This is a genomic window from Salinibacterium sp. CAN_S4 (assembly GCF_015752305.1).
In the GTDB taxonomy this organism is placed as follows: Bacteria; Actinomycetota; Actinomycetes; order Actinomycetales; family Microbacteriaceae; genus Rhodoglobus.
In genome coordinates this window covers 454695-511031 of the sequence record NZ_JADOVB010000002.1, presented here as the reverse complement: position 1 = coordinate 511031, position 56337 = coordinate 454695, and the positions used below count along the sequence as shown (strand labels likewise).

Here is a 56337-nt window from a genome sequence, read left to right as displayed (position 1 = left end):
CGCCACAGCGCCCGCCGTGGCGAACGCGAGTTGCACGGAGTTGGTTTTCGCATCGAAGATCGACGGGTATTCGACACCGTATTTCGACTCGAATACCTGCGCCGTTTCTACATTGTCGAATATGTTGATCCCCAGGAACGGTACTTCGGAATACTCGGCACTGAGAGCGGCGATGTCGGGCGCCTCGGCCCGGCACGGCGGGCACGAGGCGTACCAGAAGTTCACGACGTGCACCTGGCCGTCGAAGTCGCTGCTCGAGATCGTGCTCTCGTCTGCCGACGGGCCGCTGAACTCGATGGGTTCTCCGCGATCAGCCGGAGCGATCTCGGTGAACGCACCGTCACCGGAAATGTAGCCCTGGCCCGAACCGTTCTCGTACTGGCTGGCGAGGGAATCGTCGGCCTGCGTGCAACCGGTCAGCGCGAAGACGGCGACGATGGCGACGGCGATGGCGCGCTTCACTGTGGCCTTCACAACACTGCCCCTCACACCACTGCCTTTCACACCGCTCCCAGGTCGATCGACCTGGCGAGCAGATCGCCGGCGGGCTCCTGGTAGTCCACCTCGACGAACCTGTCACCCTCGCGCGCGAGAGTGGTGATGCTCGAGAGCGTGCAGCGCCGGTTGCGGGGGTCGTGGAAGAGCCGCATTCCCTTGACCGAGCGCGCGACCATGACGATCGGCATCTGGTGGCTGACCATGACGACCTCGCCCCCCTCGGGCTTGGCCCACGCCGCGGCGATGGCGGCGAGCATCCGGGATTCGACGTCTCTATAGGGCTCGCCCCAGCTCGGCCTCAGCGGATTGACGAGCTTCGGCCAGGCGCTCGGGTGCTTGAGCGCACCGGGGAACTCGAACTTGCGGCCCTCGAACCAGTTGTGCGGTTCGATGATGCGTTCTTCGGTGTTGATCTGCAGGCCGAATCGTTCGGCCCACGGCGCCGCTGACTCCTGGGCGCGCTGAAGTGGACTCGCATACAGCGCCGCTATCGGATGACCAGCGAGGCTTGCCGCTGCAACGGCGGCCATCGCGTGCCCCAGTTCGCTCAGGTGGTACCCCGGGATGCGCCCATAGAGGATGCCGTCAGGATTGTGCACTTCGCCATGGCGGACGAGGTGGATGAGGTCGGCTGGCACCCCCTAATTCTACGCCGTGTAGATATGGGCAGAAGCTGGGTGTGGCGCCGCCGGGTAAACTCGGTCTTCGTGACCCAACGCACCCTGATCAAGAACCTGCCAGCCGCGACAGACGGGCCCGCGTCCGTGTCGGGCTGGGTCGAAACCGTCCGCGACCAGAAGAAGGTTCAGTTCGTCGTTCTGCGCGATGAATCCGGCGCTGTACAGCTCGTGCATCCGCGACTATTTGCTGAGGATGGCACGCCGGAAGCCGATCCGCTGGCCGACGCCATCTCGGCTCTCGCCCAGGGCACATTCCTCACCGCCGCGGGAGAGCTGAAACACGACGAGCGCGTCAAGCTCGGCGGCGTCGAGATCAAGCTGGAGTCGCTCGACGTGGCGGCAGCCGCCATTCCCGAGACTCCGATCGCCGACGACAGCGCCGGGGACAAGCGCATGGACTGGCGCTTCCTCGACCTGCGCCAGCCGAAGAACAACCTCATCTTCCGCATCCAGACCACGCTGGAGCACGCGTGGCGCACCTACTGGGTCGAGAACGACTTCATCGAGCTGCACACCCCGAAGCTCATGGCCAGCGCGAGCGAGTCGAAAGCCGAACTGTTCGAGGTCGGATACTTCGACACCAAGGCCTACCTCGCCCAGAGCCCCCAGTTCTTCAAGCAGATGGCGCAGCCCGCTGGCTTCGGCAAGATCTTCGAGGTCGGGCCGGCGTTCCGGGCAGACCCCAGCTTCACCAGCCGCCACGCGACCGAATTCACCAGCGTCGACAGCGAGATCAGCTGGATCGACAGTCACGAAGACGTGATGAAGCTGCACGAAGACCTGCTCGTGGCGGGGTTCGCGGCCGTCAAGGCGAAGCACGGCGCCGAGATCGAGGCGCTGTGGGGCGTCGAGGTGACAGTTCCCACCACGCCGTTCCCGCGCATCCCTCTGGCAGAGGCCAAGCGCATCGTCGCCGAGCGTGGCTACGAGGTTCCGCGCCAGGACGATGACATGGATCCGGAGGGCGAGCGCCAGATCGCGGCCTATGTGAAGGAGGAGTTCGGGCACGAGTTCGTGTTCCTCACGGACTATGCATCGAGCATCCGGCCGTTTTATCACATGCGTCATGCCGACGATGATTCACTCACCAACAGCTACGACCTCATCTTCAACGGTGTCGAGATCTCGACGGGAGCCCAGCGCGAACACCGCGTCGAGGTGCTCATCGAGCAGGCGAAGTCGAAGGGCCTCGAGCCCGAAGAGCTCGACTTCTACCTCGATTTCTTCCGCTATGGCGTGCCCCCGCACGGCGGATTCGGCATGGGCCTCAGTCGCGTGCTCATGCTGATGCTGAACCTGTCGAACATTCGCGAGGCCACGTACCTGTTCCGTGGGCCGACCAGACTGCTGCCTTAGGTTTATTAGCCGCGTCTGCGGTCGGTAGTCGGCCGCAGACGTCTCGCAATCCTCCGTTGGATCGGGAGATTCAGCTCCTCAGTCAACTCGACCGCTCGCGCCCTCAAGCGATCTCGGTCGGCCGTCAACTCCGCGTGTTGTTCGAGCAGCCCATCGTGGTACTGGCGGAGCGTGCTGAGCTGGTCGTCGGACCTGCGCAGCGCCTCCCGAGTGTGTGTCGCCCAGCGAAGCAGGTCAGGGCTCGGTGCCTTGCGCGACTGCCGCGACAGACCGGCGACCAGTGTCGCCGACACGACCCCGGCCCGCACTTCCCACGAGTGTCGGGAGCGGACGATTGCCGACAGTCGTTCTGCTGTCGTTCTGGCAGAAGCGGCGTCCGCTTTCAGATCTCCGATGATGCCGGGCAGGGGCGCTTCCGAGCTGTAAACCGGCACCTCGCCGAGACCGAGTTCGGCCAGCCCGACCGCAGTATTGGTAATGACCAACGCTTCACAGGCAAGCGCATCGAAGAGCCGGCTGTTGTGATTTCCGTAGATCGCCGCAGCTTCGATGACATCGTCGACAACGAACTGCCAGTGCGAATAGACCCCGGGTAGCGAAAAGTAGTCGATGGTGTGGCGATGATCGATGGTGCTGGGAATCTGAAGGTGCCTGGCATTTTTCCCGAACCAGGTCACTGATTCAGTGGTCGAGTGATCGGACAGCACCGACACGAGGTCGCGGCCGACTCCCCAGAAGTTGGTCGTCGTGACGACGTCTGAGACCCGTTCACCGACGACCGGTGAGAAGATCTCGGTGTCCGTCGCTAAGGGCACCACTTCGACCGGCCCGTCGTAGCAGTCCCTCAGCTTCGCCGCAGACAATTCCGAACTGCACCACACCTCGGAGAATACGTCGAGGTAAGGGAGCTCGCACCACTTGTCGACCCAATTGCGCACCCAGGCGATCACTCGAGTATCCGGATCGACCAGCCCAGGAACGAACGACTCGATCATGACTATGGCGTAGTCGATGCCCGCGGGAGTCTCTTCGTCCCAACGGGACGCTGGCCACAGCATGATGCCCCAGCCCAGCCTCCTGAGGTACTTCGCCAGCCCAAGAGCAACGTAAAGATCCCCCTTGGACTCATCCAATCGGTCAGTAGAGACGACAAGAAGAATCGTCCCCAGGCTCCCCGATGCATACACGTTGTCAGCGAGTTGCGTGTACTCCAACGTGGTGTCGGGATTGGGGGCGAAGAACGTCATTGTTGCGGCCTTATCCACAATCGATCAGCTTATCCGCTGACGTTGAAGACACTCCATTCCACCCCGGCGGTGCGGTTGCCGGTTCTGCTGAATAAGTCAGCGAACCAGCGACATTCCGTCCGCCATCACGCGCTATGAGGCCGGCGGGAAGTTCAAATGCCTCTGCGCGATCTGAAGGATGACCAGGTCGGGCCTATACGCATTCGCCAGGGTCATAACGTCGGGCTGCTGGCTCGGGTCACCGTCGAAGTTATGCCGGACTTGATTCGTCTCCTGGAAAGCCTGCTGGACGTAGACAGAGAGGCTGGAGCCGAAAGAGTCCCGGATCATCAACACCGACTGGTCAGACTGAGCACCCTCTGTTGTCGTTCGCGCCGGCAGGCTTTCGAGGCCGGTGCGAGTTGATCCGTCCTCCAGCACCGAAGGTTCACCAGCCTTGGTGAGCGTCACTGGGCGGAGCAAACCGGAAAAATCGGGGACCGTCCAGTCCGGAACGGGATTGACCACCCCGTAGTTCGCGAATTCGTTCTGGTCGCTCGCGAGCAAGACTCCTGTGGAGGGGATCGGTTGAAGAGCGGCCATCTCGGGTTGGTTTGCAACTATGCAGTCGGTGATCGCATTCCATCCGACATAGGCCCCGTAGTCGGTCCAGTGGCTGTTGACTCTGCTGTACACGGCGTTCTCGGTGGCCTCCTCACGCAGAGGTTGCCGCAGATCGATCAGGGGCAGATCAGAACCGGCAGCCATGAGCTGATCCAGGGGACCGCTCCCCGTGATGTCGTCAGCCCACGCAGGAAGCTCTTCGGGGTACACGCCCCACTTGGCGGGAGTCACCGCAACGTAGAGCTCGATGCCTTCAGCGGCAAGGCTTACGTCGAGCTCCTGGATGTACGATCGCCACCGTTCGAGCTCCTCAGGGGAGAGGAATCGACGACCGACAGACTGAGAGAAATTCGCCGCCTGGATGTCGCCCCAGAAGACGTACCCATTCTGACCCGTGATGTAAGCCTCAGTCATGTCAGCGGCATGGCTCTGCCACGCTCGCTCTGCCGCCGTGGCAGCCTCACCCTGCCAGGGTTCAGTTGGGGGCGACGATACGGGTGGATGACAGATCTCCGGGAGGCGCTCCTCTTCGGATGCAGTGGTGGGCTCCGCTACCGCAACAGGCGCTGGGGCCGGAGTGCGCGAGACGACAAAGCCGACTCCTGCAGCAATAATGGCGAAAATGACCAGCAACACCAGTGGCACATAACGAGCGTGTCGCCATCGTGAGGCGTTGATCTTCTGTTCTGGGGGAAGTTCTCGAAGACTCACTTCACGCCCGTCAATCGCGGAGAGACAGGATCAGCCTGCTCTGCGCCGTGAAAACCCACCGAGTGCAGAAGCCTCCGGAATCTGGATGCCCCTGGTTCGAGCTTGCGGTAGAGCCAGGCCAGCCATCGTGGTGTCCAGTTCTTCAGGCTCATCGCCGGCTTCTCGATGAGGTGCCAGCTCAGATACGCGTAGACGTGGCACCCGACGACGATCACCAGGTGGTACACGACCCAGCCATATTCCTGAAGCCCGAAATAAGCGCCGAATTGCATCAACGGCCACGCGATGATGTAGATCCCATAGGAGAAATCACCAAACCGCTCCCACCGCTGGAGTTTGGTCGCGCGCACGGAGAACCACAGCAGGAAGTAGCAGAACGCGTACTGCCCGAAGACGAGCCATCCCCCGAATCCGTAGGTTGCCACGGCGACAACGATGGCGGCCACGGCAAGGCGGTCGTCGAAGGGTATGCGGTCTCCCCACAACGCGAACAGCATGCCGAAGGCGAATGGAGCCATCAGGAGCAACACACGGTAGTCCGAGAATGCGGTGGTGGCCCTGGTCAGTTCGCCGACATTGAGCCATTGCAGGGTAGCCAGCCCGATGATTCCGACGGCTACGATCGAAGCAACGAGACGGTGGGCCAGCGCGCCGACCATGCCGAGGATCCCGACAAGGATGTATGCACGGAACTCCGAGGCAAGGGTCCAGGCAGACCCGTTCCAGTCGAGACCTCCGTGGTCTGTCCAATATGGAGTCGTCGTACCCATCCCGGCAATGTTGAACTGTCCGAGGATCAGGGTCATGTTGTTGAAGAAGTAGGTCAGCGGCGAATCGACCTGAGCGTCGAAATAGCCGGCCAGCGTGCCACGTTCCCGCAACCAGGCGATGGGCCCGAGGACGAACGCGATGACCAGCAGGGTGACCCACCACGCCGGAAAAATCCGCAGTACGCGGCGCCAGAAGAATCGCAGAGTCGAACTTGGTCCCATGCGGCTCTTGGTGATCAGGAACCCGGAGAGGAAGAAGAATCCGCAGACGGCGATTCCACCGAATGACTGCTCATCACTCCATTGGGTGCCCAGGTCCTTTCCGCCGTAGAAGCCGCCGAGGGGGCCAGCATGGGAGAAGATGACCATGAACGCCATCAGCCATCGGACGAAGCCGATGCTGTTCGCGCGCGGGTTGAATGCCGATGCCACCGTGGTCATGATTCCCCGGATTTCGCTTTCACGCTTGTGGTTGCCATTCTCTTGAGACGCCCCAGCGCGCGATACGGCAGCAGGAGTCGCTGTTTTAGTCGTGGATGGAATCGCGCGAGGTAGTACCGCGCGAATGTCACCTTCCGGCCGTCCTTCAGCACCTGCACGAGGCCATTTCGGTCGTGGAGCTCGCGGATCTCGTCGATCGCGTACCCCTGGACCGTCTCACTCATCCGGTCGAGCTTGTATTCGAGGAAGGTGTGGCTGATCCCCGCGTACTCGGCGTTTGCAACAGTGCGGCAATAGTATCCGAGCTCACCGGCCGCGAGGGGGACGATGCGCTCCTGCACGTGGGCGAGACTACCGTCACCGTGGTGGGTCTCCGGAGCGTAGTCGGAGTACTCGATATCTTCAGCGAACATGAGCTTCAGCGCCTGCGGCCGAGCTATGAACATCGCGCCGAGCGGCGCCAATGGGGAGACGTCGTCGATGGGGACGCGGATCCCGAGTCTCTTGGCCAACTCCTGGGTCGGACCGCGGTTCGTGAACCAGGCTCCCCCGAGAGTGGGGAATCCGATGTGGACCGTGGGCGGGAACACAACTCCCAGTCCGGGCTGCTTCTGGAACAGCCCGATGATGTTGGATGTGTAGCCGGGCGAGCCCAGAAGATTGTCGATCTGCTGATGCTTGAACAGCGTGCCGACGGCAGCGCCCTGTTGCACAGTCTTCTTGGAATGGACTTTCACGATCAGGTCGTAATCGTCACTGGTCGCCACGTCGCGACATCCGATGAAGAATGCTGAAAGATCTCGCCCACGGTTCGAGGGCAGCACCCTGACCTCGGAGTGTCCGATCGAGGCATCCGCCCGTTCACTGATGCGTGTGCGGATGAACTCGGCTTTCACGTCGTCTGTCGTCGTGACGTAAAGGTCGTAGCTGCCGGGAAGCGTGCTCAGGTTGTCGAGCAGCTCATCTGTCATGTCTTCATAAAAGATGTGCACCGTCGCCGCGAGCCGCAACGGACGTTCCTCGTCGTAGTTGATCGACTGCTCCGGCAGGATCTCGAGCAGAGATGCATTGGTATTGAGGATCTTGGGCTGCGTGTTCTTCGCCATGTTCTGCAGGATCATGGTCGGCGAGTAGCCCTTGCTCTCGGCGATCGCGATCAACCGTCGGCCGATCACGCCTTCTCGATCGAGATAAAGCGGATCGTGGAAGAACGGCCGACGCTTGAGCACGGGGCAACCGTCTTCGAGAAGCTGTTGTGCGCGCTCGAACGCTGCATGCAGGGTTCCTGGATAGTTCTCGAGCGGATAGGCAACGGAGTACGTGTATCCCTTTTCGAGGAAGTAGGACGTGAAGCGGGATTCATGGTTCAGGATCGACTGGGAGTAAGAGGTGATGACTGGCATCCCTGCCCAATAATCGCGCCACGCGCTTGAGGTGAACATCTGCTTGCGCACTGCTATCCAGTGAGACTGGATATGCCGCGGCATCGTGCCCTCGAGGGTGATCGGGTTGGGCGTCGTCTCTCCGTGTTCGGTGATTCCCCAGAAATCGAGATCGCGGTGAGCCATGTCGTTGAAGAGCGGCTCGAAGGAACCCACCGGGCCGTACCAGGTGTAATTCATCAGGATCAGCTCATCGAATGCAGCCAGTCGCTCAGCTCCGAACCGCTCCAGTGCCCACTTATATGCACCTACATCGAGGCCGACATTGTCGCGCTCCCACACCTCGTCTACCACGTCAGCGAGCGCTTCCCTGCCCTCAGGGGTGAGTGCTCCATTCGCGATGACGACGATTTCTTCAGCGAAAGGGCGGAGCCGCTCAAGCTTGTAAGGAACGTAGCTGTCGACGTCGCCTCTGGGGTCGAAAAGTAGATAGAAGATCACTCGCCGTGTCTTCGCTGCGGTGTCCTTCGTGGATGTCATATGGCTCATAGGCTATGTGTGTCGAATGTCTCTCGCGAGGCGTCAGGCCGATTCTGGGCGAAGGTAAAGCTTTAGTCGAGTGTAATTGCTTCCCCTGCGAGCCAGCACCGTGACGGCCTGCCCGTAGAATCAATGATGAGTATGGAGGAGGGGAAAATGCAGGATCGCGTCCTTGTGACCGGCGGTGGCGGATACATCGGGCGGCACGTCGTCCGATCACTTCTCGATCTCGGACACGACGTCACGGCCACGGTCCGTCCAGGTTCGACGTCCGAAATCGACTCCCGCGCAACGGTGGTGAGTGCCGACGTCCTCGACCCGGGATTCGATGTCGCAGTGCTTGCGAAGACCCCGTTCGACAGCGTCGTCCACCTGGCTTGGCAGGACGGCTTCTCACATAATGCCTCGTCACACATGGCCCAGTTGTCGAACCACTTCACTTTCCTCGACCGACTCGTGACCTGGGGTGTGGCCCGCGTATCAGTTCTCGGCACCATGCACGAGGTTGGCTACTGGGAGGGCGCAATTGATGCTGACACCCCCACCAACCCGACCACGCTTTACGGCATCGCAAAGGACGCCCTCAGACGTGCAGTGTTCGTGCACCTCGGCGACCGCGCCCAGGTGCAGTGGCTTCGCTGCTACTACATCTACGGGGATGACCGCAATAACAACTCCATCTTCACTCGCATTCTGAACCTCGTCGATGAGGGGAAGGCGAGTCTGCCCTTCACAAGCGGGACCAACCAGTACGACTTCATCGAAGTCAGCGAGTTGGCCAGACAGATCGCAAGCGTCTCCGCGCTCGACGGAGTGTCCGGCGTCATCAATTGCTCCAGCGGAGTTCCCACCAGCCTGCGTGATCAGGTCGAGTCGTTCATAGCCGAGCATGAACTCCCCATCTCGCTCGAATACGGAGCATTCCCCGACAGGCCGTACGATTCACCGATCGTCTGGGGACGCCCCACCATCACGCTCCCGTAGGGTCGCGAGCTCGCTGCTCGGGGAGTACCGAACCTCGCACTGGCAGCCGTTCATCTTCATGAGGCAAGATGATTCCCATGTCCAAGAAAATCGATGCCGCGCTCAAAGACCTGAAGAGGGCACTGAAAGCTCACGCTGAGGTGGTCGGCGGCAGCGCTGTCTCCCTCAAGAAGGCCCAGCGAGCGAGTTCGAGGGTCACAGCGGCTGCCACGGCGTACGCCGAAGCCGTTCACGCCAAGAGTGGAATGGGAAACCCGTTCGATGACATGGCACCCCTGGGTCTGGAGCGCGTCACGCTCGACTCACTCTCGGCCGAGCGGGATTCGCTGCACAAGCGACTGACCGGCCCGATCGCCGTCCAGAAGGAGTAGCCGGTCAGACCTCGAAGTCGATGGATGACCGCTCGGTGACGTGCTCGCGCACCACCGCGGCAGCGGCCTCGTGGTCAGGATGCACCTGGTACGCCTCCAGCGACGCCAGCGACTCGTAGTCACCGATGACCAGCACGTCCCAGTTCTTGTCGAAGTACGCCACATTCGGGCGGACGTCGAGGGAGTGGATGCCCGGCACGACGTTCACGAGCGGCTCGAGCACCTCGGCGATAGCCGCGACCGCGGCGGCTCTGGCCGCGTCATCCTGAGCCTTCAATTTCCACGTGACGATGTGACGGATCATGCTGTTGCCTCCTGGAGTGCCGCTCGCAGTCGCACCGGATCGATGCGCCAGATGTTGTGGACGACCCCGTTGAGCATGAGAACCGGGATCTCGTCCCAGTACTTCTCAGCCAGGGCCGCATCCTCGAGAATCGACAGCTCTTCGAGGGTGACGGATGCCGGATCGTCCAGCTCGCCGATCACCGAAGCCACGGTGGCCCTGGCATCGTCACACAGGTGGCACTCCGGTTTGCCGATGAGTGTCAGCCGCGCGATCGTCACGCAACCAGACTAGATGACGCGACCGTAGACTGGTCGGCGATGTCAGACGCCTCGCCTCTACCGCCCAGTGATCGCCCGATCGTGGCGTTCTTCGACGTCGACAACACGCTGATGCGGGGCGCGAGCGTCTACTACGTGGGCCGGGAGGCGTTCCGCCGCGGGATCATCTCGTGGCGCGACATCGCCCTTTTCGGCTGGCACCAGTTCCGGTTCCTCGCGGTGGGCGAGAACCGCAACCACCTCGCCACGGCGAAGGACCGCGCGCTCGGGCTGGTCAGCGGCTACACCGAAGCGGCGCTGATCGCCCTCGCCGAGGAGATCTACGAGCGGGATTTTGCGCCGAAACTGTGGCCGGAAACCGTCGAACTGACCCGCGAGCACCTCGCGAAGGGCCACGAGGTGTGGCTCGTCACAGCAACGCCCCAGCTCGTCGCCCAGGTCATTGCCGACCGGCTCGGGCTGACCGGCGCGTTGGGCACGAAGGTGCAGGCGCTGGACGGAGTCTTCACCGGGGCCCTGGACGGGCACGTAATCCACGGAGACGAGAAAGCCGCAGCCGCCCGCGATGTTGCCGCGAGCGTGGACGCAGACCTCGCGGACTGCTGGGCCTATTCAGACTCCAGTAACGACATCCCGCTGCTCAGCATGGTCGGGAATCGGGTCGTCGTGAATCCTGACGCGAAGCTGCTGGCCCACGCCCGCGAGAAGTCGTGGACCGTGCTCCCGCTGAAGCGGTCGAGCATCCGCGAAGCCAGAAAACTCGTCAAAAAGCAGGCGCGCTCCGTGAAGAAGCGCGCCCGCTGATCGCCTGGTGCCGCTGACGCGGCCGCGATCTACTTCTTGTTGCGGCGCTGGTGGCGCGTCTTGCGAAGCAGCTTGCGGTGCTTCTTCTTGGCCATACGCTTGCGACGCTTCTTGATGACTGAACCCATAGGGACCTCACTGATTTCTTCAACGAACCGCTCGGTCCGAATCAGAACCGCGGAAAAATGTACTACGTGAGTCTACCGCAGCAGGATATGCGCGCTAACCGACGTCCGAGATCGGTGTCTGAATAGCTGCAGCCACCGCAGACTCGGGAATCCGGAACGAGCGGCCGAAGCGCACCGCGGGCAGATCTCCGGAGTGCACCATCCTGTAGACCGTCATGTTCGAGACGCGCATCATCTCGGCAACCTCAGCGACCGTGAGGAAGCGCACATCAGACAGATCCCGCGTCATATTGGCTGTGCCCCTCGAACCGTAGGCACACCGGGATGTTACTGGTGTGCTATTCGGTAACAATAGGGGCTGGTGTGACTCAGTGTCCACCCCCGAATCCGGGCATGGATGGCGCCCTAACGGTCGCGGAACAACCGTCGTCGCACGCCATCCGGCAACTTCTCGGCGACGGCCTCCGTCGCGTCGTGCAGTTTGTCTGTTGCGTCGTGGATGACCGTGCGGGCCTGGTGCGAACCCTCAGCGATCCGGCGGCCGAGGGTGTCGCCCACGTCGGCTCCTGACCACGCCGCAAATGCAGCTGAGCCGCCATCGTTAGCGGAGTCGTCGAAGTCGGCGCTGAGGAAGGGGATGAGCCAGTCTTCGACTGTCTCGAGGGGGTCGGCATCCATGCTGTAGTAGCGATGCTGGCCGTCTTCACGAACAGAGACGAGACCGTGGTCGCGCAGCACCTTGAGGTGCTTCGACACCGTGGGCTGGCTCAGGCCCAGCTTCTCGACAAGTTCGCTGACACTGATGTCACCTGTGCCGCTCGTGGCCGACAGGTGCTGGTCGAGCAGCGCCTGCATGAGATCGCGCCTCGTGGCGTCTGCAATCACGTCGAAGATGTCAGCCATCCGAACAGGGTAGCGCGGTGAAGCTAAGCTTTCGACGCAGAGCCGCAAGTCGCACGTATTGCTTGGCGGCACGTTCCCGACCGGAAATGGGGCCCCATCGTGGTTGACAGGATTGCACACAACGCGCCGGTGCTCGTGATCGGGCTCGGTCGGTTCGGGGCTGCCACGGCCGGCCAGCTCCAGCGGCTCGACCGCGAAGTTCTGGCGATCGATGCCGACGCGAATCTCGTGCAGAAGTGGTCGGCCCGCGTCGCCCACGCTGTGCAGTCTGACGCGAGGTCCATCGACGCGTTGCGGCAGATCGGCGCGCAGGACTTCTCGATCGCGGTCGTCGCGGTCGGATCATCCATCGAAGCGTCGGTGCTGATCACCGCGAATCTCGTCGACCTGAAGATCCCGCAGATCTGGGCGAAGGCGATCAGCCAGTCACACGGCAAGATCCTCACCCGCATCGGGGCGAATCATGTGATCTACCCCGAGGCAGAAGCCGGTGAGCGCGTCGCCCACCTCGTGTCGGGCCGCATGCTGGATTTCATCGAGTTCGACGACGATTTCGCGATCGTGAAGATGTACCCGCCGAAGCCGATCCGGGGAATCCCGCTCTCGGAATCACAGGTGCGCAGGAAGTTCGGCATCACCGTGGTCGGGGTGAAGTCGCCTGGACAGGAATTCACCTATGCGGCTCCGGAGACTGTCGTCTCCAACCACGACCTCATCATCGTGAGTGGCAACTCTGCCGACATCGAGCGGTTCGCCGGTATCAGCGCCTGAGGCGCGGTCCGCTAGCTTGCCGCGAGCTCGCGGGCTCGGGCCAGCGCGGCAGCGGTCGCCCTGTCGAAAAGTCCGCCGAGGTCGGCGGCCTGCAGTTCGGCCACGGCCCGTTCCGTCGTTCCCTTCGGGCTGGTCACCTGCAGGCGCAACTGCTCGGGTGATTTATCGGAGGCCTCGAGCAGGGCGACTGCCCCGCCGAACGTTCCGTCGACCATGGTTGCCGCCTGCTCCGCGGTGAAACCCATGCGTATCGCGGCGTTTGTCATCTCGTCGATCAGCAGGAACACATAGGCCGGGCCCGACCCCGAGATCGTGCTGAGCGCATCGATCCGGGATTCCGGGATCTCCAGCACGGTGCCCACGGTCTCGAACAGCGACCGGCCCAGCTCGAGCTGGGCAGCGGTGGATCGGGTCCCAGCGGCGAGCCCCGTGACTCCCCTTCCGACGAGGGCCGGCGTGTTCGGCATCGCTCGCAGCACTGCGTTCGGCACAGCGGCCTCCATCGTGGCGACGGTGACACCGGCGGCAACGCTGATGACGAGAGCCGAGGCATCCAGCGCAGGGGCGATCTCGGCAAGCGTGTCCCGGATCATCGCGGGCTTGACCCCGAGCAGCACTATTGCCGCGCCTGTGACGGCCTGCAGATTGGCGTCCGGCGTCTCTTCCAGGGCGTATGACGTGACGCCGGGCGCTGCGACAAGGTCTGCTTTCGCCCTGGTGCGATTGGTAACCCGGATGTCGCCATCCACCGTCACGGCGGGGGAGAGCAGCCCGCCCAGAATGGCACCGCCCATCGAGCCCGCTCCGATGATGGCGATGGTGGGAAGAGACGTTGGCATGCGATCATCCTAGGATTGATCGCATGAGCGCAACTGGTGGCGGCAAGGCAATCATCGCGGCACTGCTCGCGAATCTCGGTATCGCTGTCGCGAAGTTCATCGGATTCCTCGTCTCGGGTTCGAGTTCCATGCTCGCGGAGAGCGTGCATTCGCTCGCCGACACCGGCAACCAGGGCCTGCTGCTGCTCGGCGGGCGCAAGTCCCGCCGCAAAGCCGACGACACCCATCCCTTCGGCTACGGCCGCGAGCGCTACGTCTACGCATTCGTGGTGTCGATCATCCTGTTCTCGGTCGGTGGTGTCTTCTCGATCTACGAGGGCATAGACAAGCTCCAGAATCCGCATGAAGTCGAGATGCCGATCGTGCCGATCGTGATCCTGATCGTGGCGATCGGCCTGGAGAGCTTCTCGCTGCGCACGGCCATCCGTGAATCGAACCTGGTCAGGGGCGAGCAATCGTGGATCGAGTTCATCCGCAGGGCCAAAGCCCCGGAGCTCCCCGTCGTGCTGCTCGAAGACTGCGCCGCCCTGCTGGGGCTCGCGTTCGCCCTGACCGGAGTGAGCCTGACCGTCGCCACCGGTGATGCGAACTGGGATGCTATCGGCACTCTCGCCATCGGCGTGCTGCTCGTCGCTGTCGCTGTGATCCTCGGAATCGAGACCAAGAGCCTGCTGGTCGGCGAAGGCGCGAACCCCGGCGACACGGTGAAGATCCGCGATGCGATCAACGAGCATGAGAGCGTCGAGGCGCTCATCCACCTCAAGACGCTGTACCTCGGGCCGGATGAGTTGCTCGTCGCAGCGAAGATCACGTTCGCGAGCAAGATGCGGCTGTCGGATGTCGCGACAGAGGTCAACTCCGTCGAAACGAGCATCCGCACCGCCGTTCCCATCGCCAGGATGATCTATCTGGAACCGGACATCTACACGGCGCCGAACGCGGCGAACCCCGCGACGGATGCCGTCGTCATCAAGAGCGCCGACTGACCAGCGCAGCTTGACCAGCGCAGCTTGACTGCTAGCGCCGTTCCTCGAAGAAATCCCTCAGCATGGCAGCGCATTCCGTCTCGAGCACCCCGGCGACGACCTCGACTCTATGAGGCAGGCGGCGGTCTCGCAGCACGTCGTGAACGCTGCCCACCGCTCCGGCCTTCTCATCCCACGCGCCGAATACCACGCGCGGGATGCGAGCCTGCAGGATCGCCCCGGCGCACATCGTGCATGGCTCGAGCGTGACGACGAGCGTGGTGTGCTCGAGGTGCCACGTTCCAGCCTGGCGGGCCGCTTCACGGATCGCGACGATCTCGGCATGCGCCGTGGGGTCGTGTGTGAGTTCGCGCTCGTTGCGGCCGACCGCGATCGTCTCGCCCGAGGCATCCACGATGATGGCAGCGACGGGAACGTCACCGGTGTCGCGGGCCAGTTTCGCCTCGGCGATCGCCTCCGACATCAACTCTTCATAGCGACTCACAGTAGATTGAGCCTATGCGAGTACACGTTGCCGATCACCCGCTCATCACGCACAAGCTCACCGTGCTTCGCGATAAGAACACCCCGTCGCCGACCTTCAGGGCCCTGACCGAAGAGCTCGTGACGCTTCTCGCCTACGAAGCCACCCGCAACGTGCGCACCGAGCCCGTCGAGATAGAGACGCCGGTCGCCACCACGACCGGGCTCGCCATCAGCTCACCGCGTCCCCTCGTCGTGCCCATCCTGCGAGCAGGTCTCGGAATGCTCGAGGGAATGGTCAAGCTCGTTCCCACCGCCGAAGTCGGCTTCCTCGGGATGGTGCGCAACGAAGAGACCCTCCGGCCCGACACGTATGCGGAACGACTGCCCGACGATCTCTCCAACCGCCAGTGCTTCGTGCTCGACCCGATGCTGGCGACCGGCGGATCGCTCATCGCCGCGATCCAGTACCTGTTCGACCGGGGCGCCGAGGATGTCACGGCTGTCTGCCTGCTCGGAACCCCCGAGGGCCTCGCCGCCGTCGAGGCCGCCACCACCGGCCGCGAGGTGACCATCGTGCTCGGTGCCCTCGACGAGAAGCTCAACGAGGTCGGATACATAGTCCCGGGGCTCGGCGACGCCGGAGACAGGCTCTACGGCCTCGTCTGACCGTGTGCTCCATCCTCAGTCCCTGCACTCGACAAGCAGGAGTCTCTCTGGCATAGTTTCGTTCATGACTGTTCACACGTTCGCACCGACCTCCCTTGAGGCTGGCGGGGTTCGTGTTGTCATGTGTTGTCGAATGTGTGCCTAACGGCTTCCATTTCGCCGAGCACGGTTCGTCACCAGACCACGGTCTGTCACAAGACCAGGCTCCCAGGCTCTCGCCCTCATAGCGGCGCAGCACCTGCATGAATCACCCGCAGTACCCAGAAGGATCACACCCTCATCATCAGAGGCCCTTCACCACAACTCTCAGGGATTCTCGACGCCATGTCACTCGCAACCATCGAACGCGCACCACTTTCTCCCGTCCTCCCCGTTCTGCCCGCCCCGGCGCGCCGACTCCATGCCGTGCCGTCCGGCACCGAAGCCCGCGGCTTCGCGCTCTACGTCGGCGTCGACCAGGCGAAAGCCCTCGAAGCCGGCACCGACCTCGGCCAGGTCGTCGAGCAGCTCAAGCAGCTTCTCGCGCAGCTGGTCCCCGGGTCTGAGACCTACGCCGCCGTCGCCCTGGCGCCCGCGGGCGCAGGCGGCCGCGACGTCGACATCGTACGACTTGCGCTGCAGGATCCTGCAGCGCTCGCGAAGCACAGGCAGGTCGAGGAGCCAGCGCCGAAGCCTCGCGGCGGAGTCGTCATCGACATCTCCCGCAAGCGCGTGCTGCTCGACGGAAGCACGGCCGCGCTGACCTACAAGGAATTCGAACTGCTGCAGTACCTCGTGCTGCGCGAAGGTCGCACTATCGATCGCGCAGAGATCATCTCTGCGCTGTGGGCCGCCGGTGACGACGAGATCCCCAACGAGCGCACGATCGACGTACACGTGCGTCGGCTGCGCTCGAAGCTCGGCGAATTCGAAGACATCGTGCGCACGGTGCGTGGACTCGGCTACCGCTTCGACCGTCACGCTGACGTCTCGATCCGCCAGGCCTCGACGCCCAGCCCCGACTTCTTCTAAAGAGCTTCTGGGCGGGCCGCGTTACGGCTTCGGGCGTTCGGCTCGCGGCAGCCCCGCGACCACGAGGTCGTACGACGCCTGGATGAGTTCCTCGAGTGGCGCTGTTGTCGTCGGAAGGTCGACCGAGATCCAGTGCTTCTTATTCATGTGGTAGCCGGGAGCGATGTCGTCGAAGTGCGCGACGAGTGCCCTGGCATCCTCCGGGTCGGCTTTGAGGGTGATGCGGGGATGCTCGCCGTCGACGTTCATCGCGGCGAACATCCTGCGCACCACCTTGTAGACCTCGGTCTCGGGGCCGAACGGGTAGGTCAGTTCGACGGCAGGATGCGCCAAGCAGAAGTCGGCCGCATCCTGTGCCGTGAGGGGTTGCGTCATGGCGTCAATCCTCCCTTTCTGAAGATTCTCAAAAATAACAGTTGCGTAACTAGACAGCGTTATCTTTCCGTTATACATTCATAGAGCAGAAGTTGTTTGCTGTGGCAACTGAAGCGGAATGTGATTGCAGGACACTCTTGGTGCAAGGGAGAGGGTCGGTTTCTAGCCTCTGAAACCGACCCTCAATCCTCTTTAACGGGTCATTGTGCAACTCGGTTCCTCGTCACTCCCGGTGAGGAGCCTCCGCACGTCGGTGCACGTGCATAGAGTTGAAACATGAGCGATAAGTCACTGTCGGTGGATGCCTGGGAGGCCCTGTTCCGCGCGCAGGTCTCCGTGCTCCGCCAGCTGAACTCGGAGTTTCCCAGCGGTGAGTTGTCACTGAACGAGTACGACCTGCTGTTCAACCTCGCGCGAGTGCCGGATCGGCAGCTGCGCATCCGCGAACTGAACCGCAACCTGCTGATCACGCAGCCGAGCGTCAGCCGATTGGTCGACAGGCTCGCAGCCCGGCAGTTCGTCTCGAAGGAGCACGACCCCGCCGACGGCCGTGGAACCATCGTGCGGCTGACGGAGAGTGGCTTCGAGATCTTCCGCCGGATCGCTGTCGTGCACGCCGCCTCCATCCACTGCAGGGTCGGTGGAGCACTGACCGATGTCGAGCTCGCAACTCTGACGAAGCTCAGCGACAAACTTCGCCTCAACGAGGGAAGCGCATGACCGCGCCCACCGTCGTCTGGCTTCGGGACGACCTCCGGCTCGCCGACAACCCCGCCCTGACCGCCGCCGCAGAGCGCGGACCGGTCGTGCTCGTCTACCTGCTCGATGACGACAGCGCTGAGATACGGCCCCTCGGGGCCGCCAGCCGATGGTGGCTGCACGGCTCGCTCAGTTCATTGTCCGAAGCGACAGGACACACGCTCGTGCTGCGTCACGGGGCCGCCGAGACAGTGATCCCGCAACTGGCGGCAGACACCGGAGCGGCGGCGGTGTTCTGGAACCGCAGGTACGGTGCTGCGCGGGAGATCGACGCACGCCTGAAGTCGAGCCTGCGGGAGAGCGGGCTCGAGGCCCAGAGCTTCCAGGCCAACCTGTTGTTCGAGCCCTGGACAGTCAGGACGGGCGACGGCAATCCGTTCAGGGTATTCACGCCGTTCTGGAAGGCCGCCCGCGAGGCAGCGGTTCGCGCCCCACTCCCCGCGCCGCAGGTGGAATGGGCGACGGCAGACAGCGACGACCTTGAGTCGTGGATGCTGCTGCCCACCCGCCCGGACTGGGCTGCCGGATTGCGCGAGTCGTGGCATCCGGGAGAAGAGGGTGCCCACGAGCTGCTCGAGAGTTTCGCCACCGACAGGCTCGCCGACTACCACCGTCGTGACGAACCAGCCGTGGAAGCGACGAGCCGCCTGAGCCCGCACCTGAGTTTCGGCGAGATCAGCCCGTTCCAGATCTGGGAGCGGATGCACGGAAACCTGCCTGCCGCCGCGAAGAAGAATGTGGCGAAGTTCCTGAGTGAAGTGGGCTGGCGCGAGTTCAACGCCAACATCCTGTTCCACTCCCCCGATCTCGCGGAGAAGAACTACCGGCCCGCGTTCGACGCGTTCCCGTGGGACGAACCCGACCCTGTCGAACTCGAGGCGTGGCAGCAGGGGCGCACGGGTATCCCGATCGTCGACGCCGGAATGCGGGAGCTCTGGCACACGGGGTACATGCACAACAGGGTCAGGATGATCGTGGCCAGCCTTCTCATCAAGAACATGCTGATCGACTGGCGCGTCGGCGAGAAGTGGTTCTGGGATTGCCTGGTCGACGCCGATGAGGCCAGCAACCCGGGCAACTGGCAGTGGGTGGCGGGCTCAGGGGCCGATGCCGCCCCGTACTTCCGGGTCTTCAACCCGATGCTGCAGGCCGATAAGTTCGACGGCCAGCAACAGTACATTCGACGATGGGTTCCCGAGTTCGGCACAGACGAGTATCCGGAGCCGATCGTCGACCTCGCCGAATCGCGGAGGGAAGCGCTCGCGGCCTACGAGCACGTCAAGGCCGGCCAGCGCACCTGAGCACCTGAGCACCTGAGCACCTGAGCACCTGAGAGAACTAGAGCACCGGCCGGCCGCCGATGACGGCCACGGCTTTCGCTGCGAGTTTCGCCCCGGCGCTCGCAGATCTCGCGAGGTCACCCGAACGTACCCAGCCGTTCAGAAAGCCGGCGCAGAACGCGTCCCCCGCTCCCGTCGGGTCGACGACGGGCGTGCTCACGGCCGGCACCATGAGCGTCGTGCCGTCGTGCGAGATCACGACTCCGGCCGCGCCCATGGTCAGCACGACAGTCGGGAAGTCCTGAGCGAGCTTGTCGACGATAGCCGAGGGGTCGGTGAGCCCGGTGAGCACCCTGCCTTCCTCGAGACTGGGAAACAGCAGCTCTACTCCCCGGATGGCGTCGAGAAACTTATCGACGCCGTAGTCCGCGATGAAGCCCGCGGAGCCGGGGTCGACCGACACCTTCGCTCCAGCCTCGCGTGCGCGCGCAACCAGCCGGGCGAACCCCTCCGGGCCGGCGGAGTTCAGCAGCGAGTGCCCCGTGAGGTGCAGCACGGCGGCGTCCGCCAGCAGTTCGGAGGTGACATCCGCCGGGTCCAGCTCAGTGTTTGCGCCGCGCTCGGTCAGCATCGTGCGACTCTCGCCCTCGACGATGATCACGATCGTGCCTGTGGTCAGCGTCGGGTGTGCCCGCAGATGGGTGGTGACACCGGCTCGCCTCAGAAGCGAGGTGTGTCTCTCGAGATCGGCTTTGCCGACGACGCCGACGAAATCGACGGTCATGCCCAACGACCCGAGCCAGGCCGCGGTGTTGGCCGCAGAACCACCGGCCCTGAAACCGATGGATGCCGCGGTGTCGGTGTCAGGGCGGATCGCGTCGTACGGCATTGCCACGACGTCATCGATGACGTCACCGAAGGAAACTATGCGGTCAGGCATTGAGTGCCGCCCATTCCGTGGCGATGCGAGCAGCGACCCTCACATTATTGCGGGCGAGGTCGAGGTTGACCTCGAGGCTGCGGCCGCCGGACAGCTCGACGATCTTCAGCAACAGGAACGGGGTGACGGCCTTGCCAGTGATCCCCTCCGCGTCCGCGAGGGCCAGCGCTTCGGTGAGCACCCGATCGTGTTCCGCCGGATCCCACTGCTCGTGGAGGGGGATCGGATTCGCGACGACGATGCCCTGGCGGTTGCCGAGGGCGTCGTGCGCCCGCATGATCCCTGCGACCTGCGCCGCGTCATCCACCGACCAATCGAGGGTGAACGTGGATTCCCGCAACCAGAAGCTCGGGAAGGTGGTGGTTCCGAAACCGACCACGGGCACGCTCAACGATTCGAGCCGTTCGAGGGTTGCCGCGATGTCGAGCACCGACTTCACCCCCGCCGACACCACCGTGACGGGCGTCACGGCGAGAGTCGAGAGGTCGGCTGACTCATCGAAGGAGCTGCTCGCGCCGCGATGCACCCCGCCGAGTCCCCCCGTCGCGAAGACCCTGATGCCCGCAAGGGACGCGAGATGGGAGGTGGCGGCCACCGTCGTCGCGGCGCTCAATCCCGCCGCCGCGATGATCGGGAGGTCACGCACGCTCGCCTTCGCGAGCGGCTCCTCGGCGATGCGCCTGACACCGTCCGAGTCGAGACCGACGCGGGCGACCCCGTCGAGCACGGCGATAGTGGCCGGTGTCACGCCGGCGTCACGCAGAATGGACTCGAATTCGAGGGCTGCGTCATGGTTCCGCGGCCGGGGGAGCCCATGGGAGATGATCGTCGACTCGAGCGCTACGACGGGCCGGCGGGCCGCGATGGCGTCGGAAACTTCGGTGGAGAGAACGAATGGTCTAGGCATCCACTTCAATCTAGGGGCTCAGCCCGTCGGTGGGCGAGAAATAGCACAGCTTCGGATTGACGACAATGGGAAAGCTTTCAGGTTCGGCGAGGGTGATCGCGGATCCAGCGGAACCATGGCGATCCGGGTTCTCCCCGGAAGTCGAGAATCACCCTCCCCGGGCCGTCGCAACCGGTGACCCCCAAACCGGGGACACCATGACTCCGGATACCCACCGTGGCCAGGAAGACCTGGACCCGACTGGTCCAGTAAGTTCTGGCCCGCAATCTGAAGAGGAGTTCACCATGAACATCACGAAGAAGACCGCATTCGGAGCAACCGCTGCAGCCGCAGCACTCGTCGTCGTCGGCATCGCCGGCCCCGCGATGGCATCGGACGACACGAGCGACGGCTCGTCGAAGTCGTACTCGTACAACTCGAGCACCGAGGTCCCCGTGCTCATCTCACCCGACGTCACGCTGCTTAACGGCGACAACTTCAACGAGCTGCTCAACGCCGCCAACGGCAACGCGCTGTTCTCGGGCAACGACATCCAGGCTCCGATCGCATCGGGCAACGAGACGGCCATCGGTTCTGGCAACGAGACCGCGGTCGGCAACGTGAGCGATGTAGCCAACGGCAACGACGTGAGCACCGACGTGTCTGACGTCGTCGACAACGTCACCGACGTCTCCGATGTTGCCGACGTGTCCGATGTCTCGGACGTGTCTGACGTCACCGACGTCACCTCGAACGTGTCGGACGTCACCTCGAACGTGTCTGACCTCGTCGGCGACATCACCGACAGCGTCAACCTCGACGGAATGCTGGGCGGCATCCTCGGACGATAGTCCCCGGTAGTCACCCTGCGACCATCGTCGTGAGAGAAGGCCCCTTCAGCTCCGGCTGAGGGGGTCTTGGCGCGTTAACGCGCATGGTTCTTACAGGGTCGCCATAGCGCGCTGATAGCGGCGAACCGCAGGCTTCATCCCAGACGCCGGAAGCTCCGAAGTCTGGAAGGAACCATCATGAAGAAGCAACTGATCGCAGGTGCGGCGGGCGTGGCCCTCATCTCGGGCCTCGGGCTGGGGATCGCCCAGGCCGCCCAGGCGGACAGCGACGTGCCGATCACGAGTGGCAGCACATCTGCCACCATGGAAGGCCGTGACCAGGGCCATCGCGGAATGGGTATCGACGCCGCGGCTCTCGCTACCAAGCTGGGCCTGTCAGAGACCGCTGTGGCTGATGCACTGGCTGCGGTTCGTGAATCGGCCGAGCCTGCCGACCGCCCCACCGCTGATGCCACCGAGGCAGAGCGAGAGACTGCAAGGGATGCGCGGGAGGCTGCACTCGCGGCCGCCCTGGCCACCGAACTGAACATCGACGAGACGTCGGTAGCGAACGCGCTGACCGAATTGCAGGAGGAGCGCGTGGCAACCAGGGCTGCCGAGAGCACGGCCACACTCGATCAGGCGGTCACCGACGGCACCCTGACGCAGTCGGAGGCCGACGCGGTGCAGAAGGCCATCGACGCCGGCATCGTCGTCACCCGGGACGGAGGACCCGGCCGTCTCTAGTCGACCCGAGCGAGGCCCGCGACCGACGGTTGCGGGCCTCGATTCGTTCGCGGGCCAGAACCCCCGGCTGGCCAACTGCGGTTCGTGCAGTTCGCGTGACCTCGGTCATGTCGGTCACAAACCCGTCGAGGCTCACGGATTGCGTGATCGAGAATGTCCCTTCGCCGTCCACCTCTCGGCCAGAGCGTCGGTGGCCGAGCCCCATTCATCGTGGAACCCGAGCTGCTTTTGCAGCTTCTTGTCCGCAGTGTCGCCATAGCGAGGGAGCGGGCGGATGCCAGGCGTGCGCACAACTTATCGATTGTCTGGAAGCTGGAATCGAAGCCGAGCCCTGGGACCCGGGGGAGCTTCGCGATGAAAAAATTCGGCGGTGAGTGTCGTGAGACCTTTGTGCACGTCGCGTTCGCTGGAGCAGGCACCGCTTTACCGCCCGAGGCGCTCAATTTCTGTTTCGGCGGTAGGTCGTCGAGTAGCGGGGCCTCTAAAGGGCGTTTGGCCAGTTCCGATTCTTCGACTCCATCTCCTCACTGCGTGCTGCCCTGGAAGATGTTCTCGAATAGTCGCAACCGCCATGTCCACTCGCCGGCGCATGGCGGACACGTCATGAAATGGACGTCCAGAGATTCCGACCACGAGGTGGCGGTGGTAGCGCACCGTTCGGCCCGGATCGAGGCGAAAGCTCAGATCAAAGTCGTCGTGGAGAAATGGTTTGTCCCTTGGGACGGTCTCTGCGATCGCATGCCAAGTGCCGGCTCGGATGGCAAAATTCGAACCGAACAAGGGCGTGCTCGCGAGAGCAGCTCCCGCGAGAAGGAAGTACGCGCGCATGTACAGCACATCTGCCAACTTTTTTTGGACCCGCCCGAGGTCGTAAAACTCGCCGCGACCCGTGACGGCAACGGCGTCGGGATGGTCGTGGAAGGCTGATTCGATTGTGGCCAGCCAGTCGGTTGGCAGTACCGAGTCTGCATCACAACGCGCGATGATGTCGGCAGTTGCCGCGTCATATCCAGCCGAGGCGGCCGCAGTTATTCCAGGCCGAGATTCCGCGATGACCCGCGCTCCATAGGAGCGAGCCACCTCGATGGAGTTGTCAATACTCCCGTTGTCGACCACCACGATTTCGTCAGCTGGTCGCGATTGGGCAGCCAGGGACCGCAGGCATCTTCCCAGCATGTCGGCATCATCCTTCACTGGAATGACCACAGAGATGTATGGCACTGAAAATCCGATCTGATCGTCTAACCCGAGAAGTAGTTGTGGGGCGTCGGTATCTGCGCCGACGCCCTGCTTGTGGCTCAGGAAACGGGCCCGAAGGTGGATTGCACTTCCGCCATCTCGAGATCTGCGGTCGCCTGGATGAGCTCCAACAGTTCCGGGTCGAGCCCGGGTGCGAACTCCTCAAACCGTTCCGGGGCGATTTCAGACGGGACACCGACGGGCGCCTGCTCGCTCGCATCCAGGGTGGTGCCGTCGTTCGAGGGAGACGGTCCCTGAAAAATCTTCCCTGCCTCGGACTGTGTAGCGAGGTCGAAGGTGTATTGCTTGCTTTGCAACCCGAGATCGACCAACTTTTTCACCTCCGGGAACGCCTCGGCATTCGTCTTCGGGATAGGCAGCACTTTGCCCCAGTTCACGCCGAGCGTCTCCAGCGCCTTCGCGTACGCATTCTCGTGTGCCTGGTCGCGAACGATGAGATAGGCGATCGTCGAACGGGCCGTTGCGTTGTCCGTCATCTCATAGAGGCGACATTTTTGCAGTCGACCCGTGGATTCGAGCATGAGGTTGTACAACAGGTCCAGCACCAGGTTGCCGGAGTTGTACACCCAACTTCCGCTCCAGGGATTGCCCGCGGAATCAACCGGCATTGCGCCCTGGGATGCGACAAGGAAGTGGTGGATGTTGCCCTCGGAGAGTGCGAGTTCGAGAGGAATCGCACCGCCGCCACCTGGCGTGTCCAAGGGATCGGTGGGCTTACCCTGGTAACGCGGTGAACCGTCGAGAAGTCGAGAGATGGTGGTGCCGATCAACTCGACGTGGCTGATTTCCTCCGTACCGATTCCCTGAATGAGGTCGCGATAAGGCTTAGCCGCCGGTCCCCGGAAATTGATGCTCTGGAACAGGTACTGCATCATTGTGCGCATCTCGCCGAACTGACCACCCAACCCTTCCTGCAATGCGTTAGCGGCGGCAGGATCTGGCTCGTCTTGCGCAATGTCGTTGATGAGTTGCTGGACGTGGAAAAACATGACAACCTCCGTCGTTAGATCGCGTGGCATGGATGCGGGGTCAAAGCCCACCCTTTGGACGGTACGCGGTGCTCACACCGGGAACCACCGGCTTGACAGTGAGATAGCTACGGATTATGGATCGCGCTCTTGGCGGAGTGTGCAACCCCACCACTCAGGTGATCCCGAAGAAGAGGTCGGTTGTCTCGGTGACCTGGCCCTGAACATCCTTGCGGTAGGAGATGGGTGATCAGCACGACCTGCACTTCCTCATCGGCGACAGCGTTGTGCTGCCCCGGCAACGGGATTGTGAGCCGACCCGAGGTGACGATGGACCTCGTCCTCGCCATCCCCGGACAGAGAAAAAGCCCTGATGCCAGGGCTTTTCTCTTCATCAAGAGCGGAGACGGAGGGATTTGAACCCTCGGTACCCGTTAGGGTACTCCACCTTAGCAGGGTCCCTGATTCCTCGTCAGGGACGACATTGCGCGCCTCGAGGTTCCCGGAAGCACTTCTACCACGGCATTATCTGCATCGCGGGTACACAGGGGGGACACCAGGGATTGAGGGTCGCCGGAGTCCGATCCACCAACTAGTGATCGATCTGCGCCAGGGCGTCGAAAAAGACCGCACTCAAAGAGCAACACGCTCGACGCGTGCCTCGACACCCGAGTGGTCGAGGAAACACAGCAATAACTCGATTGTTGTGCCGGTTGCCGCCTCCAGCATTGACCCGTATGCGCGCAGCTGCGGAGCGTAGTGGGCGACCCGTGCAGGGAGGACGCCCTCTTCGGCGTGAGCGACCCTGCCGCCTACGAGCGCATCTCAACGAAACTTCAGGCGAGCTTCAAGCGAAGCAGCGCCTACGCAATCGACGAGCACGCCACAGCACTCTGGATCCAGCTCGCAGTGCGCCAAGCCAACCTCATCGCCATGTCCGCTCCCGCACACGATGCCGGGCGACTTCGCCGGGTCGCAAAACACCTCCCGGCACTCACGACCAAGGACCCAGCGCAGTCCTTCGTCGAGTTTCAAGCCGACCTGCTTACGGCCGGAGTCGTACTTGTATACGTCGAGGAAGTTCCCGACACGTCATGAAGCGGGCACCTGACCTGCTGGACGAGTTCGGCATCGGCGTCGATACCGCCGCGGAATCCTCATCGTCGCCGGCGATAACCCCGAGCGCATCCGCTCCGAGGCGGCATTCGCAAAACTCGCCGGGATCAGCCCCGTCCCGACCGGTTCAGGGATGACCAGCGGCAAACATCGCATCAACCACGGCGGCCACCGACAACTCAACGCCGCCATCTATCGCACCGTTATCGTGCGCATGCAACATCACGAGCCCACCAAGGCACACGTCGCCCGCCGAACCACCGAAGGCAAAAGCAAACGAGACATCATCCGATGCCTCAAACGCTACGTCATCCGTGAGGTCTATCAGCTCATCAAAGTCAACCCGACGACAGGCGAAATCACGACTTGACAGACATAGGAGCATCAACGCTCTCATGGAGAGCATCAATGGCCTATACAAAGCCGAATGCATCCGCACCACCGTGTTCCATGACGGCCCGTTCAAGACGATCGCTGACGTCGAATATGCGACGGCCGGCTGTGTCGACTGGTACAACAATCGTAGGCTTCACTCGAGCCTCGGCTACGTTCCACCCGCCGAGTTCGAGCAAGCCCACTACGCGACCCTCAACCGAGAGCCGCAACCCGCATAGAAGCGGCAGAAAACCTGAGGCGCTTCACGGAGGCGGGACGTAGGTTGAAGCGAGAATGAACATCACCCCAGCCAATTCGCTGGGAGCCCGATAGCGTTCAAGTGCCGCCTTGCGCAATTTGCTTTCACACCAAAGATCCGTCACGGAGCGCCACGCTGCAGCTTCAGGGTCGCACGCTCACTAGCCGACTAAGTCCGAAGGGGTCTATGTGGTTTCGGCTGTCGCGAGAGACCGAGCCAAGCAGGCTATGACGGTCGGAGCCTGAGGTTTTGCATTCCTCCGTCAACCGGGAGGCTTGTCCCTGTAGTGGATCCAGACAAGGGGCTCGCGAGGTAGAGAATGGCGCCCGCAACCTCATCCATCGTCACGAGACGGCCATGTGGTTGACGCGCGTTGAGGGCAGCACGTTCGAACTCTGGGTCGGGCGCATCCATAAGGAGTCGGTCAACCCAGGGTGTATCGGCAGTTCCCGGATTCACGCAGTTGACGCGAATGCCCTCCCGAAGGTGATCAGCAGCCATCGCACGAGTCAGGGCAAGTACCGCTCCCTTCGATGCACTGTATAGGGCGCGTTCGGGTAGGCCAGCGGTAGCCGCAATTGAGCAGGTGTTGACAATTGATGCGCTGGTGGATCGGCGGAGATGTGGCAAAGCGGCTCTGCTCACCCTCATGACCCCTGTGACGTTCACGTTGAGTACCCGCGCCCATTCGTCGTCGAGGTTGCCCTCGATGGTGCCCTGCGCTCCAATAGCTGCGTTGTTAACGACAATATCGAGGCCACCGAGGTGCGCGACGGCGGCATGCATTGCGTCCGTCACGGATCGGTCCTCCCCGATGTCCGCACGGATGCCGGTGATGTCAGTGGGCATTTGGTCGACGTGTAGGTCGAGCGCCACCACCCGTGCGCCACGGCGGGAAAGCTGACGCGCTACTGCTGCACCAATTCCTGAGGCTCCCCCCGTGATCACCGCGCGTAGGCCATCAAATTCACTGAAGTCACCCATCTTCTCGCTCTATGCCTTCGCAAATTCATGGCGCTGGCGACCGAGGCCATCGATTTCGATCTCGACAACATCGCCGGGTTTGAGGTAGGGAAATCTTCCCGAGAGACCGACGCCGGCTGGAGTGCCCGTGAGTATGACGTCGCCAGGCTCCAAGGCCATGAACTGGCTGAGGTGCCAAATGATCGCTTCGACCGAGAAGATCATGTCCGCAGTGGTGGAATCTTGGCGAGGTTCGCCGTTCACCCAACTACGGAGCCGCAAGTTGGAAGGGTCAACTTCGTCGGGGGTGACCAGCCATGGCCCCAATGGGCTGAACCCAGGAAAGGACTTGCCCTTGCTCCATTGCCCCCCGGAAAGATCGAGCTGGTACTCCCGCTCCGATACGTCATCGGCAGCTAGGTACCCGGCGATATAGTCCGCGACCATCTCGATGCTGTCCAAGTAGAGCGCACGTCGTCCGATGACTACTCCCAATTCAACTTCCCAGTCGGAACGAGAACTCCCTCGTGGAATGTTCACTATGTCGTCAGGTCCGCCGATGGAGCTTGGCGTCTTGTAGAAGATCACCGGGCTATCAGGGACGGTTGATCTCGATTCCGCAGCGTGCGCTGCATAGTTGAGCCCTACGCAAACGAGCGCGCCGGGGCGCGCGATGGGAGGACCGAATCGCAGCGAATTCGCGCGCTCCAGGATTGGAAGAGAACCTTCCGCGAAGCTTGCCGCGATTGCCGATAGGGCCCCACCCCTTAGTGCATCCGGGTTGATGTCGCTGACGATCCCACGCAGATCGTACGCGATTTCGCCCGACAGGACAACGGGAACCTCCTCCCCCACGGCACCGACTCTTGCCAGTCTCACTCCACGCACGCTCCTTCGTTTGACAGGATAGACATCCGATCTTTAGGCTCAGCTCAACCATACAGGAAGGAACCCTCGTGTCCAGAGTCGTTGTCTTCGAGACGAGTGACGTCCGCTTCCCCACCTCAGACCTGCTCGATGGTTCGGACGCGATGAATCCCGACCCGGACTACTCCGCCGCTTACCTGCGCATTGGCACCGACTCCGGCGACGGGCTAGAAGGCCATGCATTTGTCTTCACCATCGGGAGGGGGAACGATGTCGAGGTGTGCGCCATTGCCGCTCTGGAGAGCTTCCTCATCGGACGCGATGTGGATGAGGTTCTGGGCAACTTGGGCGCGTTCTGGCGGGAACTCGTCTACGACTCTCAGCTGCGTTGGCTCGGTCCGGAGAAGGGCGTGATGCACATGGCTATTGGCGCTGTGGTGAACGCACTGTGGGACCTTCGGGCTAAGCGAGCAGGCTTGCCCCTATGGCGACTGCTCTCAGAGCTGACCCCCGAGGAGATTGTCGATCTCGTCGACTTCCGCTACCTCTCCGACGCACTTACCCGCGACGAAGCATTGGCGATGCTCCGCATGGCGGCACCTGGGCGCTCAGCGCGCCAGGAACTTCTCCTTGCCGAGGGCTATCCGGCGTACACGACCACTCCTGGTTGGCTCGGGTACTCTGACGAGAAGTTGGAGACGCTGTGCCGGCGGGCGGTTGCCGAAGGCTTTACTCAGATCAAGCTGAAAGTTGGAGGGCACCGCGAAGACGATGTGCGCCGATTGGGCATTGCCCGTGCGGCAGTAGGCCCCAAGGTGCGAATCGCGGTAGATGCCAACCAACGCTGGGATCGTGACGAGGCCATCGACTGGATTCGCGATCTGGCACCCTTTGATATCGCTTGGGTGGAAGAACCGACCAACCCGGACGACGTGCTTGCTCACGCGGCAATTTCTCGCGCGATCCACCCAGTTCCAGTGGCCACCGGGGAGCACGGGGCGGGGCGAGTGATGTTCAAGCAATTCCTCCAAGCCGACGCACTCCAGGTTCTTCAGATCGATGCGACTCGAGTTGGTGGGGTTAACGAAAATATTGCGATACTGCTCCTCGCTAGGAAATTCGGCGTCCCGGTTTGCCCGCATGCCGGAGGGGTCGGCTTGTGCGAAGCCGTGCAGCACCTATCGATGTTCGACTTCATCGCGGTGTCTGGAGAGCGCGATGGACGAATGATCGAATATGTTGACCACTTACACGAGCACTTCGTAACTCCGGTGGATGTTCGTGCCGGCCGCTACTGGCCCCCGAGCGCACCTGGAGCTGGCACTGAAATGCACGCGGAATCTGCAGCCTTGAACGCGGTCGGCAACCGTGTCTCGGCCTAAACTGTCTCGCCTTGGCTACGGGGCTGCGAATCTCGGAAATCTCTACCGCGAGATCGATGAGGATCAGTGTTGGTCGATACTCAACGCGGCCTGGGATACCGGCATCCGCTACTTCGACACTGCGCCCCACTATGGCCTAGGCCTGTCCGAGAGACGTCTTGGTGCTTTCCTCGCCACGAAACCGCGCGCCGAGTTCTCGGTGTCCACCAAAGTAGGGAGACTGCTTCGCCCTACCGGCGGTGCGGCGGCGAGCTTGGACCTCGAGAACGACTTCGTGGTTCCGGCGGATCATGAACGGGTGTGGGACTTCAGCCGGGAAGGCATTCGCCGCAGCCTAGATGAATCGCTCGAGCGAATCGGACTTGATCGAGTCGACGTGCTGTACCTTCATGATCCCGAGAAGTACGACTTGGCGATCGCGGAAACGGACGCCTATCCGGCGCTAGCTTACCTTCGTGACGAAGGGCTTGTCACCGCAGTCGGAGTAGGCTCCATGTCCGTCGTGGCGCTTGAGCGTGCGACAGTTCGTGCTGACCTGGACATCATGATGGTTGCCGGACGCATCACGCTTCTCGAGCAGCCCGCACTCGATGGAGTCGTCGCCCGCGCGCAACAAGTTGGCATCGATATTGTGGCCGCTGGTGTATTCAATTCCGGTGTCCTCGCGACGAACGAACCTGGAAAGCGGTACGAGTACGGATCAACCCCCCCTCATCTTGTGGAAAAGGCTCTCGAGATCGCCCAAATATGCAGAGCGCACAGTGTGGACTTGCCCACCGCCGCTCTGCAGTACCCGCTCCGCGTCCGCTCGATCCGATCCGTTGTCGTCGGAGGAAGCACTCCGCAGCAGGTGACTGAGAACTCCAGCCGAATGGCGGAAGAGATTCCGGAAGGACTGTGGAGCGACTTGGCAGAATCCGGCCTGATCCCGTGATGGGGGCTGGCTCTCCGCGCATAGACGCGCACCTACACCTCTGGAATCGCAGTGAGAGCGACTACGCGTGGCTCACCGGAACTCTCGACCGCGACTTCGGGCCTGAAGAGGCTGAGAGAGTATTGTCGGCGAACGGATTCACCGGTGCGATCCTTGTGCAGGCGGAGGATTCCGCAACGGACACCCGAAGCATGCTGCGGGTAGCGACCGGGCACAATTGGGTCTTAGGAGTCGTCGGATGGCTCCCTCTAAACAGTCCGGCGATCGCTGCACATTGTTTGGACGCCTGGACGGAGCATCCAAAGTTCTGTGGAGTGAGGCAACTCCTTCACACCAACGCCTCCCCCGGTGTGCTCGCCGAACCCCGATCACTTGAGACACTCAAGATGGTCGCTGACGCCGGCCTCGCATTTGATCTCCCGGACGCATGGCCGCACCTTTTGCCATCTTTGCCCGGTCTTTCGAGAACCGTTCCTCATCTAAAGATCGTCATCGATCACCTAGGGAAGCCGCCTGCCGATAGCGAAGGTTTTGCCGCTTGGAAACGGTCGTTAGAACTTGCTGCCGAGCAACCAACTACGATCGTAAAGCTGTCCGGATTGTCCGCTGCCGCGCGATCGGGAGGAAGCGGATCGGTCCGACGAGCTTGGCGGGTCGCCCTCGACCTCTTCGGACCGGGGCGCATCGCGTATGGGGGCGACTGGCCCATGACCGAGGCCGCCGGTGGTTACGATCAGGAATTTGCCGCTGTCGCTGACCTCGTCGGCGAACTATCGCCCGAGGAGCAACACAGCATCTTCTACGAAACCGCACAACGCACATACAACTTGTCGACCGGCGCCACCGGGGGAAGGACCGACTGATGTTGCTCAGCCACATCACGCATCCAGAGCTCCTGAGGTCGCTGGGGAGATGCGGCCATGGTTCCAAAGTTCTCATCGCCGACGGCAACTATCCTGTCGTCACCGGAGCTCACGCCTCGGCCGATCGTGTCTTCTTGAATCTGGGGCCGGACCTATTGACGACGAACCAAGTCCTGGCTGCGCTCGTACTCACTATGCCGATCGAGGCCGCCGAGATCATGGTTCCACCGGACCACAGGGAGGTCGAGGCAACCATCGGCTATCGAGCGCTGCTCCCAGCCATTCCGTTCGAGTCTCACCCCAGGCTTGAGTTCTACGATGCGGCGAGCGACCCAAACGTGGCACTTGTGATTGCGACCGGGGATGGGCGCGCTTACGCCAATATCCTCCTGACTTTTGGTGTGCGCTAACCACGAGGAACATTGAGGGCGACCTCACGTCGCCTCAGGGCCACTCGGAGTCACAAGTGAGCGTCGCGTGGGTGAAACCCCCGGGATATCGCACCGGCCCCGAGTACGGGCTGGGAAGATGCGCGAGGCGACTACCCAGTGTGTTGGATACGACCAGCCGAAGGCGATTCGTACCGGATCGGAGTAGCTCGGCGACATCCACGCGGTCGAACGATCCCATGAGGCTGCGAAGGGGGAAACCATTGAGCTCCACTCCTGCTGTTCCCGCGAGATCAGGCAATCCCAGCAGGGCTCGCTTCGGGATTTGGTCTACCTGGAACTCCAAGCCGCACGACACCGATCCGGAGAACTCGGACAGGCCCCATTCATCCCAGAGACGGGGGACATCAAGAAAGCTCTCTACTCTCCATCGCGCTGGACCGAGCAGCACTCCTGAGGCGCTCGTGAGCGGATACCCGGGCTCAACCCGAACAACAACGGAATCATCGCGAATATCCTCGCCGAGGGGCACCACTGGCCCAAGGTCGATGCGCCACCGCGTGGACTCCCCCGGATCGTGATCGACCGCGAGGGTCCTGCCTCGACGGGAAGCGGAAACGACAGTGCCGCTCGTATCAAGCTCTAATCCGATGCCCCCGCGCGGGACTAGCATCCTGAGCTCGACCGGTCGAGGGTCGGCAAGCATCTCGAATGGCAGCGCCGGATCTGGGCCGCACCACCATGCGAGTCTTGATGCGACGCGAGGTCCGGAGCTGCGCCCCCCAACGACCACGGCCGCTCGCGTTGGTTGGTCGGGCGACACTGTCAACCGGATAGTGACTACGGCCCACGTCCCAGCTGTTCTGGCGACTTCCGAATAGGTTTTCGTGGACATGTCTCGCAGGCCCCACGGGGGAAACCACTCTGCCGCACGCTCACGCTGAGCCACCACAGAATTCTCGTTCACCCAAACCTCGAAGGCGGCCCGACTTGACGCGCGCACCACTTCGTATTCCTGCTGCGACCTCACCCGCGCGCTGAAGTAGTAGACGGACCCCGCTGGTGGGCAGTCGTCGAGCACCCGAGGGTCCAGAAACTCGTCCGGTACACCCTTGAGCCCATGCGGTCCGGCCATCCGGTCAAGGAGGTATGGGTCGCGGGCAATCCCAGTCGACATAGACATCGAATAGTCGCGCCAAGCGTAGGTGTTCCCTCTTATGATCAGGGAGCCCTGGGGATTCAGTGTGCCCGTTGCGATGCGGCTGTCCACTTCGGCGGCATAGACCGCGGGAAGTGGTCCGAGCACACTGAAGCGCGGCCCGTGGTCGACCAGACCTTCCACCCACTCTCCGTCCTCGGTCCGGGAGTCCACCCGCCAGGAGTCCACCCCCATTGGCCGCGAATCGTCCGAAAAGTCCAAGAATCGGTTGTCTAGGACTGGTTGCACCTCAAAACGCCACTCGCCCGTCAGCGGTCGTGTCGACGTCACGGGCAGCACCGTCGCGGGACCGCAGCCTGCCGCGAATACAATCACCGTGGCTTCGCCCGGGCCCAACGCGATAGCGACCTCGGCCCGGTCGCCCTCTCGACGCGCGTCGATCGCACGAAAGTCTCCCGAGAGGGCGTCCCACTCTTCTGCTGAACCGGATCCAGCGAGGGCAGTGGTTGTGCGAATTTCCCGGTTTGTCACATTGATCAGCACAAATACCTCGGCGTCGTCAAGTCGGCGGTGCACAGAAGCAAGACCGGACTCGTCCTGTCGGCCGACTGCACTACCGTGCTGGCGAAGCTGTGCCACCGCACTCTCAGGGGACGTGCCGGACGGTACGACCACGACCCCTGATTGTTTCGCGTCATCTAACAGGGCAACGGTTTGCGGTCGAAGAGTACGGATTCCTGGCAGAACTAAGGCACCGTAACGCCGACCTCGGACGACAAGTTCCCCGTGTTCGACACTTGCGGAGCGTAAGAGGGATTGCGGTAACAGGTCGCATCCGACACCGTGAATCGTGAGTTGCTCGAGCATGTTCCTTGCAAGTTCAGGGGAATCCACGGATTCGCCCGCAAGGTCCAGTTCCTCTGTCGGATCAACGACGGCAACGTGCCGGACGTCAACTCCCGCACGGAGGACGTTTCCCATCCGCGCCAAGTAACGCCAGAGGGTGCGCGACCCGTTCCACCACGGCTGACGAAAGTGGAAGTCTGGCGACGCCCATTCCCACCACCCTGACTCAGTCGTGTAGTTGAGGCCGTGCATAATTACGTGGTTTGATCCGGCAGCGAATCCAATGTTCGCTCCTTTCAAGATGTCCTCGGGAGTGACCTCCCAACCGGAGCTGTGAAATGCCTCGTTCACCACGAGCGGCCGATCGTGCAAGTGGGCAATGGATGCGCTAACTACCGCCGCAGCGATATTTCGGGACGCGCGAAGGTCAGGATCGTCATTCCCAGGCCCGTGGTACCACTTCATGACGCCCATGAAGTCGCCATAGTGCTGGTGGCCTAAGCGCAGATCCCCCCGGCTGAGCTGATCCATAACAAGTAGTAACCCGCGCGCTTCATGCCAATCGAATATCGGCCGGAAGTAGTGATCCTCGAGGAGCTGCACGACGAGGTCACGATATGCGGCTCGGAACTCGAGGGCGCCCGGACCATCAATCCACAAAGAGTGGATCCGGTCGAGCTCGAAACCCAGGTTGTTCAGGCGAGCTGCGACGTCATCGTTCCACATCGGCATGGTGAGACCGAGGTCGAGTTCGTCCTGAAAGACTACTCGGAACGACTTGCCGAGCCTTCCCGGCAGCTCCCGTTCGATCTGCTCATAGAACTGCTCGATGACGGATGCACCAGCGTTGGGATGGAGCGGATCGAAGTCCGTCCGCGCGAGACCGATCATTCCGGGCGCCCTAGTAACGATGCTCGTCCTACCATCTGGGAGGGCGACAACGGAGACGATCGCGGAGCACTCCGGCACGACCGATTCGGTGGAGTCGGCGCTTTCGATGATGTGATGGCTGAGGGTGCCTGCGTGGAATCCGGTGGTGTGTGCGGCCGCGCGCACGATCATCGGCCCGATGATTCCGTAATCCTGAAGCCCAACTATCATTCCCCTATCAGCGCTAGCGTCGACAAACCATCGAAACAACTCCCACCATTCGCCCGACAGCGGGGTAGGCGTTCCGTGGTCAAGCTGGCCGTTCGGGAGATGGCTATACCCCACAATTGTGCCTCCGACCCCTTCCGCTTGCAGGAGGTCCAGCTGCCACTCAAGTCTCGGCCGACTCAGATCGGCACCGCTCCACCAGAACAATGGGGTTGGGCGCCCAGCAGGTGTGACGGAACTGAATTCCTGCCGCAGCTCGGAAAGCGTCTGTGCCCTCGGGAAATAGTTGTCCATGTCTTGTGGTCCGTCCCGGAAAGATGAAAACATCTGAAGTATAAGGAACTCAGCGATCCAATTACACAACGATCAGGCTATCGATCTATGGATTGACAAACCACACCTCCGATGTTTACATGTACACCAGCAAGTCCTCACCCATGCGTGAGTCAACGCGTGGGGTGGCCACAATGACTCGAAGGAGTGTCATGCACAAGCAAGTAACAAGGGGGCTGATCGCTTTCGCTGCGGTCGCTTCGCTGACGTTGGCCGGATGCTCCGCGTCGGCACCCGAGGAAGGCTCAAGCGCCGACGACCCACAAGCCCCCGCCGAGATTACATTCCTCACCTTTCAGAGCCCGAACTTGACCGAACAGTTTTGGGAGGACCAGGTCGCTGAGATCCAGAAGACCTACCCCAACCTCACGGTCAATCTTGAATACACCCCGGGTCTCGATCGCCAGGATTACGCAAAGCAGCTTCTAGCGACGGGGACACTGCCCGATGTGATCTGGGATGTTCCCCTGCAGGACTTCGTGTCTGCCGGCGCACTGCTCCCTTACTCGTCCGAGGACCTCGCCGGCATCGATGCCCCCGAGGGTTCCGGCACGATCGATGGCGAACACTACTCACTCACCGTCGGTGCTCAGGTCATTCCTTTGATCTACTACAACAAGGACGAGTTCGACGCACTCGGCATCGAAGAGCCGACCACTTTTAGCGAACTCAAGGACGCCGCTGCAACGATTGCTGCCGCAGGCAAGACTCCCTTCCTGATCGGAGGCGGCGCGGACTCGTGGGCGTCGACGATCTTCCTTGACGGAATCATCACAAGCGATGTCATCGCGGCGGATCCGCAATGGACGGCCGCTCGACGAGCCGGCGACGTCTCCTTCACGGACCCAGACTTCGAGGCGGCCGTGAAAAAATGGCTCGATCTGTCCACGTCAGGCTACTTCAACAGCGACGCACTCTCAGTCGACTACAGCCAGCTGCAGTCCAAATTCGCCAACGGCGAAGGGGTCATGTACCCCATGGGTTCGTGGGCAGGCGCCAGTCAGGTGGACTTCAATGTGGGCGTGTTCGCCTTGCCCAGTTCCTCCGGCGACTACACCCTCGGGCTGAACTACGGCCAGGCCCTAGCAGTTTCGGCAACCACCAAGTTCCCTGCTCAGGCGAAGGCGTTCGCTGTCGCCATGGCCACCGGACAGGGTGCCAACTTGGCCCAGCTCAAGGCTGACAGCGTCATACCTGTTGCCAAGGGCTTTGAGGCACCGACCGACATTCCTCCGCTCATCAGCAAGACCTTCGACGCGTACCAGACCGACGGGGCCGCGTACGTCGAACCCTTTGGCTGGACACAGGGTCAGAATGCCCTTCCGTCTGGGTTCACGGCTGAATTCGACAAGGGCGCGCAGCAGTTGCTCTCCGGCTCGACTACGGTCAAAGATTTCCTTGCGCAGATGGATAAGACCTTCGACGATTTGGACCAAGGCTAGAAACCAGTGACTCTCAGCACCAGCGCTTCCGCCGTCTCACGGGCTTCGGCCCGCGGGCGGCGGAAGCCGCGTCCCCTTGCCACTTGGCGGTTCCCGTTCGCCATACCCGGATTTGTGTTCTACGGCGGGCTCGTGCTCGTGCCGCTCGTGCTCAGCTTCTTTTACTCTTTCACCGACCGCAGCCTCCTGAGACCTGACGCCTCATTCGTCGGGTTTGACAACTATCTGCGACTGCTTTCCGATCCTTCGTTCCTGGGAACCTTTGGATTTACGTCCGTACTTACTGTGGTCAACCTCGTTCTCGTCAATGCTGTTGGCCTCATGGTCGCAGTTCTCCTTGATAAAGTTGGGCGCGTCTTCTTCGCCGTGCGCATGGCCTTCTTCGTGCCGGTAGCCCTAAGTGGTGTCATCGTTGCCTTCATTTGGTCGCGGATTCTTACCGACAATGGCGTCCTGAACTCAACTCTTCGCGCTCTGGGACTAGGAGACCTTGCGCAAAGCTGGCTTGGGACGAGCTTCACCGCGCAAGCCTCCGTAGTTGTCGTGACGGCGTGGCAGGCGTTGGGGCTTTGTATCGTCGTTTATCTGGCGGGGCTGCAGACAGTTCCGCGTGAGCTTCTCGATTCCGCTCGGATCGACGGATGCGGACCGGTCGGGTCTTTTGCAAACGTGACTTGGCCCCTTCTTGCCCCCAGCCTCACGATTAACGCAACTCTCCTCCTGATCAACGGGTTCAAGACATACGACATCCCTGTTGTGATGACGGGAACGGGACCGGGTGGCGCCACCTCAACGGTGGCCACCGAAGTCATCCGTGTTGGGTTCAGCCTCAACCGAGTTGGACTCGCTTCTGCGATGGCAATCATCATGCTCGCCGTCGTCGCGTTCATCACGGTCGTGATCGTGGGTCTGTTACAGCGCCGGGAGGTGTCGAATTGACCAACGTGCTCACTCGTCGACGCCGGCCGGGGATTGCGCGGGTAGTTATCGCCCTTGTCGTCTCGGCGATATTTGCGATTCCGCTCTACATTGCATTGGTAAATGTGTTCAAGACGAACGACCAAATACTGCTCGCCCCAACCGCGCTGCCAGCGCCGTTTACGCTCGACAACCTCATCGCTGTAGCAACAGGTCCGCGTTCGCACTTCTGGCGAAATCTGGGAAACAGTCTCATCATCGTGTTGCCATCGATGGCGGGCACCGTCGTGCTTGGATCCACGGTGGGCTACTACTTAGGACGAGCGACCGGAGCTGGTGCACGACTGCTCCAGGCGATTCTCCTTCTAGGGCTCATGCTTCCGTTTCAAGTTTTGCTTCTCCCGCTTTCCATCATCCTCCGAACCATCGGGCTGCAAGGGAGCTACGTCGGCCTCATTCTTTTCAACATCGCGTTCTACGTTCCCTTCGCGGCTTTCGTCTATGCGCGATTCGTGAAGACCGTCCCCTTCGAGTTGGAGGAGGCAGCAGCTCTTGATGGTGCGCGCCCCCTCCGCACTTTCGTGCAGATCGTTGTTCCTCTGCTGAGACCGACGACAGCGAGCGTGATGATCTTTGTGGGTGTTTGGATCTGGAATGACTTTCTCAACCCCCTGGTCATCCTCGGCCCAGGTGATGGCGCAACCGTGACCACCGGCATCTACCTCGCAATCGGCCAGTACAACACCGACTTCGGAACGATGTTCGCACTTACACTCCTGGCGGCCCTACCGATACTCGCCTTCTTTTTCGCACTACAGGACCGTTTTGTGGCGGGACTCGCCAGTGGCGCTACCAAAGGATGAGTTCTTCTGAAGAAGACGTCTGGAGGTATTCGGCCAGCAAAGATGTTGTTGTATCCAACGAATGGACACCCGAGGGCGTTACGCTCTCGGTATTTCGACGCCGCGTAGGTGAGCCCGCGTCCCGGACAGGAATTCTTTACATTCACGGGGGTGGTTTCTCACACGGAGATCGATTTTCCTGGGTCGAGGAGATCATCGACTTGGTCGCCGACGAAGGGTTTATGGCGGTCACCGTCGAGTACCGTCTTGCTCCTGAACATACATACCCGGCAGCACTGGAAGACTGCCACGCTGCGCTCCGATGGATGCGTTCGAACTATGAGCGTCTATCGATCGACATTGACCGGATCGTCCTGTTCGGAGTTAGTGCCGGTGGGGGCCTCGCCGCGAGTCTGGCGCTGAAGGTGCGCGACGGAAGGGAACCGCAGTTGCTCGGGCAATTGTTGTCGTGTCCGATGCTCGATAACGCCACGCGAGAACCGAAAGAGGGGGCCAGCCCGCGTGTGGACACAATCACGTGGACCTACGAAGACAATCGCATGGCGTGGGCGGCGTACCTGGGGCGGACATCAGCTGCGATCGCGGTACCCGCGCAAGCGGGGAGTCTTGTTGGATTGCCAAGAACGTTCATTGACGTCGGAACATGGGACATCTTCCTTTCGGAAGATGTGGCCTACACGCGGCGGCTCACCGAGGCGGGAGTCGACACAGAATTGCACGTTTGGTCCCGGGGGTATCACGGTTTCGACCTCAGGGAACCGGAGCTGTCTGCGTCGAAACTAGCAATTGCTGCTCGTCATCGCTGGCTTCGGGATCTAGTGCTGGGTGATCGAAGCTAGGTGTTGCGCGAGTCCGTACCGGCGGAATCCAACCAGCCTCGTAGCCATTGCTCCACCCCAGAAACGTGGACCACCGTCAATGACTCTGCCAACCGTGCATCCCCTGCGGCGAGCGCTGCGACGATGGCTCGATGCTCGTCGAGAGTGCGGGATACCGCGTTCTCCTGGGTCAAGCCACGCCAGATTCGTGCCCGCACAGTATGGCCCGACAATGATTCGATCAGCGACTTCAAATAGTCGTTCCCTGCCAGTTCGACGATAGCGCCGTGAAACTCCAAGTCATGCGCGACGAGACCTTCGACGGTCGTTGTCTTGTCGACCGAGCCGATCAGCAACGAGAGTCTCGCGGCGATTTCGGGTGTGACGTGCGCAGCGGCCATGGCAGTTGCGGCCGGCTCAAGGATCCGGCGAACCTCGAAGAGTTCCAAGATCGAGCTATTCCCGTGTAGATCCACGACAAATGACATGGCCTCGAGCAAGAGCCTCGGTTCGAGGCTCGTGACGTACGTGCCGTCGCCCTGACGTACATCAAGCACTCTAATAACTTCAAGCGCTTTGACCGCTTCTCGCATGGAACTGCGCGATAGGCCGAGTCGTTCGCTGAGGTCCTTTTCTGGCGGCAGACGATCCCCCGGACGAAGCTCACCACTGAGGATCATCTCCTTGATCTTGATGATTGCTTCATCGGTAACAGCCATGGGCGAAGTCTAGCCAGATGCAGGCCGGAGCCGGCAGGTAGTGTCAATGCCCGCTTGTAACCTCGCGTGGACGAACCTCCAGGTGCGTCGATCTCCGCAGGGCACTCCCGTTCAGAAGTGATACATCGGTTGTTTAATGATCTGGAAGCCCTGGAACCTAGCTCTTCTCTTGGTGCAGCCCTATCGTGGACTCATAGGTCCTATGTTTGGCCCGATGAACACGAGGACGCAACTGACAGGGTAGTCAGCCCTGCAAAGCACGGGAGGTCCAATGTCCATGTCACAAAGGCGGAAATCGAGCGTTCTGGCGATTGCGGTGGGTGCAGCGATCGCCGTCGGCGTCATCGCGGCACCAGCGTCACCCTCACAGGCCCTACCGGTCGTGTCAACCGATTGGATGGCGAACGCGGGTTACGGCGTCGCCCTCCATTGGACCACGCAGTCGGTACCCGCCGCCGGGGGTTCACCGGCCGCGTTCTGCACAGCGGTGAACAATTTCGATGTCAATCTGCTGGCGTCCCAACTCCAGGCGGCCGGAGCTGGGTATCTCCTCTTCACGATCTCGCACGCACAGATGCACTTGCCCTTCCCTAGCGCCAAGCTCGACTCCGTCATCTCGGGCCGAACCTGTTCGAGGGACTTGCCTCTCGACATGTACAACGCGTTGACCCCGCTCGGCATCAAACTGATGTTCTACTTCCCCTCGATCGCAACCAGTGAAGATCCGACTTGGCAGGCGAGCAGTCAGTGGAACACGAGCAAGCCCAACTTTGCTCAACTGCAATACGACCTCGTCACGGAGATCGGAAACCGATACGGTACCAAGCTCGCTGGGTGGTGGGTAGACAACTCGATGGGTGCCTACACCGCCATCTACAACCACGCTACATATGCCACTGCATTGCGTGCGGGAAACCCCAACAGAGTGATCTCATTCAACTTTTCGTCGGTCGGCACTTGGAATTCTTCGCTCGGCGCAGGGGTAGAAGACTACCAGGCTGGCGAGAGCGACGACCTGTCGCGTCTGCCAGCATCCCGGTACTCAGGTGAAGGTGGAACACAGTGGCAGACATTCAGCTACCTCGACGATTTCTGGGTGCACGCAACGGCCGGCACACCCGTCCCTCGGTACTCGAATAACAAGATCTCGCTCTACGCGAAGTCTGTTATCAATGCCGGAGGTGTGCTGACACTGAACGCGGCTCCGTACCAGGATGGCCTGATTTCCGCTGCAACTCTTTCCCAATTGCAGGCGCTGAGAGCATCAACTCGGAGCGCGACCGGCGATACTGTTGTGCTCGATGATCGCTCGCTTAGCTTCGGTAGCGGGTGGAGCCAGATTTCGGGCAACAGCTATCACCTCAATAGTGGGACATACACGCAGGCCGCCGGGTCCTCGGTAAGCCAGACCTTCACCGGTACTGGGGTCACGTGGTATGCACCCAAAGGCCCCGACCACGGGCGCGCGGATGTTCGGATTGACGGGGGCTCACCCGTAACAGTCGATCTCTACTCAGCTGCCCGCGAAGACGTCGCGACTGCATTCACCGCAACCGGCCTGAGTGCCGGAAGTCACACCATCTCGATAACCAGTAGAGCTGATAAGAACGCTGCATCGACCAACACCTACGTCGAGGTCGATGCGATCGAGTACAAAGTCGGCGCGAGAACCGACGACACCGGTGCGTCGGTCACGTACTCTTCCGGATGGGCAACCAGTTCGATCGCCGCCCTGTACGGCGGGTCGTCTCACTACACCCTAACGGCCGGCTCGAACGCGACATTTGCCTTCAACGGAACCAACGTTACCTGGTACACAGTTAAGGCACCGGACCACGGCAAAGTCGACATCTCGATTGATGGTGGGGCTGCACAAATTGTGGACTTGTATCAAACGCAATGGACGGGAAATACCGCAGCGTTCAGCATTTCCGGCCTAAGCTCTGGCGCCCACACAATCAAGATCACGGCCCGATCCGATAAGAACGCCGCCTCATCCAACTACTACGTGGAGGTCGATGGTTTCCAGCAGCGTTACTGAGCGAGCGTCTCCCGAGGCCGCCTTCCCTCTCGTCCTGGTGCTGGAGAGAGGGAAGGTGCCGCTGCGGTGACGGCGGGCCCGGGGAAGGTCTGGGCGGCGCTTATACGATGCTTCACCGGGCGCTGAATACGGCACGCAACTCGCTCCTTTGGAGCTCTTGGGCCCAACTGGAATCCAGACAAACTGGCGGAGGTGTGCAACTGACGTAGGCCTATGACAGCGGGTCTTGTGTTTTCTGTTGAGGCGTTCGTAGGGGGTGCTGCCTGCGAGTGCTCCGTGGGGTCGATCGTAGTTGTAGTAGTCCTCCCATCCTTGGAGCTTGTCGTTGAACAGGTTGACGTCGTCGATGACCTGGCCCTCGAGGAGGCGGTAGAACTCCTCAGAGTCGATCCTGTGCGATCGTTCGACCTTGCCGTTGAGCCGTGGTGTTGCCGGTTTGATGTAGACGTGGTTGATGCCTTTGTCGAGCAGGTGCCAGTGGAACGATTGCCCGAACTCGGACCCGTTGTCGGTCTGGACCTTCTCGACCTGGAACGGCAGTTTCGACAGGACGTGGTCGATGAACAGGAATTGCACGCTGACCACTGCGAAATGGAGAGCGGGCGGGGGTCAGTGTACTCCCGCCCACTTTCTCATCTCTGCCCGATCCACCAAACTGCCCTCAGGCGCATTCAATCTGTTCGATCCACTCGTTTAGCGCAGCGACTGCCTCGTCGAGGGGGATTGTGAACTGCGCCGACTCGGCAACCCGCGGGTAGTCGGCTGACCAATGCGAGTGGGCGACCGCGACCGGTGGCCATGTTCGCTGTCGCAGGCCCAACTCTGCGGCCTCGTCGGCACGGGAGGAGAAGACTGCTGTCGCCGCTTCCCGAATTTCGGCCCGGGTGGGGCTGCCAGTCGCGGCAGCGAGGTCACGCAGCAGAAGCAGGTCGACGACGTCGCGAACGCGATCGTTGACTGATGCGGGAGGGTCGTGGGGGTCCGTGACGGCATGAAGCTTCTGCGCGATCTGGAATCGCATCGCGATCCCGACGAGCGTGTCCGGATCGGGAAGCCCGAACCCACCCAGCGGCGGCGGCTCGACTGCCTCGGCTTCCTGCCCAATACCGGCCTCGTCGGCCGAGATTTCGAACTGAATGCGCCGCCAGGTCACGCCCCGCAGTTCGAGGATGAGGTCGAAACGGCGCGGTTTGATGAGCTTGCTGGGCACGTTGATGACCTCGACCGGGCCGCGACGCAAAGTCAACGGACCCCACGGCTCGGTGTCAAGTCCTGCTCATGCTCAGGGGTCGGTCAGCGCCCCGTGGAGTCGCGCACGACAAGTTCCGGCTGAAACTCGATTTGCCGCGGGGGGATGCTGGCATCCGCGGCCTCCTCCAAGAGAATCTTCACCGCCGTGGAGCCGATGAGAGCGCTCGGTTGCCGAATCGACGAGAGCGGCACCACCGCGGCCGCCGCGAAGTCGATGTCGTCGTAACCGACGATGGCGATGTCGTCGGGCACGCGCACCGGCAAACCCTGCATCATAAGCGCTTGAAGCAGGCCCATGGAGACGAGATCGTTCGCCGCGAAGATCGCATCCGGTCGCGAGTGAGCGGGCCGGTCGACGATCGCCGCGCCCGCCCGACGCCCCTCCAACACTGTCGAGGCCGCGATCTCGATCACCTCGAGCGCCGCGTTGGGATGCTCGGCCATCGCCTGGCGGGCCCCGGCGAGTCGATCGATCATCTGGCGGATCGCGAGTGGCCCCCCGACGAACGCGATGCGGCTGCGGCCCAGCGCGAGGAGGTGCGTCACTGCAAGCGCTCCCCCGGCGACATCGTCCACCGATACGGAACTGAACGTGGCATCCGGGCTGGTGCGGTCGACGAGGACCGAGCGGATGCCGTGCTCACGAAGGGCGCGCAAGCGCGGCGTGATATCGGCGTACGGAGAAATGAGGATGCCGTGAACACGCTGCTGCTCAAACAGGTCGAGGTAGGTCGACTCACGCTGCGTGTTCTCGTCGCTGTTGCCTAGGGTGACGGCGAGGCCGGCCTCGGCGGCGCGGTCCTCGGCGCCGCGCGCGATCTCGGTGAAGAATGGGTTGCGCACGTCGAGTACGACGAGCCCGATCGTCTTGCTGCGGCCGTCGCGCAATTGGCGTGCGGCGTCGTTGCGGATGAACCCCAGCTCGTTGATTGCGGCCTGCACCCGTTCGACGGTGTCGAGCGCAACCTTATGCGGGTGGTTCATCACGTTGGAGACCGTGCCGACGGATACGCCCGCGCGCCGAGCGACGTCTTTCACGCTCACTGTCGCCATGGCACCTCCGATTGAATCGTTCAATAGTGTCAGATCCGACCTTGGCGCGGACCCGTCGGAGCTAGTGGATGCCGTTTGTACCCCGGCGAGACGCTTGACGGTGCGATGGTCTGTGGCTAGTCTCACCTCGGTGGTTAAAACGATTCAATGCTGAGGGTTTCCAAAGATGAGAGGCAGGCCGACCTATGGAACGAGTGTGCTTTCAAATCCAGGTGAAGCCAGACCGACTCGACGAATACCGGGACCGGCATCTCGCCATCTCGCCGGAGATGCTCATGGCTATCGCCGATTCGGGCCGCCACAACTACTCGCTCTTCCTGCGAGAAGACGGCCTGCTCATCGGCTACTACGAGACCGAATCGGATGCCCGATCGCAGGCCGCCCTCCGCGCCGACCCGCGCACCGCAGCGTGGGAGGCCGACATGGCCGACTATTTCGTTGCCCTTGAGGGGCGCCCCGATCAGAACTCCCTCCGTCTCACGGAGATCTTCAACCTCGAGCTAGCAAAGGAACAATCGTGACCGTCACCTTCGAGTCCATCGCGCCGCACCTCGCGGAGCAGGCAATCGAACTACCCTCGTGGGCCTTCGGTAACTCAGGCACCCGCTTCAAGGTGTTCGGCACGCCGGGCACCCCGCGCACCCCGCAGGAGAAGATCGCCGACGCTGCGCAGGTCAACAAGTACACCCTGCTGGCACCGAAGGTCGCGCTGCACATCCCGTGGGACAAGGTCGACGACTACTCCGCTCTCTCGGCATTCGCCGACGACCACGGAGTGAAGCTCGGCACCGTCAACTCGAACACGTTCCAGAACGACGACTACAAGTTTGGTTCTCTCACCCACACCGATGCCGCGGTGCGCCAGAAGGCGATCGACCACCACTTCGAGTGCATTGACATCATGCACAAGACGGGGTCGCGCGACCTCAAGATCTGGCTCGCCGACGGCACGAACTACCCCGGCCAGGGCGACATCCGGGGCCGCCAGGATCGCCTCAATGACTCGCTCCAGAAGATCTACTTAGCGCTCGGCGACGAGCAGCGCCTCGTGCTCGAGTACAAGTTCTTCGAGCCGGCGTTCTATCACACGGATGTTCCTGACTGGGGAACGAGCTACGCGCAGGTCGTCTCGCTCGGTGACCGGGCATCCGTCTGCCTCGACACCGGCCATCACGCGCCCGGCACCAACATCGAGTTCATCGTCATGCAGTTGCTGCGTCTCGGCAAGCTCGGCTCGTTCGACTTCAACTCGCGCTTCTACGCCGACGACGACCTCATCGTGGGCGCGGCCGATCCGTTCCAGCTCTTCCGCATCATCTTCGAGGTCGTGCGCGGTGGGGGTCTCAACAACCCCGACGTCGCGTTCATGCTCGACCAGTGCCACAACGTCGAAGACAAGATCCCCGGTCAGATCCGCTCCGTGCTGAACGTGCAGGAGATGACGGCGCGCGCACTGCTCGTCGACTCTGTCGCACTCAAGGCCGCGCAGGACGCGGGCGACGTGCTCGGCGCCAACGGCATTCTCATGGACGCCTTCTACACGGATGTCCGTGCCGACCTCGCCGCGTGGCGCGAGTCACGGGGGCTCGCGGGCGACCCGATGGCTGCGTACGCGGCATCCGGATACCAGGCGACGATCGCTGCCGAGCGCGTCGGTGGCGTGCAGGCGGGATGGGGAGCATGAGCGCCGCGTCCGAACTGGTAGCCCGTTCCAACCGTCTGGGCTCTGACCCGCGCGTCACCAACTACGCCGGTGGCAACACCTCAGCCAAGGGCATCGAGACCGACCCCGTGACGGGCGAGCCCGTCGAGCTGCTCTGGGTGAAGGGCTCGGGGGGCGACCTCGGCACTCTCACCGAATCGGGTCTCGCTGTTCTGCGCATGGATCGCCTGCGCGCCCTCGTCAACGTCTACCCCGGCATCGAGCGTGAAGACGAGATGGTCGCCGCGTTCGACTACGCCCTGCACGGTAAGGGCGGCGCGGCGCCGTCGATCGACACCGCCATGCACGGCCTCGTCGATGCCGCACACGTCGACCACCTGCATCCAGACTCTGGCATCGCGTTCGCGACCGCCAAAGACGGCGAGAAGCTCACCGCCAAGGCATTCGGCAACAAGGTCGTGTGGGTGCCCTGGCGCCGCCCCGGCTTCCAACTCGGCCTCGACATGGCCGCCATCAAGGCAGCGAACCCTGACGCCATCGGCTGCATCCTCGGCGGACACGGAATCACCGCGTGGGGCAAGACCTCGAAGGAGGCCGAGAAGAACAGCCTCTGGATCATCAAAACCGCCGAGGAGTACATCGCGGCCAAGGGCAAGAAGGCTCCGTTCGGCCGCACCGTCGCCAAGAACGCTGCCCTGCCGCAGGCGGAGCGTCGCGAGATGGCCGCGGCTATTGCCGCGACGATCCGAGGAATTGCGTCGCACGACCGCCCCATGGTCGGCCACTTCACGGACTCGGCGGTAGTTCTCGACTTCCTCGCCTCGGCAGATGCCCCCAAGCTCGCCGCCCTCGGCACGAGCTGCCCCGACCACTTCCTGCGCACCAAGGTCAAGCCCATGCTGCTCGACCTGCCGGCTGGGGCATCTGTCGAGGCCACAATCGCGCGCCTGAAGGAGCTGCACGAGGCGTACCGCAAGGACTACACGGCGTACTACGACAAGCATGCGGTGGCAGACAGCCCAGCTATGCGCGGCGCCGATCCACTCATCGTGCTCGTACCGGGTGTGGGCATGTTCAGCTATGGCGCCAACAAGCAGACCGCGCGCGTCGCCGGCGAGTTCTACGTCAACGCCATCAACGTCATGCGCGGAGCCGAGGCCATTTCGACATACTCCCCCATCAGCGACGCCGAGAAGTTCCGCATCGAATACTGGGCGCTCGAAGAGGCAAAGCTTTCCCGGATGCCCAAGCCCAAGTCACACGCGACCCGCATCGCCCTCGTGACCGGTGCAGCCTCCGGCATCGGCAAGGCCATCGCGATGCGCCTCGCCGCCGACGGCGCGTGCGTGGTCATCGCCGACCTCGACCTCGCCAAGGCGCAGGCCGCCGCGGCAGAGATCGGTACCACCGACGTGGCGATCGGCCTGCAGGTCAACGTCACCGACGCCGCGGCGATCGCGACGATGGTGCAGGATGCGGTCCTCGCGTTCGGCGGTCTGGACATCGTCGTGAACAACGCGGGCGTCTCGCTCTCCAAGCCCCTGCTCGAGACCACCGAGCACGACTGGGACTTCCAGCACGACATCATGGCCAAGGGCTCGTTCCTCGTTTCGAAGGCCACGGCGCCCGTGCTCATCGATCAGCAGATGGGCGGCGACGTCATCTACATCTCGTCGAAGAACTCGGTGTTCGCGGGCCCGAACAACATCGCGTACTCCGCGACGAAGGCCGACCAGGCCCACCAGGTGCGACTGCTCGCGGTCGAGCTCGGCGAGCACGGCATCAAGGTCAACGGCATCAACCCCGATGGCGTCGTGCGCGGCTCCGGCATCTTCGCCGCGGGCTGGGGCGCCAACCGCGCCAAGACCTACGGCGTCGCCGAGGAAGATCTGGGCAAGTTCTACGCCCAGCGCACGATCCTCAAGCGCGAGGTGCTGCCCGAGAACGTGGCGAATGCCGTCTCCGTGCTCACGGGACCCGACCTGTCGCACACGACCGGCCTGCACATCCCCGTCGACGCGGGCGTAGCGACGGCGTTCCTGCGATGACAGCCTCTGTCGCGGCTATCGACCTGGGCGCCACGAGCGGCCGGGTCATGCTGGGGCACGTCGGCCACAACGAGCTGAGCGTGCGCCCGGTCGCTCGGTTTCCCAACGCCCCCGTGCGCACGATCGACGGCCTGCACTGGAACATCCTCGAGCTCTACCGCAGCGTCGTTGCCGGTCTCGGAGCGGCGGTACGCGAAGACCCGTCAGTCGCGAGTGTTGCGGTCGACTCGTGGGCAGTCGACTACGCGCTCATACGCGGCGGCCGGATGCTCGGCACCCCCTACCACTACCGCGACGAGCGCAATCTCCAGGCGGTCGAGGCGACTCATGCCCTCGTCGGCCCCGAGGAGCTGTACGCGGCGAACGGCCTGCAGTTTCTGTCGTTCAACACCCTCTACCAGCTCGCCGCCGACCGCGAGGCGGGCACCCTCGACCTCGCCGACGGCTTCCTGCTTATCCCCGACCTGATCAACTACTGGCTCACGGGGGCACAGTTCGCTGAGCAGACCAACGCCTCTACGACGGGCCTGCTATCGATCGCGACCGGCGACTGGGACCACGCACTGATCGACCGCCTCGGCCTCCCCCGCGCGGTGCTTCCCGAGCTCGTCGCCCCCGGCACCGCCCTCGGCATGCTGCGGCCGGAGGTCGACGTCGACAGCCCGATGATCGTCACCACTGTCGGATCGCACGACACGGCGTCCGCCGTCGTCGCGGTCCCCGCCACCGACCCCGACTTCGCCTACATCTCGTGCGGAACCTGGGGTCTCGTCGGCGTCGAACTCGACTCTCCCGTGCTCACCGAGGCATCACGCGCTGCGAACTTCACCAACGAGGGTGGAGTCGACGGGCGCGTGCGGTTCTTGCACAACGTCATGGGCCTGTGGATCCTGAGCGAGTCGGTGCGCGACTGGCAGCGTGCGGACCCGACAGTCGAGCTTCCCGGGCTGCTGGCCGCCGCATCCGTGCTCACCACACCGGTCTCCGTCTTTGACGCGGATGACCCCACATTCCAGGCTCCGGGTGAGATGCCTGCACGCATAGCGGAGTGGTGCCGCGATCATGGCGTGCAAGCCCCCCGGAGCCCGGTCGAGTTCGTGCGCAGCATCATCGAGAGCCTTGCGGTGGCGTTCGTGAGTGCCGTGCACACGGCATCCGAGCTCTCGGGCAAGAAGGTCTCAGCGATCCACATCGTGGGCGGAGGATCGCAGAACGAGCTGCTCTGCCAGCTCATCGCCGACCGCGCCGGGATGCCCGTGCTCGCGGGCCCCGTCGAGGCGACCGCGATCGGTAACGTGCTCGTGCAGGCGCGGGCGCACGGCCTCGTCGACGGATCGCTCGAATCACTCCGTACCCTCGTCGCGACAGCCTTCTCGCCACGGCAATACCTGCCGTACTCGCTCATTCGGACCCGGTCGCTGATTGACCAACGACGATGAGGGCCCAAACTCACCCACGTTGGGGCACAGACGACGTCGTCAGATCTCGCCGATGGCCTGACCGAGCTGCAGATACATGCGACTGACCATCTCGTTGTCGACGCCGTACTTGACCCATTGGCCGCGGCGAACTTGTTCCATGGGTGGGTCCGAAGTGAGCAAGCCAGCCTGGACCATGGCTTTCAAGGATGCTGCGATGGTGGGCACGGGTATTTCGAGGGCCGCGGCGATCTCCGCGCGGGTTGCAGGTCCGTTCCCGCGCAGGTATCCGAGGATACCCGCGCGGACGAGATTGCCCAAGGCTTTGATGGGGTCCTCCAGCCACTCGCTCCATCCACCAGGAGTCGAAGTCACACGCTTAGACATGCTGCCCATTCTCTCGCAGCCTGGCCTGAAGAGGTGTCCCGCTCAAGTGGATGTATTGACTATTCACTTTGACGAGTGTATGTCTTTAACATCCACTTACGCAAGAACGACGTTTGGGGTCCGAACGGATTCCTAGCAAGGAAGGAGGCCAACGTGGAAGTTAGAGGCTCGGACGGTAGGCGTCTGATCGTTTGGTCCGTGGTCGGCGCCCTGGCGCTGACTACCGCCGTCATCGCATTGCTCGTCGTGGGGTTCGGGAGCAACGGTGGCTCGCGGCCTGCGCCGACAGAGTCCGGGCAAACCGGGTCTCCCTCACCTTCCTCGTCCGTGAGCGACCATGACGCAGTCGACAGTGAAGCGCTCGAGCGCGGGTGGGTGCCGGAACCGATCACACAAGACCCCGACGCCTACGCCAGAGCCGCCTTGGAGGCAGCGGGCACATTCGATACTCGACTGGCCACACGCGCCGAGTGGGTGGCATGGCTGGGCAGCTGGTTCACGCCGAGCCCGTTGTACGGCGACGAGCAGGACGCCTTGGATCAGATGGCTGGGTACAAGGCGGAACTTGACCAGAGCGTGGTCCTCCCTCAAACACGCTGGGATGACTTGGCCGGCGAAGACGGTCGCGTATCTGCTCGCGTGGATGGTGATCTCGAGTACCTCGATCTGCCCGAGACGACGCAGAAGAAGGTGCTCACCGCGACAGCGAACGTGGTGGTGACATACACAACTTCCGCTGACACGGGCGGTGGCGAGGTCAGCTACGACCAAACCGTTCGTGTGAGTGTTCAGGTCGTGTGCGGCGGGGCGAGCGTACCCACGCCGGTTTCGGCACAGCAAGCGGGTGACTGCAAGGTCGTTCGCTTCTTCGACGCGGCGGTCGAGTGACATGGCCCAGCACATGCTCCTCCTGGCTGCGGCAAGGTCAAAGACAGTTCGCCGCCTTGTCGGTGCGGCCGTAGGGCTTTTCCTGATGCTGATCCTGGGTATCGTCTTTCCACTTGTTGCTGTGCCGGCGGTTATCGCTGGCCCGAGCCTGGTTAACGCGGACGTGGCGCGGCCCACGGTTGTGGGCGGGTGGGCTTATCCGCTTGCGGGAAGTTACTTCACGAGCGATGGGTTCGGGTGGCGGTCGGTCGACGACTGTTCGTACTGCAGTTCGGATCACAGGGGCTACGACATGTCGCAGGAGTGCGGCGCGACGATCTACGCCGCGGGTCCCGGCACTGTGATCCGCGCGGGAGCCTGGGGAACATTCGGCAACGCCGTGCAGATCGACCACGGCGGCGGTGTCACCACGATCTACGGCCACATGCTGTGGGGTTCGCTCTCGGTCGAGTCCGGGATGAAAGTCGCGGCAGGCATCCCCTTGGGCCTGGAGGGAAGGACTGGTGCCTCGACCGCCTGCCATCTGCACTTTGAAGTCCGCGTCGGAGACGTCGCGATCGACCCGGAACCATTTATGGCCGAACGTGGCCTGCCGCTGAGATAACCGATCACCTGACAGGAGAACCATGCGAACAATCCACATCCCCGTCCACACCGACATCGATGTCCCCGACATCGGCCCGGACTTCTCAGCCCCGTTCTTCACTGGACTACAAGTCATCGCGTCCTATCTGCTCGGCGGAGCGATGATCCTGGTGTTCATCATGCTGGTCGTCGCGGGAGCTTCCCTTGCGTTCCGCGGACTCTCCCCCGAGCGGGTGCGCACCTGGGCAGGTGAGAACATCGCGTGGATATTCATCGCCGCAGCGGTGCTTGGTGCCGCCAGCGGCCTCTTCCAGTGGTTCGTGAACTTCGACTTCGGATTCTGATTATGCCTAGCATCTTCGGCTCCGCACTTGGGTTGCTAGTGGTGTGCGTTGCGAGCTTCGGAATGTCCCCAGCTGAGACCGCCCCTGAGACCGCGCCTACCACGACCGCAAGCGCGGGCTCGAGTGCGGTGTCGGGGACTTCCTGGTCGGCACCCGCATTCCCTGTGGATTGCGAAGCCGCGAGCGGGCAGATCAGTTGCACACCGGACGACCCGGCAGCGGTTCGGGCGCAGCAATGCTTCATCGGTGTGCCCTTCGACGGGGGCACGGCGATGGTGTGCACAACCTTCGACGGACACCACGAGGCATTGCGGGCCGCCGGAGGGCGCGCAGTATTGGTCTCCTACGGCTGCAACATCGGCGATCTGGTGTGCTCGACCTTCGAGAACTTCGGCCGCGGCATGGCACTCGGAGCCACTGCAGCGGCCTTCGCGATGTCCATCAGTATCTCTTTCGACACCGACTCGACCTTGTGGGCGGCGGCGGTAGGCGAGTGGTCGTTCTGGCACTGGGCAGTGCTCGTGATTCTTTTCGCGGCAATGGTGTGGGCGATCGCTGCAGCGGTCGTCTCCCGCGACCATGAGCAACTCGTCGGTGCGCTCGTTCGCTCGTTCATCGCCGTGCCGGCCGTTCCGCTGACCTTATGGACGATCGGACATCTCGTGAATGCTCTGGACGACATGACCTGGTACATGCTGAACCGTGACGGCCCAGGCGCCCTGTTCGTCACCTTGCAGAAGGTGATGTGGGCCGGAGGGCAGGCGAACTACTTTTTCGCATTCTTGATCCACGGACTGTTGCTGCTAGGGATGCTGCTGCTGGTCTTCGTGTTCATGTTCCGCAATCTCGCCCTCGCGGTACTCATCGCGGTCGGACCGGTCGCGTGGATGCTCTTCCCGATCCGGACGCTGGGTCCGCAATGGGTCATCCGCTACGTCTCTGCGGTAGCTGCCCTGCTGCTCACAGGACCGCTGACAATCGGCTTCCTCACATTAATAGTCAACGGGCTCGGAGGAGTGAAGACGATCTGGGACCCACGGTCGTGGCCGCTCCTGCTGGGGCTCGTGATGGTCGCATTTGCGCCGTTCGCCGTATTCGGACTATTCAGCTTTATCGGCGGAGCCGCGGTGGACAGCATCGGATCCCGGATGGGCGGGGGCGCAGCCCGCAGCGCGGGCACAGCAGCTCGAGGGTTGAGCCGGCTGCCTTCTCGCGTCGGCTCGGTTCCGGCTGGAAGATCGGCGGCCGCGAGCAGCGGTCCTGGCCGAAGTGGCTCCCGCCCGTCGCAACCGGGTCGAGTGGCTTCGGCACCTGCGTCGCAACCGACAGCCTCGGCACCAAGTTCTGCCCCCACTTCTTCGAGCGCTCGGAGGCCCTCATGAGCACCACCCATTCGCCCGCAGACCCCGCCCGCCCAGTGCGGCTCCCACACCGCTCCCGCCAAGGGATCGTGCTCGGCATGGACGGAGCGCAACTCGTGTTCCTGGCGGCAGCCGCCGTCGTCCTGCTGATCGGGGTAAACCGCTTCGGACCCCCTGGGCTGCTGTACTCCGCGCCGGTGTACCTGCCGTTAGGAATCGCTGCGCTGGTGACCGTGCACGGGCTATCCGCTCCGCGGATCGCTGGACTGTGGTTGTCCAAGCAGCTTCGTCACGTTTCTGGCGCAACCGTGCACCGGTACCGCCCAGAAGAGGCGCATCTGGATGGAACGTTGAACCTGCCCGGGACCCGCGCGTCTGTCCAGCTTTGGGATATCAACGGCATGGCGTCCGTTTACCACCCCCACGAGCGCACAGTCTCGATCACCGCGGAACTTGAAGTACAGGGATTTCTGATGAAGGACGCCCCGGAGCGTCTCGACCTTGCTCAGCAGTGGTCGCCGGTACTTGCAGCGCTAACGCAGCGCCCAGGGATCAAGCGCGTCACCCTGCAGGAGCGCACCACGCGCACGACGATCCGACGGGCCCGTGACCACTACGAGCAGGCGTCCCGCAAACGGCTGGTCGATCCCGAAAGCCCAGCAGCGAAGAACTACAGCGGCGTGCTCGACAACTCTGAGCAGTTCGCGGTCGGACACCGCAACTACCTGACACTGACACTCGACTTGGTGACGCTCGGCGCCCAACTCAAAGCTCTGGGCGGTGGGAAACAAGCCATCCAAGCATTGTCCGCCGTTGAGGCCGGGAACCTCACCGAAGCCATGCGTTCGGCCAAGATCACCGTCCGCCGTTGGCTCGGCACACGCGAGGTCGCTGAACTGGCGCGGACAACTTTCGACCCGGAATCAATCCCCATGATCCGGAACCGCACCGCCGATTCGACAGGCGTCGATCCGGTTGCCATCGGACCCATGTACCTGGAAGAGCCCCGCGGGCGCAATGGGCTCGTCCTCACTGACTCCGCGGCGCACACGACGATGTGGATTCATGAGTGGCCCCGCTCAGACGCCCCCGTGGGGTTTTTAGCCCCGCTCGTGTTCGCCCGGCACCCCGTGACCAATGAGGCAGTCGACCACATCCTGTCGATCGTGGCCGCGCCCGTTCCAGTCGGCCGAGCCCTTCGCCAGATCCGCGAAGAGAAGAAGGTGTGGCGCGGCAACGAACGCCTCCGGGCAAAGCGCGGCACCCAGGGATCGATCGTGGACGAGTCGGACTGGCTGGCGCTGGAGCAACGAGAGCAAGAGCTGGTCGCAGGCCACGGCGAGTTCAGCTACGGGGCATACCTCACGGTCAGCGCCCACGACGAGCAAACCCTGCAACAAGCGATCGCGGGCGCCCGCAACGCCTTGTCCGTTGCGGGCATGGAGGCGCAGGTGCTCTACTTCCAACAAGCCGAAGCGTTGCTCGTCAACGCTCTGCCGCTCGGGCTGGGGATGAAGTGACGGCCCGCCGCGTTGTGCAGTTCAGCCCGCCGAAAGAAACCCGCACGGAGCGCAGGCAGCGCCGCGCTATAGTTCACCAGCTCGAACAGGCCGTGCGCCAAGAGCCCTCGTCCCGAAAAGACCGCGCCCTCCCTGAGCCGGTGATGCCGGGGCCCTTCGGGCCAGGGCTCGTCGGGGGCGGCTACTGGAATCTCGCCCAGCTGTCGGTCCCACCGCACCGTGCAACCAGTCAGCACCTGGCGGGAATCTACCCGTTTGTCGCCGACACCGGCATCGGCCACCATGGACCGGTTGTCGGCGTGGACTTGAACGCCGATGCCCTGTGGCATTTCTCGCCGTGGGACGCGTACGCCGACACCGGTGACCGTGGCGCGTTCTCCACCAACGTGCTTGTGCTCGGTGCGTACCGGTCAGGCAAGTCCGCCGTGGTGAAGACCCTCGCGGCTCGTTCGATCGCGTTCGGGCACCAAGCGGTGGTGCCCTCCGATTCGAAAGGCGAATGGGTTGATGTTGCCGAAGCAGTCGGCGGCACCGTCATACGCCTGGGAGGCGGTCACGGGACTCGCCTCAATCCCCTCGACCGCGGCCCGCGTCGCACCGGCGCCAGCGACGAACAGGACGAGCAGCTGGTGCGCCAGCGACGGGCTGCGACTTTGATCTCGCTGGTGCAGATGACAGTCGAGTCCGGCTCCCTAACCGCAGCCGAGCACGCGTGCATCCACCTCGCACTCCAACGCGCCGTCGCCCGCACCGACAACCAGCCCACGCTTCGCGACGTGCACGAGGAATTAGAGTCGATCGCTGCGGCCAAGACTGGCGACCCTGAGTTGCGTGCGGCCGCCTCGGGGCCGAAATTCGCGTTGCGCCGATTCGTCGACGGCGACCTCTCTGGCCTCTTCGAGGACGAGTCCACCGTCGCGTTCGACGAGGATGCCCCGATGGTGGTCGTCGACACCAGCGAGCTCTTCGCCCGCGGTGACCTCGTCGCACAACTAACCCAAGTGTGCACAACTGCGTGGGTGCAGGCGGTGATCTCCGACCGTAACGCTCGTCGCACTCGTTACGTGATCCGCGAGGAAGGGTGGAGGGACATGTCATCGCTTGCGTCGTTGCAGATGTATCAGCAGTGGCTCAAGCTGTCGCGCCACTACGGCATCAGCAACATCGTGATCCTGCACAAAATGGGCGACCTCGATGCGGTCGGAGACGCCAACTCCCAGGAAAGAAACCTGGCCTACTCGGTGGTCGGCGACATCGAGAACAAGTTCATTTTCCGCACCAATCAGCAGGCCGCCGGCGACCTACAGACCCGCCTGGACCTGCCAGCCGCACACGTTGACATGGCCCGCCAGCTGCGGCAGGGGCAGTTCATCGCCTATATCGGGCAGTTCGCGTACCTCGTCGACGCGTTCGCTACCTCCACACCGTGGGAGCACGAGCTGTTCAAAACGGACGAAGCCGTCCTCGGCGACAAAGCCGATGCCGGAAATGTCAATTTCGACCCGGCCGATGTGGACCTTATCTGGAACAGCCCAACGACGCAAGGAGACGAACTCGTATGAGTAAGAACGAAATGCCGCAGGCATTCGCGAAAGTCACCGGTAGAGATGCCCTCTACCGGGGACCGGGAGCTGAAAGCGATGACGCGCTGATCGCGGCCGCCAATGAG

At 62.6% G+C, this 56337-nt stretch carries 60 protein-coding genes and 1 pseudogene (2 of these 61 running past the window's edge); 35 read left to right on the top strand and 26 right to left on the bottom strand.

The genetic code is table 11. From position 1 onward, the window contains the following. Positions 1-474, bottom strand: the 5' portion of a protein-coding gene (locus IWX81_RS08850) for a TlpA family protein disulfide reductase (protein WP_199280940.1). 129 nt of this gene lie to the left of the window's left edge; only the first 474 of its 603 coding nucleotides appear in the window; the start codon lies at positions 472-474; its stop codon lies off the left edge, out of view. 26 nt (positions 475-500) lie between these two features. Then, a complete protein-coding gene (locus tag IWX81_RS08845; RefSeq protein WP_199280939.1) occupies positions 501-1136 on the bottom strand; it encodes a histidine phosphatase family protein in 636 nt (211 codons plus the stop codon). A gap of 69 nt (positions 1137-1205) precedes the next feature. On the opposite strand from IWX81_RS08845, the gene aspS reads away from it, so the two are divergent. After that, entirely contained in the window at positions 1206-2534 is a 1329-nt protein-coding gene (gene aspS, locus IWX81_RS08840; RefSeq protein ID WP_334593620.1) for an aspartate--tRNA(Asn) ligase, read from the top strand. Positions 2535-2539: 5 nt separating this feature from the next. Here the strand turns inward: aspS and IWX81_RS08835 are convergent, their stop codons facing one another. The 4 genes from IWX81_RS08835 to IWX81_RS08820 all read right to left on the bottom strand — a co-directional run bounded on the left by IWX81_RS08835 (position 2540) and on the right by IWX81_RS08820 (position 8228). Beyond that, a complete protein-coding gene (locus IWX81_RS08835; RefSeq protein ID WP_199280937.1) occupies positions 2540-3799 on the bottom strand; it encodes a glycosyltransferase family protein in 1260 nt (419 codons plus the stop codon). A 114-nt stretch (positions 3800-3913) separates the two neighbouring features. Next, positions 3914-4798 carry an alginate O-acetyltransferase AlgX-related protein gene (locus tag IWX81_RS08830; RefSeq protein WP_199280936.1) on the bottom strand — a complete coding sequence of 295 codons (885 nt, stop codon included), beginning with the start codon at positions 4796-4798 and terminating at the stop codon, positions 3914-3916. A 293-nt stretch (positions 4799-5091) separates the two neighbouring features. Beyond that, positions 5092-6306, bottom strand: a complete 1215-nt coding sequence (locus tag IWX81_RS08825; RefSeq protein ID WP_199280935.1) for an acyltransferase family protein — start codon at positions 6304-6306, stop codon at positions 5092-5094. Next, entirely contained in the window at positions 6303-8228 is a 1926-nt protein-coding gene (locus IWX81_RS08820) for a rhamnan synthesis F family protein (protein WP_199280934.1), read from the bottom strand. Before IWX81_RS08820 ends, IWX81_RS08825 begins: the two co-directional genes overlap by 4 nt. Before the next feature lie 156 nt (positions 8229-8384). On the opposite strand from IWX81_RS08820, the gene IWX81_RS08815 reads away from it, so the two are divergent. Together IWX81_RS08815 and IWX81_RS08810 are read left to right on the top strand one after the other, a co-directional pair. Then, positions 8385-9212: an NAD-dependent epimerase/dehydratase family protein gene (locus tag IWX81_RS08815; protein WP_199280933.1), complete on the top strand. Its 828-nt coding sequence runs from the start codon at positions 8385-8387 to the stop codon at positions 9210-9212. 77 nt (positions 9213-9289) lie between these two features. Continuing rightward, positions 9290-9583: a hypothetical protein gene (locus IWX81_RS08810; protein ID WP_199280932.1), complete on the top strand. Its 294-nt coding sequence runs from the start codon at positions 9290-9292 to the stop codon at positions 9581-9583. 4 nt (positions 9584-9587) lie between these two features. Here IWX81_RS08810 and IWX81_RS08805 read toward each other — a convergent pair whose 3' ends face one another. Both IWX81_RS08805 and IWX81_RS08800 read right to left on the bottom strand, forming a co-directional pair. Continuing rightward, on the bottom strand, positions 9588-9887 hold the full coding sequence (locus tag IWX81_RS08805) for a Dabb family protein (RefSeq protein ID WP_199280931.1): 300 nt from the start codon (positions 9885-9887) through the stop codon (positions 9588-9590). Next, positions 9884-10147, bottom strand: a complete 264-nt coding sequence (locus IWX81_RS08800) for a glutaredoxin family protein (protein ID WP_199280930.1) — start codon at positions 10145-10147, stop codon at positions 9884-9886. Before IWX81_RS08800 ends, IWX81_RS08805 begins: the two co-directional genes overlap by 4 nt. 39 nt (positions 10148-10186) lie before the next feature. Here IWX81_RS08800 and IWX81_RS08795 point away from each other — a divergent pair, with 39 nt between their 5' ends. Beyond that, entirely contained in the window at positions 10187-10951 is a 765-nt protein-coding gene (locus tag IWX81_RS08795; protein WP_199280929.1) for an HAD family hydrolase, read from the top strand. Between the two features lie 29 nt (positions 10952-10980). On the opposite strand, the gene IWX81_RS08790 is transcribed toward IWX81_RS08795, so the two are convergent. The 3 genes from IWX81_RS08790 to IWX81_RS08780 all read right to left on the bottom strand — a co-directional run bounded on the left by IWX81_RS08790 (position 10981) and on the right by IWX81_RS08780 (position 11982). Next, positions 10981-11079, bottom strand: a complete 99-nt coding sequence (locus IWX81_RS08790; RefSeq protein ID WP_003792170.1) for a 30S ribosomal protein bS22 — start codon at positions 11077-11079, stop codon at positions 10981-10983. Positions 11080-11173: 94 nt separating this feature from the next. Continuing rightward, positions 11174-11368: a helix-turn-helix domain-containing protein gene (locus IWX81_RS08785; protein WP_199280928.1), complete on the bottom strand. Its 195-nt coding sequence runs from the start codon at positions 11366-11368 to the stop codon at positions 11174-11176. Between the two features lie 116 nt (positions 11369-11484). Then, positions 11485-11982, bottom strand: a complete 498-nt coding sequence (locus tag IWX81_RS08780; protein WP_199280927.1) for an ArsR/SmtB family transcription factor — start codon at positions 11980-11982, stop codon at positions 11485-11487. Between the two features lie 99 nt (positions 11983-12081). On the opposite strand from IWX81_RS08780, the gene IWX81_RS08775 reads away from it, so the two are divergent. After that, complete coding sequence (locus tag IWX81_RS08775) at positions 12082-12753, top strand: potassium channel family protein (protein ID WP_199280926.1); 672 nt, start codon at positions 12082-12084, stop codon at positions 12751-12753. Between the two features lie 11 nt (positions 12754-12764). Here IWX81_RS08775 and proC read toward each other — a convergent pair whose 3' ends face one another. Continuing rightward, positions 12765-13592 carry a pyrroline-5-carboxylate reductase gene (proC, locus tag IWX81_RS08770; protein WP_199280925.1) on the bottom strand — a complete coding sequence of 276 codons (828 nt, stop codon included), beginning with the start codon at positions 13590-13592 and terminating at the stop codon, positions 12765-12767. 23 nt (positions 13593-13615) lie between these two features. Here proC and IWX81_RS08765 point away from each other — a divergent pair, with 23 nt between their 5' ends. Beyond that, positions 13616-14578 (top strand): cation diffusion facilitator family transporter, encoded by a 963-nt coding sequence (locus IWX81_RS08765; protein WP_199280924.1) that lies wholly within the window; start codon positions 13616-13618, stop codon positions 14576-14578. 31 nt (positions 14579-14609) lie between these two features. On the opposite strand, the gene tadA is transcribed toward IWX81_RS08765, so the two are convergent. Further along, complete coding sequence (tadA, locus tag IWX81_RS08760; RefSeq protein WP_442977639.1) at positions 14610-15062, bottom strand: tRNA adenosine(34) deaminase TadA; 453 nt, start codon at positions 15060-15062, stop codon at positions 14610-14612. A gap of 14 nt (positions 15063-15076) precedes the next feature. Here tadA and upp point away from each other — a divergent pair, with 14 nt between their 5' ends. Both upp and IWX81_RS08750 read left to right on the top strand, forming a co-directional pair. Then, on the top strand, positions 15077-15709 hold the full coding sequence (gene upp, locus IWX81_RS08755; protein WP_199280923.1) for a uracil phosphoribosyltransferase: 633 nt from the start codon (positions 15077-15079) through the stop codon (positions 15707-15709). Between the two features lie 324 nt (positions 15710-16033). Beyond that, positions 16034-16720: a winged helix-turn-helix domain-containing protein gene (locus tag IWX81_RS08750; RefSeq protein WP_199280922.1), complete on the top strand. Its 687-nt coding sequence runs from the start codon at positions 16034-16036 to the stop codon at positions 16718-16720. 21 nt (positions 16721-16741) lie between these two features. On the opposite strand, the gene IWX81_RS08745 is transcribed toward IWX81_RS08750, so the two are convergent. Continuing rightward, positions 16742-17095, bottom strand: coding sequence for an MmcQ/YjbR family DNA-binding protein (locus tag IWX81_RS08745; protein ID WP_199280921.1), 354 nt, complete (start codon positions 17093-17095; stop codon positions 16742-16744). A 276-nt stretch (positions 17096-17371) separates the two neighbouring features. Here IWX81_RS08745 and IWX81_RS08740 point away from each other — a divergent pair, with 276 nt between their 5' ends. Further along, complete coding sequence (locus IWX81_RS08740; protein ID WP_199280920.1) at positions 17372-17815, top strand: MarR family winged helix-turn-helix transcriptional regulator; 444 nt, start codon at positions 17372-17374, stop codon at positions 17813-17815. Next, positions 17812-19155: a cryptochrome/photolyase family protein gene (locus IWX81_RS08735; protein ID WP_199280919.1), complete on the top strand. Its 1344-nt coding sequence runs from the start codon at positions 17812-17814 to the stop codon at positions 19153-19155. Before IWX81_RS08740 ends, IWX81_RS08735 begins: the two co-directional genes overlap by 4 nt. A gap of 37 nt (positions 19156-19192) precedes the next feature. Here the strand turns inward: IWX81_RS08735 and IWX81_RS08730 are convergent, their stop codons facing one another. Both IWX81_RS08730 and IWX81_RS08725 read right to left on the bottom strand, forming a co-directional pair. Further along, on the bottom strand, positions 19193-20074 hold the full coding sequence (locus tag IWX81_RS08730) for a carbohydrate kinase family protein (protein WP_199280918.1): 882 nt from the start codon (positions 20072-20074) through the stop codon (positions 19193-19195). Then, positions 20067-20981, bottom strand: coding sequence for a pseudouridine-5'-phosphate glycosidase (locus tag IWX81_RS08725; RefSeq protein ID WP_199280917.1), 915 nt, complete (start codon positions 20979-20981; stop codon positions 20067-20069). Before IWX81_RS08725 ends, IWX81_RS08730 begins: the two co-directional genes overlap by 8 nt. 284 nt (positions 20982-21265) lie before the next feature. On the opposite strand from IWX81_RS08725, the gene IWX81_RS08720 reads away from it, so the two are divergent. Together IWX81_RS08720 and IWX81_RS08715 are read left to right on the top strand one after the other, a co-directional pair. After that, the gene (locus IWX81_RS08720; protein WP_199280916.1) at positions 21266-21811 is read left to right on the top strand and encodes a hypothetical protein; all 546 of its coding nucleotides are present in this window, start codon (positions 21266-21268) and stop codon (positions 21809-21811) included. 177 nt (positions 21812-21988) lie between these two features. Continuing rightward, positions 21989-22537, top strand: coding sequence for a hypothetical protein (locus IWX81_RS08715; RefSeq protein WP_199280915.1), 549 nt, complete (start codon positions 21989-21991; stop codon positions 22535-22537). A 423-nt stretch (positions 22538-22960) separates the two neighbouring features. Here IWX81_RS08715 and IWX81_RS15060 read toward each other — a convergent pair whose 3' ends face one another. Further along, the gene (locus IWX81_RS15060; protein WP_442977643.1) at positions 22961-23713 is read right to left on the bottom strand and encodes a glycosyltransferase family 2 protein; all 753 of its coding nucleotides are present in this window, start codon (positions 23711-23713) and stop codon (positions 22961-22963) included. A gap of 122 nt (positions 23714-23835) precedes the next feature. After that, the gene (locus tag IWX81_RS08705) at positions 23836-24786 is read right to left on the bottom strand and encodes a manganese catalase family protein (protein ID WP_199280913.1); all 951 of its coding nucleotides are present in this window, start codon (positions 24784-24786) and stop codon (positions 23836-23838) included. A gap of 774 nt (positions 24787-25560) precedes the next feature. On the opposite strand from IWX81_RS08705, the gene IWX81_RS08700 reads away from it, so the two are divergent. The 3 genes and pseudogenes from IWX81_RS08700 to IWX81_RS08690 all read left to right on the top strand — a co-directional run. Continuing rightward, on the top strand, positions 25561-25863 hold the full coding sequence (locus IWX81_RS08700) for a hypothetical protein (protein ID WP_334593618.1): 303 nt from the start codon (positions 25561-25563) through the stop codon (positions 25861-25863). A 55-nt stretch (positions 25864-25918) separates the two neighbouring features. Further along, a complete protein-coding gene (locus IWX81_RS08695; protein ID WP_199281004.1) occupies positions 25919-26251 on the top strand; it encodes a transposase in 333 nt (110 codons plus the stop codon). Between the two features lie 16 nt (positions 26252-26267). Continuing rightward, positions 26268-26495 (top strand): annotated as a pseudogene (locus IWX81_RS08690) (integrase core domain-containing protein); the annotation flags it as partial. Positions 26496-26740: 245 nt separating this feature from the next. Here the strand turns inward: IWX81_RS08690 and IWX81_RS08685 are convergent. Both IWX81_RS08685 and IWX81_RS08680 read right to left on the bottom strand, forming a co-directional pair. Continuing rightward, entirely contained in the window at positions 26741-27499 is a 759-nt protein-coding gene (locus IWX81_RS08685) for an SDR family NAD(P)-dependent oxidoreductase (protein WP_199280911.1), read from the bottom strand. 9 nt (positions 27500-27508) lie between these two features. Beyond that, positions 27509-28357 (bottom strand): fumarylacetoacetate hydrolase family protein, encoded by an 849-nt coding sequence (locus IWX81_RS08680; protein WP_199280910.1) that lies wholly within the window; start codon positions 28355-28357, stop codon positions 27509-27511. Between the two features lie 77 nt (positions 28358-28434). On the opposite strand from IWX81_RS08680, the gene IWX81_RS08675 reads away from it, so the two are divergent. Genes IWX81_RS08675 through IWX81_RS08660 form a run of 4 tightly spaced genes read left to right on the top strand, consistent with a single transcriptional unit; the run spans position 28435 to position 31934 of the window. Next, positions 28435-29727, top strand: coding sequence for an enolase C-terminal domain-like protein (locus IWX81_RS08675; RefSeq protein WP_199280909.1), 1293 nt, complete (start codon positions 28435-28437; stop codon positions 29725-29727). Beyond that, the gene (locus tag IWX81_RS08670) at positions 29714-30661 is read left to right on the top strand and encodes an aldo/keto reductase (protein WP_199280908.1); all 948 of its coding nucleotides are present in this window, start codon (positions 29714-29716) and stop codon (positions 30659-30661) included. Before IWX81_RS08675 ends, IWX81_RS08670 begins: the two co-directional genes overlap by 14 nt. Then, positions 30661-31524, top strand: a complete 864-nt coding sequence (locus IWX81_RS08665) for an amidohydrolase family protein (protein WP_334593655.1) — start codon at positions 30661-30663, stop codon at positions 31522-31524. The genes IWX81_RS08670 and IWX81_RS08665 overlap by 1 nt, the downstream gene beginning before the upstream one ends. Continuing rightward, complete coding sequence (locus tag IWX81_RS08660; RefSeq protein WP_199280906.1) at positions 31524-31934, top strand: RbsD/FucU domain-containing protein; 411 nt, start codon at positions 31524-31526, stop codon at positions 31932-31934. Before IWX81_RS08665 ends, IWX81_RS08660 begins: the two co-directional genes overlap by 1 nt. Positions 31935-31968: 34 nt before the next feature. Here IWX81_RS08660 and IWX81_RS08655 read toward each other — a convergent pair whose 3' ends face one another. Beyond that, positions 31969-35310, bottom strand: a complete 3342-nt coding sequence (locus IWX81_RS08655; protein ID WP_199280905.1) for a glycosyl hydrolase — start codon at positions 35308-35310, stop codon at positions 31969-31971. Between the two features lie 191 nt (positions 35311-35501). Between IWX81_RS08655 and IWX81_RS08650 the strand changes: the two genes are divergently transcribed. From IWX81_RS08650 to IWX81_RS08635, 4 genes are all read left to right on the top strand, one after another. Beyond that, complete coding sequence (locus tag IWX81_RS08650) at positions 35502-36791, top strand: ABC transporter substrate-binding protein (RefSeq protein WP_199280904.1); 1290 nt, start codon at positions 35502-35504, stop codon at positions 36789-36791. Between the two features lie 132 nt (positions 36792-36923). After that, on the top strand, positions 36924-37730 hold the full coding sequence (locus tag IWX81_RS08645) for a carbohydrate ABC transporter permease (RefSeq protein ID WP_199280903.1): 807 nt from the start codon (positions 36924-36926) through the stop codon (positions 37728-37730). Positions 37731-37735: 5 nt separating this feature from the next. After that, positions 37736-38572 carry a carbohydrate ABC transporter permease gene (locus tag IWX81_RS08640; RefSeq protein WP_334593653.1) on the top strand — a complete coding sequence of 279 codons (837 nt, stop codon included), beginning with the start codon at positions 37736-37738 and terminating at the stop codon, positions 38570-38572. Next, positions 38569-39411, top strand: coding sequence for an alpha/beta hydrolase (locus IWX81_RS08635; protein ID WP_199280901.1), 843 nt, complete (start codon positions 38569-38571; stop codon positions 39409-39411). Before IWX81_RS08640 ends, IWX81_RS08635 begins: the two co-directional genes overlap by 4 nt. On the opposite strand, the gene IWX81_RS08630 is transcribed toward IWX81_RS08635, so the two are convergent. Next, on the bottom strand, positions 39408-40109 hold the full coding sequence (locus IWX81_RS08630) for a FadR/GntR family transcriptional regulator (protein WP_199280900.1): 702 nt from the start codon (positions 40107-40109) through the stop codon (positions 39408-39410). The genes IWX81_RS08635 and IWX81_RS08630 overlap by 4 nt on opposite strands. 271 nt (positions 40110-40380) lie before the next feature. Between IWX81_RS08630 and IWX81_RS08625 the strand changes: the two genes are divergently transcribed. After that, complete coding sequence (locus tag IWX81_RS08625; protein WP_199280899.1) at positions 40381-42150, top strand: alpha-L-fucosidase; 1770 nt, start codon at positions 40381-40383, stop codon at positions 42148-42150. Here the strand turns inward: IWX81_RS08625 and IWX81_RS08620 are convergent. From IWX81_RS08620 to IWX81_RS08610, 3 genes are all read right to left on the bottom strand, one after another. After that, on the bottom strand, positions 42103-42735 hold the full coding sequence (locus IWX81_RS08620; RefSeq protein WP_199280898.1) for an integrase core domain-containing protein: 633 nt from the start codon (positions 42733-42735) through the stop codon (positions 42103-42105). The two genes, IWX81_RS08625 and IWX81_RS08620, sit on opposite strands and share 48 nt — an antisense overlap. A 76-nt stretch (positions 42736-42811) precedes the next feature. Then, complete coding sequence (locus IWX81_RS08615; RefSeq protein WP_334593617.1) at positions 42812-43360, bottom strand: nucleotidyl transferase AbiEii/AbiGii toxin family protein; 549 nt, start codon at positions 43358-43360, stop codon at positions 42812-42814. 83 nt (positions 43361-43443) lie between these two features. Further along, complete coding sequence (locus IWX81_RS08610; protein ID WP_199280896.1) at positions 43444-44454, bottom strand: LacI family DNA-binding transcriptional regulator; 1011 nt, start codon at positions 44452-44454, stop codon at positions 43444-43446. Positions 44455-44639: 185 nt separating this feature from the next. On the opposite strand from IWX81_RS08610, the gene IWX81_RS08605 reads away from it, so the two are divergent. Genes IWX81_RS08605 through IWX81_RS08590 form a run of 4 tightly spaced genes read left to right on the top strand, consistent with a single transcriptional unit; the run spans position 44640 to position 49604 of the window. Then, positions 44640-44975, top strand: coding sequence for an L-rhamnose mutarotase (locus IWX81_RS08605; protein WP_199280895.1), 336 nt, complete (start codon positions 44640-44642; stop codon positions 44973-44975). Beyond that, on the top strand, positions 44972-46138 hold the full coding sequence (gene rhaI, locus IWX81_RS08600) for an L-rhamnose isomerase (RefSeq protein ID WP_334593614.1): 1167 nt from the start codon (positions 44972-44974) through the stop codon (positions 46136-46138). The genes IWX81_RS08605 and rhaI overlap by 4 nt, the downstream gene beginning before the upstream one ends. After that, positions 46126-48165: a bifunctional aldolase/short-chain dehydrogenase gene (locus IWX81_RS08595; protein ID WP_199280894.1), complete on the top strand. Its 2040-nt coding sequence runs from the start codon at positions 46126-46128 to the stop codon at positions 48163-48165. The genes rhaI and IWX81_RS08595 overlap by 13 nt, the downstream gene beginning before the upstream one ends. After that, on the top strand, positions 48162-49604 hold the full coding sequence (locus IWX81_RS08590) for a rhamnulokinase (protein ID WP_199280893.1): 1443 nt from the start codon (positions 48162-48164) through the stop codon (positions 49602-49604). Before IWX81_RS08595 ends, IWX81_RS08590 begins: the two co-directional genes overlap by 4 nt. Before the next feature lie 39 nt (positions 49605-49643). Here IWX81_RS08590 and IWX81_RS08585 read toward each other — a convergent pair whose 3' ends face one another. After that, a complete protein-coding gene (locus IWX81_RS08585) occupies positions 49644-49970 on the bottom strand; it encodes an ArsR/SmtB family transcription factor (RefSeq protein WP_199280892.1) in 327 nt (108 codons plus the stop codon). Positions 49971-50297: 327 nt separating this feature from the next. Here IWX81_RS08585 and IWX81_RS08580 point away from each other — a divergent pair, with 327 nt between their 5' ends. The 7 genes from IWX81_RS08580 to IWX81_RS08550 form a co-directional block, all read left to right on the top strand. Continuing rightward, positions 50298-50858 carry a hypothetical protein gene (locus tag IWX81_RS08580; RefSeq protein WP_199280891.1) on the top strand — a complete coding sequence of 187 codons (561 nt, stop codon included), beginning with the start codon at positions 50298-50300 and terminating at the stop codon, positions 50856-50858. A gap of 1 nt (position 50859) precedes the next feature. Continuing rightward, a complete protein-coding gene (locus IWX81_RS08575; RefSeq protein WP_199280890.1) occupies positions 50860-51462 on the top strand; it encodes a M23 family metallopeptidase in 603 nt (200 codons plus the stop codon). 22 nt (positions 51463-51484) lie between these two features. Next, positions 51485-51787, top strand: a complete 303-nt coding sequence (locus IWX81_RS08570; protein ID WP_199280889.1) for a hypothetical protein — start codon at positions 51485-51487, stop codon at positions 51785-51787. A gap of 248 nt (positions 51788-52035) precedes the next feature. Next, entirely contained in the window at positions 52036-53169 is a 1134-nt protein-coding gene (locus IWX81_RS08565) for a hypothetical protein (RefSeq protein ID WP_199280888.1), read from the top strand. Continuing rightward, positions 53166-54668, top strand: a complete 1503-nt coding sequence (locus IWX81_RS08560; RefSeq protein WP_199280887.1) for a PrgI family protein — start codon at positions 53166-53168, stop codon at positions 54666-54668. Before IWX81_RS08565 ends, IWX81_RS08560 begins: the two co-directional genes overlap by 4 nt. Next, the gene (locus IWX81_RS08555) at positions 54665-56230 is read left to right on the top strand and encodes a hypothetical protein (RefSeq protein WP_199280886.1); all 1566 of its coding nucleotides are present in this window, start codon (positions 54665-54667) and stop codon (positions 56228-56230) included. Before IWX81_RS08560 ends, IWX81_RS08555 begins: the two co-directional genes overlap by 4 nt. Then, positions 56227-56337, top strand: the start of a protein-coding gene (locus IWX81_RS08550; protein WP_199280885.1) for a ParA family protein. It continues 1200 nt past the right edge of the window; 111 of the gene's 1311 nt are visible here — the first part of the coding sequence; it begins with the start codon at positions 56227-56229; its stop codon lies off the right edge, out of view. Before IWX81_RS08555 ends, IWX81_RS08550 begins: the two co-directional genes overlap by 4 nt.

Bases quoted from the DNA above. Each gene is read 5' to 3' on its own strand.
- IWX81_RS08730 (WP_199280918.1), bottom strand. From the start codon at position 20,074: ATGCCTGACCGCATAGTTTCCTTCGGTGACGTCATCGATGACGTCGTG.
- IWX81_RS08650 (WP_199280904.1), top strand. From the start codon at position 35,502: ATGCACAAGCAAGTAACAAGGGGGCTGATCGCTTTCGCTGCGGTCGCT.
- IWX81_RS08715 (WP_199280915.1), top strand. From the start codon at position 21,989: ATGAAGAAGCAACTGATCGCAGGTGCGGCGGGCGTGGCCCTCATCTCG.
- IWX81_RS08815 (WP_199280933.1), top strand. From the start codon at position 8,385: ATGCAGGATCGCGTCCTTGTGACCGGCGGTGGCGGATACATCGGGCGG.
- IWX81_RS08560 (WP_199280887.1), top strand. From the start codon at position 53,166: ATGAGCACCACCCATTCGCCCGCAGACCCCGCCCGCCCAGTGCGGCTC.
- IWX81_RS08610 (WP_199280896.1), bottom strand. From the start codon at position 44,454: ATGGCGACAGTGAGCGTGAAAGACGTCGCTCGGCGCGCGGGCGTATCC.
- IWX81_RS08810 (WP_199280932.1), top strand. From the start codon at position 9,290: ATGTCCAAGAAAATCGATGCCGCGCTCAAAGACCTGAAGAGGGCACTG.
- IWX81_RS08660 (WP_199280906.1), top strand. From the start codon at position 31,524: ATGTTGCTCAGCCACATCACGCATCCAGAGCTCCTGAGGTCGCTGGGG.
- IWX81_RS08590 (WP_199280893.1), top strand. From the start codon at position 48,162: ATGACAGCCTCTGTCGCGGCTATCGACCTGGGCGCCACGAGCGGCCGG.
- IWX81_RS08625 (WP_199280899.1), top strand. From the start codon at position 40,381: ATGTCCATGTCACAAAGGCGGAAATCGAGCGTTCTGGCGATTGCGGTG.
- IWX81_RS08830 (WP_199280936.1), bottom strand. From the start codon at position 4,798: ATGACTGAGGCTTACATCACGGGTCAGAATGGGTACGTCTTCTGGGGC.
- IWX81_RS08665 (WP_334593655.1), top strand. From the start codon at position 30,661: ATGGGGGCTGGCTCTCCGCGCATAGACGCGCACCTACACCTCTGGAAT.
- IWX81_RS08740 (WP_199280920.1), top strand. From the start codon at position 17,372: ATGAGCGATAAGTCACTGTCGGTGGATGCCTGGGAGGCCCTGTTCCGC.
- IWX81_RS08745 (WP_199280921.1), bottom strand. From the start codon at position 17,095: ATGACGCAACCCCTCACGGCACAGGATGCGGCCGACTTCTGCTTGGCG.
- IWX81_RS08750 (WP_199280922.1), top strand. From the start codon at position 16,034: ATGTCACTCGCAACCATCGAACGCGCACCACTTTCTCCCGTCCTCCCC.
- IWX81_RS08790 (WP_003792170.1), bottom strand. From the start codon at position 11,079: ATGGGTTCAGTCATCAAGAAGCGTCGCAAGCGTATGGCCAAGAAGAAG.
- IWX81_RS08780 (WP_199280927.1), bottom strand. From the start codon at position 11,982: ATGGCTGACATCTTCGACGTGATTGCAGACGCCACGAGGCGCGATCTC.
- IWX81_RS15060 (WP_442977643.1), bottom strand. From the start codon at position 23,713: ATGCTGGGAAGATGCCTGCGGTCCCTGGCTGCCCAATCGCGACCAGCT.
- IWX81_RS08570 (WP_199280889.1), top strand. From the start codon at position 51,485: ATGCGAACAATCCACATCCCCGTCCACACCGACATCGATGTCCCCGAC.
- IWX81_RS08820 (WP_199280934.1), bottom strand. From the start codon at position 8,228: ATGACATCCACGAAGGACACCGCAGCGAAGACACGGCGAGTGATCTTC.
- IWX81_RS08795 (WP_199280929.1), top strand. From the start codon at position 10,187: ATGTCAGACGCCTCGCCTCTACCGCCCAGTGATCGCCCGATCGTGGCG.
- IWX81_RS08635 (WP_199280901.1), top strand. From the start codon at position 38,569: ATGAGTTCTTCTGAAGAAGACGTCTGGAGGTATTCGGCCAGCAAAGAT.
- proC (WP_199280925.1), bottom strand. From the start codon at position 13,592: ATGCCAACGTCTCTTCCCACCATCGCCATCATCGGAGCGGGCTCGATG.
- IWX81_RS08575 (WP_199280890.1), top strand. From the start codon at position 50,860: ATGGCCCAGCACATGCTCCTCCTGGCTGCGGCAAGGTCAAAGACAGTT.
- IWX81_RS08720 (WP_199280916.1), top strand. From the start codon at position 21,266: ATGAACATCACGAAGAAGACCGCATTCGGAGCAACCGCTGCAGCCGCA.
- upp (WP_199280923.1), top strand. From the start codon at position 15,077: ATGCGAGTACACGTTGCCGATCACCCGCTCATCACGCACAAGCTCACC.
- IWX81_RS08825 (WP_199280935.1), bottom strand. From the start codon at position 6,306: ATGACCACGGTGGCATCGGCATTCAACCCGCGCGCGAACAGCATCGGC.
- IWX81_RS08725 (WP_199280917.1), bottom strand. From the start codon at position 20,981: ATGCCTAGACCATTCGTTCTCTCCACCGAAGTTTCCGACGCCATCGCG.
- IWX81_RS08805 (WP_199280931.1), bottom strand. From the start codon at position 9,887: ATGATCCGTCACATCGTCACGTGGAAATTGAAGGCTCAGGATGACGCG.
- IWX81_RS08705 (WP_199280913.1), bottom strand. From the start codon at position 24,786: ATGTTTTTCCACGTCCAGCAACTCATCAACGACATTGCGCAAGACGAG.
- IWX81_RS08735 (WP_199280919.1), top strand. From the start codon at position 17,812: ATGACCGCGCCCACCGTCGTCTGGCTTCGGGACGACCTCCGGCTCGCC.
- IWX81_RS08765 (WP_199280924.1), top strand. From the start codon at position 13,616: ATGAGCGCAACTGGTGGCGGCAAGGCAATCATCGCGGCACTGCTCGCG.
- IWX81_RS08630 (WP_199280900.1), bottom strand. From the start codon at position 40,109: ATGGCTGTTACCGATGAAGCAATCATCAAGATCAAGGAGATGATCCTC.
- IWX81_RS08595 (WP_199280894.1), top strand. From the start codon at position 46,126: ATGGGGAGCATGAGCGCCGCGTCCGAACTGGTAGCCCGTTCCAACCGT.
- IWX81_RS08685 (WP_199280911.1), bottom strand. From the start codon at position 27,499: ATGGGTGACTTCAGTGAATTTGATGGCCTACGCGCGGTGATCACGGGG.
- IWX81_RS08605 (WP_199280895.1), top strand. From the start codon at position 44,640: ATGGAACGAGTGTGCTTTCAAATCCAGGTGAAGCCAGACCGACTCGAC.
- IWX81_RS08785 (WP_199280928.1), bottom strand. From the start codon at position 11,368: ATGACGCGGGATCTGTCTGATGTGCGCTTCCTCACGGTCGCTGAGGTT.
- IWX81_RS08655 (WP_199280905.1), bottom strand. From the start codon at position 35,310: ATGGACAACTATTTCCCGAGGGCACAGACGCTTTCCGAGCTGCGGCAG.
- IWX81_RS08585 (WP_199280892.1), bottom strand. From the start codon at position 49,970: ATGTCTAAGCGTGTGACTTCGACTCCTGGTGGATGGAGCGAGTGGCTG.